Origin of the sequence: Hydrogenophaga sp. RWCD_12 (assembly GCF_046604225.1) — a bacterium.
Taxonomy (GTDB): domain Bacteria; phylum Pseudomonadota; class Gammaproteobacteria; order Burkholderiales; family Burkholderiaceae_C; genus Hydrogenophaga.
In genome coordinates, this window is sequence record NZ_JBKIXC010000001.1 from 949,698 (window position 1) to 1,007,368 (window position 57,671).

The 57,671-nt window shown below is 64.8% G+C and carries 50 protein-coding genes (2 of these 50 cut by a window edge); 42 read left to right on the plus strand and 8 right to left on the minus strand.

Annotated features, from left to right (window positions below):
* A protein-coding gene (locus ACLIJ1_RS04505; protein ID WP_411364274.1) for a fatty acid cis/trans isomerase crosses the window boundary here: on the plus strand, positions 1-317 show its 3' end. Its footprint begins 2,059 nt before the window's first position; only the last 317 of its 2,376 coding nucleotides appear in the window; its start codon lies beyond the left edge, outside the window; it ends in the stop codon at positions 315-317.
* A gap of 26 nt (positions 318-343) precedes the next feature.
* On the plus strand, positions 344-1,018 hold the full coding sequence (locus tag ACLIJ1_RS04510; RefSeq protein ID WP_411364275.1) for an acyltransferase: 675 nt from the start codon (positions 344-346) through the stop codon (positions 1,016-1,018).
* Between the two features lie 7 nt (positions 1,019-1,025).
* Here the strand turns inward: ACLIJ1_RS04510 and ACLIJ1_RS04515 are convergent, their stop codons facing one another.
* On the minus strand, positions 1,026-2,045 hold the full coding sequence (locus ACLIJ1_RS04515) for a hypothetical protein (protein ID WP_411364276.1): 1,020 nt from the start codon (positions 2,043-2,045) through the stop codon (positions 1,026-1,028).
* A 24-nt stretch (positions 2,046-2,069) separates the two neighbouring features.
* The gene (locus ACLIJ1_RS04520) at positions 2,070-3,095 is read right to left on the minus strand and encodes a hypothetical protein (RefSeq protein WP_411364277.1); all 1,026 of its coding nucleotides are present in this window, start codon (positions 3,093-3,095) and stop codon (positions 2,070-2,072) included.
* 227 nt (positions 3,096-3,322) lie between these two features.
* Here ACLIJ1_RS04520 and ACLIJ1_RS04525 point away from each other — a divergent pair, with 227 nt between their 5' ends.
* On the plus strand, positions 3,323-4,468 hold the full coding sequence (locus tag ACLIJ1_RS04525; RefSeq protein WP_411364278.1) for a hypothetical protein: 1,146 nt from the start codon (positions 3,323-3,325) through the stop codon (positions 4,466-4,468).
* A 9-nt stretch (positions 4,469-4,477) separates the two neighbouring features.
* Here the strand turns inward: ACLIJ1_RS04525 and ACLIJ1_RS04530 are convergent, their stop codons facing one another.
* Both ACLIJ1_RS04530 and ACLIJ1_RS04535 read right to left on the minus strand, forming a co-directional pair.
* The gene (locus ACLIJ1_RS04530; protein WP_411364279.1) at positions 4,478-5,881 is read right to left on the minus strand and encodes a diguanylate cyclase domain-containing protein; all 1,404 of its coding nucleotides are present in this window, start codon (positions 5,879-5,881) and stop codon (positions 4,478-4,480) included.
* Between the two features lie 412 nt (positions 5,882-6,293).
* Positions 6,294-6,857, minus strand: a complete 564-nt coding sequence (locus tag ACLIJ1_RS04535; protein WP_411364280.1) for a C40 family peptidase — start codon at positions 6,855-6,857, stop codon at positions 6,294-6,296.
* Positions 6,858-7,110: 253 nt separating this feature from the next.
* Here ACLIJ1_RS04535 and ACLIJ1_RS04540 point away from each other — a divergent pair, with 253 nt between their 5' ends.
* The 8 genes from ACLIJ1_RS04540 (at position 7,111) to zapE (ending at position 18,239) form a co-directional block, all read left to right on the plus strand.
* Positions 7,111-7,902: a TetR/AcrR family transcriptional regulator gene (locus tag ACLIJ1_RS04540; RefSeq protein WP_411364281.1), complete on the plus strand. Its 792-nt coding sequence runs from the start codon at positions 7,111-7,113 to the stop codon at positions 7,900-7,902.
* Between the two features lie 96 nt (positions 7,903-7,998).
* A complete protein-coding gene (locus tag ACLIJ1_RS04545) occupies positions 7,999-8,604 on the plus strand; it encodes an isochorismatase family protein (RefSeq protein ID WP_411364282.1) in 606 nt (201 codons plus the stop codon).
* A gap of 61 nt (positions 8,605-8,665) precedes the next feature.
* Positions 8,666-10,645 (plus strand): propionate--CoA ligase, encoded by a 1,980-nt coding sequence (locus ACLIJ1_RS04550; RefSeq protein WP_411364786.1) that lies wholly within the window; start codon positions 8,666-8,668, stop codon positions 10,643-10,645.
* Positions 10,646-10,782: 137 nt separating this feature from the next.
* Positions 10,783-11,157: an ArsR/SmtB family transcription factor gene (locus tag ACLIJ1_RS04555; protein WP_411364283.1), complete on the plus strand. Its 375-nt coding sequence runs from the start codon at positions 10,783-10,785 to the stop codon at positions 11,155-11,157.
* Positions 11,158-11,400: 243 nt separating this feature from the next.
* The gene (locus ACLIJ1_RS04560) at positions 11,401-14,277 is read left to right on the plus strand and encodes a 2-oxoglutarate dehydrogenase E1 component (protein ID WP_411364284.1); all 2,877 of its coding nucleotides are present in this window, start codon (positions 11,401-11,403) and stop codon (positions 14,275-14,277) included.
* 92 nt (positions 14,278-14,369) lie between these two features.
* The gene (odhB, locus tag ACLIJ1_RS04565) at positions 14,370-15,638 is read left to right on the plus strand and encodes a 2-oxoglutarate dehydrogenase complex dihydrolipoyllysine-residue succinyltransferase (RefSeq protein WP_411364285.1); all 1,269 of its coding nucleotides are present in this window, start codon (positions 14,370-14,372) and stop codon (positions 15,636-15,638) included.
* Between the two features lie 62 nt (positions 15,639-15,700).
* Complete coding sequence (lpdA, locus tag ACLIJ1_RS04570) at positions 15,701-17,128, plus strand: dihydrolipoyl dehydrogenase (protein WP_411364286.1); 1,428 nt, start codon at positions 15,701-15,703, stop codon at positions 17,126-17,128.
* A gap of 13 nt (positions 17,129-17,141) precedes the next feature.
* Positions 17,142-18,239 (plus strand): cell division protein ZapE, encoded by a 1,098-nt coding sequence (gene zapE, locus ACLIJ1_RS04575; RefSeq protein WP_411364287.1) that lies wholly within the window; start codon positions 17,142-17,144, stop codon positions 18,237-18,239.
* Positions 18,240-18,334: 95 nt separating this feature from the next.
* Here the strand turns inward: zapE and ACLIJ1_RS04580 are convergent, their stop codons facing one another.
* Positions 18,335-19,093 (minus strand): PP2C family protein-serine/threonine phosphatase, encoded by a 759-nt coding sequence (locus ACLIJ1_RS04580; protein WP_411364288.1) that lies wholly within the window; start codon positions 19,091-19,093, stop codon positions 18,335-18,337.
* Between the two features lie 116 nt (positions 19,094-19,209).
* Complete coding sequence (locus ACLIJ1_RS04585; RefSeq protein ID WP_411364289.1) at positions 19,210-19,986, minus strand: outer membrane protein assembly factor BamD; 777 nt, start codon at positions 19,984-19,986, stop codon at positions 19,210-19,212.
* A gap of 56 nt (positions 19,987-20,042) precedes the next feature.
* Between ACLIJ1_RS04585 and ACLIJ1_RS04590 the strand changes: the two genes are divergently transcribed.
* The 26 genes from ACLIJ1_RS04590 (at position 20,043) to ACLIJ1_RS04715 (ending at position 48,009) form a co-directional block, all read left to right on the plus strand.
* A complete protein-coding gene (locus ACLIJ1_RS04590) occupies positions 20,043-21,068 on the plus strand; it encodes an RluA family pseudouridine synthase (RefSeq protein WP_411364290.1) in 1,026 nt (341 codons plus the stop codon).
* 185 nt (positions 21,069-21,253) lie between these two features.
* Positions 21,254-21,946, plus strand: a complete 693-nt coding sequence (scpB, locus tag ACLIJ1_RS04595) for an SMC-Scp complex subunit ScpB (protein WP_411364291.1) — start codon at positions 21,254-21,256, stop codon at positions 21,944-21,946.
* Positions 21,915-23,183 carry a pseudouridine synthase gene (locus ACLIJ1_RS04600; RefSeq protein WP_411364292.1) on the plus strand — a complete coding sequence of 423 codons (1,269 nt, stop codon included), beginning with the start codon at positions 21,915-21,917 and terminating at the stop codon, positions 23,181-23,183. The genes scpB and ACLIJ1_RS04600 overlap by 32 nt, the downstream gene beginning before the upstream one ends.
* Before the next feature lie 111 nt (positions 23,184-23,294).
* Complete coding sequence (ndk, locus tag ACLIJ1_RS04605) at positions 23,295-23,720, plus strand: nucleoside-diphosphate kinase (RefSeq protein ID WP_411364293.1); 426 nt, start codon at positions 23,295-23,297, stop codon at positions 23,718-23,720.
* 19 nt (positions 23,721-23,739) lie between these two features.
* The gene (rlmN, locus tag ACLIJ1_RS04610) at positions 23,740-24,876 is read left to right on the plus strand and encodes a 23S rRNA (adenine(2503)-C(2))-methyltransferase RlmN (RefSeq protein WP_411364294.1); all 1,137 of its coding nucleotides are present in this window, start codon (positions 23,740-23,742) and stop codon (positions 24,874-24,876) included.
* Positions 24,877-24,995: 119 nt separating this feature from the next.
* The gene (gene pilW, locus ACLIJ1_RS04615; protein ID WP_411364295.1) at positions 24,996-25,772 is read left to right on the plus strand and encodes a type IV pilus biogenesis/stability protein PilW; all 777 of its coding nucleotides are present in this window, start codon (positions 24,996-24,998) and stop codon (positions 25,770-25,772) included.
* Positions 25,765-26,658, plus strand: coding sequence for a RodZ domain-containing protein (locus tag ACLIJ1_RS04620; RefSeq protein WP_411364296.1), 894 nt, complete (start codon positions 25,765-25,767; stop codon positions 26,656-26,658). Before pilW ends, ACLIJ1_RS04620 begins: the two co-directional genes overlap by 8 nt.
* A 32-nt stretch (positions 26,659-26,690) precedes the next feature.
* Positions 26,691-27,959: a flavodoxin-dependent (E)-4-hydroxy-3-methylbut-2-enyl-diphosphate synthase gene (gene ispG, locus ACLIJ1_RS04625; RefSeq protein ID WP_411364297.1), complete on the plus strand. Its 1,269-nt coding sequence runs from the start codon at positions 26,691-26,693 to the stop codon at positions 27,957-27,959.
* 44 nt (positions 27,960-28,003) lie between these two features.
* On the plus strand, positions 28,004-29,296 hold the full coding sequence (gene hisS, locus ACLIJ1_RS04630) for a histidine--tRNA ligase (RefSeq protein WP_411364298.1): 1,293 nt from the start codon (positions 28,004-28,006) through the stop codon (positions 29,294-29,296).
* A 55-nt stretch (positions 29,297-29,351) separates the two neighbouring features.
* Positions 29,352-30,017 (plus strand): YfgM family protein, encoded by a 666-nt coding sequence (locus ACLIJ1_RS04635; RefSeq protein WP_411364299.1) that lies wholly within the window; start codon positions 29,352-29,354, stop codon positions 30,015-30,017.
* Positions 30,014-31,156, plus strand: a complete 1,143-nt coding sequence (gene bamB, locus ACLIJ1_RS04640) for an outer membrane protein assembly factor BamB (RefSeq protein WP_411364300.1) — start codon at positions 30,014-30,016, stop codon at positions 31,154-31,156. The genes ACLIJ1_RS04635 and bamB overlap by 4 nt, the downstream gene beginning before the upstream one ends.
* A 43-nt stretch (positions 31,157-31,199) precedes the next feature.
* Positions 31,200-32,534: a ribosome biogenesis GTPase Der gene (gene der / locus ACLIJ1_RS04645; protein WP_411364301.1), complete on the plus strand. Its 1,335-nt coding sequence runs from the start codon at positions 31,200-31,202 to the stop codon at positions 32,532-32,534.
* A 40-nt stretch (positions 32,535-32,574) separates the two neighbouring features.
* Positions 32,575-32,871: an RNA chaperone Hfq gene (gene hfq, locus ACLIJ1_RS04650; RefSeq protein WP_411364302.1), complete on the plus strand. Its 297-nt coding sequence runs from the start codon at positions 32,575-32,577 to the stop codon at positions 32,869-32,871.
* Entirely contained in the window at positions 32,868-34,055 is a 1,188-nt protein-coding gene (gene hflX, locus ACLIJ1_RS04655; RefSeq protein WP_411364303.1) for a GTPase HflX, read from the plus strand. The genes hfq and hflX overlap by 4 nt, the downstream gene beginning before the upstream one ends.
* 56 nt (positions 34,056-34,111) lie before the next feature.
* Positions 34,112-35,464 carry an FtsH protease activity modulator HflK gene (hflK, locus tag ACLIJ1_RS04660; RefSeq protein WP_411364304.1) on the plus strand — a complete coding sequence of 451 codons (1,353 nt, stop codon included), beginning with the start codon at positions 34,112-34,114 and terminating at the stop codon, positions 35,462-35,464.
* 14 nt (positions 35,465-35,478) lie between these two features.
* Positions 35,479-36,360 carry a protease modulator HflC gene (gene hflC, locus ACLIJ1_RS04665; protein WP_411364305.1) on the plus strand — a complete coding sequence of 294 codons (882 nt, stop codon included), beginning with the start codon at positions 35,479-35,481 and terminating at the stop codon, positions 36,358-36,360.
* Between the two features lie 20 nt (positions 36,361-36,380).
* On the plus strand, positions 36,381-36,578 hold the full coding sequence (locus ACLIJ1_RS04670; protein ID WP_411364306.1) for a DUF2065 domain-containing protein: 198 nt from the start codon (positions 36,381-36,383) through the stop codon (positions 36,576-36,578).
* 73 nt (positions 36,579-36,651) lie between these two features.
* Entirely contained in the window at positions 36,652-37,824 is a 1,173-nt protein-coding gene (locus ACLIJ1_RS04675) for an ATP phosphoribosyltransferase regulatory subunit (RefSeq protein ID WP_411364307.1), read from the plus strand.
* Between the two features lie 13 nt (positions 37,825-37,837).
* Positions 37,838-39,226 carry an adenylosuccinate synthase gene (locus ACLIJ1_RS04680; RefSeq protein WP_411364308.1) on the plus strand — a complete coding sequence of 463 codons (1,389 nt, stop codon included), beginning with the start codon at positions 37,838-37,840 and terminating at the stop codon, positions 39,224-39,226.
* Between the two features lie 58 nt (positions 39,227-39,284).
* Complete coding sequence (locus ACLIJ1_RS04685; RefSeq protein WP_411364309.1) at positions 39,285-39,809, plus strand: phosphoribosyltransferase; 525 nt, start codon at positions 39,285-39,287, stop codon at positions 39,807-39,809.
* A gap of 4 nt (positions 39,810-39,813) precedes the next feature.
* Positions 39,814-41,004 (plus strand): PLP-dependent transferase, encoded by a 1,191-nt coding sequence (locus ACLIJ1_RS04690; protein ID WP_411364310.1) that lies wholly within the window; start codon positions 39,814-39,816, stop codon positions 41,002-41,004.
* A gap of 36 nt (positions 41,005-41,040) precedes the next feature.
* Positions 41,041-41,226: a hypothetical protein gene (locus ACLIJ1_RS04695; protein WP_411364311.1), complete on the plus strand. Its 186-nt coding sequence runs from the start codon at positions 41,041-41,043 to the stop codon at positions 41,224-41,226.
* Between the two features lie 268 nt (positions 41,227-41,494).
* Positions 41,495-45,439, plus strand: a complete 3,945-nt coding sequence (locus ACLIJ1_RS04700; protein ID WP_411364312.1) for a hypothetical protein — start codon at positions 41,495-41,497, stop codon at positions 45,437-45,439.
* Positions 45,440-45,585: 146 nt separating this feature from the next.
* Complete coding sequence (locus ACLIJ1_RS04705) at positions 45,586-45,969, plus strand: hypothetical protein (protein WP_411364313.1); 384 nt, start codon at positions 45,586-45,588, stop codon at positions 45,967-45,969.
* Between the two features lie 66 nt (positions 45,970-46,035).
* Complete coding sequence (locus tag ACLIJ1_RS04710) at positions 46,036-47,412, plus strand: DUF1566 domain-containing protein (RefSeq protein ID WP_411364314.1); 1,377 nt, start codon at positions 46,036-46,038, stop codon at positions 47,410-47,412.
* A gap of 99 nt (positions 47,413-47,511) precedes the next feature.
* Positions 47,512-48,009 carry a DUF1566 domain-containing protein gene (locus ACLIJ1_RS04715; RefSeq protein ID WP_411364315.1) on the plus strand — a complete coding sequence of 166 codons (498 nt, stop codon included), beginning with the start codon at positions 47,512-47,514 and terminating at the stop codon, positions 48,007-48,009.
* An 81-nt stretch (positions 48,010-48,090) separates the two neighbouring features.
* On the opposite strand, the gene mnmH is transcribed toward ACLIJ1_RS04715, so the two are convergent.
* Positions 48,091-49,164, minus strand: coding sequence for a tRNA 2-selenouridine(34) synthase MnmH (gene mnmH, locus ACLIJ1_RS04720; protein ID WP_411364316.1), 1,074 nt, complete (start codon positions 49,162-49,164; stop codon positions 48,091-48,093).
* A gap of 7 nt (positions 49,165-49,171) precedes the next feature.
* Positions 49,172-49,819, minus strand: coding sequence for an arylesterase (locus tag ACLIJ1_RS04725; protein ID WP_411364317.1), 648 nt, complete (start codon positions 49,817-49,819; stop codon positions 49,172-49,174).
* Between the two features lie 25 nt (positions 49,820-49,844).
* Between ACLIJ1_RS04725 and ACLIJ1_RS04730 the strand changes: the two genes are divergently transcribed.
* The 5 genes from ACLIJ1_RS04730 to ACLIJ1_RS04750 form a co-directional block, all read left to right on the plus strand.
* On the plus strand, positions 49,845-50,522 hold the full coding sequence (locus ACLIJ1_RS04730; protein ID WP_411364318.1) for an ABC transporter ATP-binding protein: 678 nt from the start codon (positions 49,845-49,847) through the stop codon (positions 50,520-50,522).
* A 136-nt stretch (positions 50,523-50,658) separates the two neighbouring features.
* Positions 50,659-52,548 (plus strand): S8 family peptidase, encoded by a 1,890-nt coding sequence (locus tag ACLIJ1_RS04735; RefSeq protein WP_411364319.1) that lies wholly within the window; start codon positions 50,659-50,661, stop codon positions 52,546-52,548.
* Between the two features lie 149 nt (positions 52,549-52,697).
* Entirely contained in the window at positions 52,698-54,464 is a 1,767-nt protein-coding gene (locus tag ACLIJ1_RS04740) for a DUF1566 domain-containing protein (RefSeq protein WP_411364320.1), read from the plus strand.
* Positions 54,465-54,597: 133 nt separating this feature from the next.
* Positions 54,598-56,331 (plus strand): DUF1566 domain-containing protein, encoded by a 1,734-nt coding sequence (locus ACLIJ1_RS04745; RefSeq protein ID WP_411364321.1) that lies wholly within the window; start codon positions 54,598-54,600, stop codon positions 56,329-56,331.
* Positions 56,312-57,671: the 5' portion of a DUF1566 domain-containing protein gene (locus ACLIJ1_RS04750; RefSeq protein WP_411364322.1), read on the plus strand. 485 nt of this gene lie beyond the right edge of the window; the window shows 1,360 of its 1,845 coding nt (coding positions 1-1,360); its start codon is at positions 56,312-56,314; its stop codon lies off the right edge, out of view. Before ACLIJ1_RS04745 ends, ACLIJ1_RS04750 begins: the two co-directional genes overlap by 20 nt.

Below are 57,671 nucleotides of genomic sequence, written 5' to 3' on the forward strand. Positions count from 1 at the left end.
ACCTGAACGTGAGCACGCTGTTCCGTGAGAGCGCGATGCTGGTGCCCGAGGAGCACACGCTGACGGTGGCGCCGGGTTTTGTCGGCGCCTATCCGAACGCATTCCTGCATGCGAGTCCGGCGCAGCTGCCTGCGCTCGTGAAGGCCATCGCGGGCCTGACGTCGGAAGACGACTACCGCGCGCTGGCCGACCGCTTCGGCATCCGCCGCACCAGTCCCGACTTCTGGACCGCCAGCGACGCGCTGATGGCCGCGTACCGGCGCTGGTCGCCGGCGGAGGCCGGGGTGCTGGACTGGAGCCGGCTGGAAAATCGCTGACCATCCCGACGGTCCAGCGCCCTTCCATGCATCCCCCTGATGTCCAAGGCAGTCTGGCCGCCCGCGCCGTGGACAGACTGGCCAGCGCGTGGCGCCAGGGGCGGTGCCGCTGGTACCGCTGGTGGCTGCTGCGCCGGTATGGCGAGAAGATTTCCATCCACCCGTCCGCGAAGATCCTGGGTCGGGTGTCGATGCACAAGGCCTGCCGGCTGAGCGTCGGCGCCGGGGTGCAGATCACCGAGACGCTGGAGGTCTGGGGCGCGGCCGTGGTGGAGCTGGCGCCGAACGTCAACCTCATCATGGGCGTGCGGGTCTATGGCAAAGGCCGGGTCACGGTGGCGGAGGGCGCGGTGCTCAACGCCACCAAGATCAACTGCATGCAGGCGGTCTCGATCGGCCGCATGTCGCTGGTTGGTGCCGGTCTGGTCACCGACACCGACTTTCACAACCTCGCGCCCAACATCCGTCGTTCGCCGGGCCTGCCGGGCATCACGGCGCCGGTGCACATCGGCGCCAATGTCTGGGTCGGCTACGGCTGCCTGTTGCTCAAGGGCGTGAGCATCGGCGACGACAGCGTGGTGGGCGCCGGCTCGGTGGTGCGTTCGAGCGTCCCGGCCGGCGTGGTGGTCAGCGGCAACCCGGCGACCGTGGTCCGGACTTTCGATCCGTCCGAGCGCTCGGGCATGTCCTCCGCGCCTTGACCTGCGCTCAGCGGATGCGTTCGATGGTCCGGGTGTCGGTGCGCACGCCCTGGCCGTTGGACGCATCGACAGCCACCTTGCGCTCGATGGTCACGCGCTCGGGCCAGCCGCTGGCCCGGTCGATGGCGTAACGCGAACTGTCCTGGATCGACACGCCCTTGACAGCGTCCTTTGGCATGGCCTTGCCCAGCTTCTGGCTCAGCTTTTCCAGCGTCATGGCGAGCGACTTGCGGGCGCTCTCCGGGTCGGTCTCGACGCGGTAGCCGATCACCAGCTCCTTGTCGGAGGCGGATTCCAGCTGCCAGCGCTGCGTCCCCTTCAGCGGTGGGGCCTCGGCGCCCAGCATCTGCCCCAGCGGATTCTCCAGGGTCAACGGTGCTTCGAGTGGCGTCTGGCCCTCGAACTCGCCGCCCATCACACCCAGCACCGCCTGCGCGAACGCCAGTTGCTGGCGGGCGACGGCCTCGGTCGACATCAGCCCCTTCACCAGGCCGGTGACGGCCTCGGGCACTGCAGCGTCCTTGCTGGCGGCCTTGAGGACAGCGTCCAGTTCGTTGCGCACGACACCGGCGGTCTTCTCCAGGCCATCGGTTTTGCCCAGCCGGATCGGCAGGCCGTCTTCGTCGGTGACGATCTCCGTTTCCTGGCCTTCCTTGAGCAGGCGCAGCGTCTCGGGCATGCGCTGGGCGAGCTGGTCCAGCGTGGCCAGGGTCTCGGCCGACGGCGGACGATCGCTGTTCACCGAGGAACGCCAGGCGAGGCGATAGCCCTTGGCGTCGGCCGCCAGCACGCGGATGTTCAGCATGCTCTCGACCGAAAGGGTGATGGCGGGCTGCCCGCTGCGGGTGGTTTCGCGACGGTGCGTGATGCGGTAACGGACTTCTTCGCCCACGGTCCAGTGCGGACGGACGGTGATGGTCTCGACTGGCACGGAGGCGGCAGGCGCCGTGGTCTGCGCGCCGGCGGGAGCGGCAGCGCAGAGCAGGGACAGGGTGGCGGCGGCAAGCCGCAGGTGGATGGTGGTCATGTTGGGGAAGGTAAGGAGGTCGGCTCAGCGCAAGGCCTCGGCCGGGACCGGGCGGGCGATGTCGGCACAAGGTTCGCTGTATCCGGTGCGCCGTTCGCAGCGGGACAGATGGGCCAGCAGGGCAGCGGTCCGCTTGCGGGCGGCCTGCGGCGTTTCACTGTCGCTGGCGGTGCCTGCCGGAGCCTCGGACGTCAAGGCGCGCAGGTCAACCTGCTCGATGGCGGGGCTGGCGCGGAACAGGGCGCGGTAGTGCACATGGACGCGGCGCGTCGGCGCATCGATGTCCACCAGCACGATGCGCGACGGTGCGGCGGACCAGCGGTTGCCTTTGTGTTGCAGCAGGATGTACGGCACGAAACGCTCGTCGAGCGTGAGGCTCAGCGCCTGCGGGCTGCCGGCGGGGCGCAGGGCAATGCGGGCGCCGTCGGGCAGATAGGTGTCGAGCCGGTGCCCGGGGCCGTCGGCCTTGCGCCCTCCGACGCAGCGGTCGTAGGCCATCTCGATGCTGCGCTTGCCCACGCCCGAGAACACCGACTGGTTGGGTGTGCCCGAATCGTCCATGGCGCGCAGCTTCATGGGTTTGCGGTCCGGGCCGGCCACTGCATCCAGGCTGGCGCCACGGGTCATCACCGCCGCATACGGGTAGTCGACCGTCTGCTCGTTGAAGGCAGAACCCTGCGCCGAGCAGACGCCCTGGCGGATGGTGGCGTCCAGCGCCAGCGGGTCCAGGTCGGCTGTCAGCAGCTTGAGCGGCACCGTGCCAGTGGCCTTGTCGTCGTAGGTGAACGTGGCTTTCTGCAGCACCGCGTGGTAGGTCACGCCGTTCTTGGTGAAGGTCGACAGGGCGGCCGCGATGGGGGCGGACACGACCAGGCGCGGCGCGGCCGGGCCGGTGTTGCCTGCCGCTGGCGGGGTGGTGGAGGCCTTGGGCGGGACTGGCGGGGCGGCGGCGGGAGCGGGCGGCGGCGAGGTACAGGCCAGCAGCAGGGCGGCGCTGGCACCAGCCAGCAGGACCGAGGACCCGCGGCGGTTCGGGTGGGCGGGGAACATGGGAGCCTCCGTGATCGGGCCGGCGTCGCCCTGGGTGCGCCGGATTCTGTTGAGAACTTTGGAATTATGGCTGGCAGGTGATGAAGGATTCGGGGCATATGCCCCGGCGACTGCGTCAAATGGCGCGGCGACACCCTTCATGCGACTTGCAAGTGCTTGATTTTTCGAGGGATTGTGCTGGAACGGTCATTGCAAGTCCTGTGCCACCAAACACCCAAGGAGGCCCCATGGCGCAGCACCCATTCCAGATTTCACCGGGCATTCCCCGTTCGCTTCCGGCCTGGCTCGGACTCCTGTCCCTGCTGGTCGCCACCGGCAGTGCCAGCGCACAGGTCCGCTATGCCGTGACCGAGCTGCCACTGCTGCCAGGCAGTGCGCAATGCACCGCCACCGGCGTCAACGATCTGGCCGAGGTGGTGGGCCATTGCGCGCCGCTGGTGGAAGACTGGAACCAGACCGCCGTGGTCTGGCGCCAGGGCGCGGTGACCGCACTGGGCAAATGGCCCAGCGGCACCTACTCGCAAGGCACGGTCATCAACAGTTTCGGCCGCATGGCCGGTCACGCCGACGAGGGCAACCTGCGCCCTCAGGGCTGGGTCACGCTGGGCAATGGTCGGTGGGTGAACTTCTTTCCGAACAGCAGCGGCAACACCTATCCGCTGTTCGTCGGTGACGATGGCTGGGTCGGGGGCTACTTCATCAAGGGAAGCCGGGGCAACTGGACCGCGGCGATCTGGCGCCCCGACGCCAAGGATCCGACGCGCTACCGCCTGGAGGCCTTCCCGCAGTTGCCGGGAGCCACCAACGTCCGCAGCATCCAGTCGGTGGCCATGGGGTTCAACCGCGCTGGCGTCGGTGTGGGTCAGGCGGGACACGACAACGGCGCCCAGCCGGTGCTCTGGCGCAACGACGCGAAACACACGCTGGAAGTCCTGCCTGCGCCGCCCGGTGGGGGCGCGAGCATCGCGAACGCGATCAACGACCTGGGCCAGGTCGTGGGCGATGGTGGCAAGGACGGACAGCCGGGGTCGTACCCGGTGTTCTGGGCCAACGACAGCCGCCACACTGCATCGTTCATGGCCCAGCTGCCGGGCTACAACAGCGCACGCGCGCTGGCGATCAACAACCTCGGGCAGGTGCTGGGCGAGGCGGCGAACTATGCCGATCCCGTCACCGGATCGCCCGCACGCACCGAAATTCCACTGATCTGGCGCGACGGCGGCGTGTTCGCCCTCCAGTCGCTCATCGACCCGGCCGTGGCGGCCAGTCTGCGTCTGCTGAAGGCTGGGGACATCAACGAGCAGGGAGCGATTGCCGCCACCGGGCAGCGCAACGGCCTGAATCGGGCGCTGCTGCTGACGCCTCTGAACTGAGCGCTCCCCTCAGGCGAAGGCGATGCGGGCCCGGCTGTTGCCGCTGGTGGCTTCGGCCAGGGCCGATTCGGCGCGCTGGATCAGGTACTGGTAGTCGGGATGGCGGTCGTATTCGGCGATGCCGATCGCGACCGTGGTCTGCACCGGCGTCCAGCTGCCCTGGATGTTGCCCGCCTGCAATGCGTTGCGCAGCTCTTCCGAAACGGTGTTGGCCAACTGGGTCGATTTCGAGCGGTCGCACTCCACCGCGATCATCAGGAACCGCTGCTCGTCGAAGCGGAACAGGTGGTCGCTGGTGCGCGTGCAGTCGATCAGTGTGGTGGCGGCGACTTGCAGCAGTCGGCTGCGTGTGCCCGATGCCGTCAATCCCTTGAAGGCGGGCAACTGGACTTCGACGAGCAGCAGGCAGCATGGCCGGCCGCTGTCGTGATGGGTGCGCATGACGTTGGCCAGGATGGCGGGCAGGTAGCGCCGGTCGGGCAGATGGGTTTCGATGTCCAGTCCGTCGTCCTGGCTGCCGGCGCGGTCGAACAGCTCGTTGAGCTTGAACCGGATCAGGTCCAGCAGCTGCTTGATCGCGACGATGGCCGCGTCGGTGCGCTGGCGGTCCTGGCCGGCGTCCATCAGGCGCGGCAACAGCGCCTGGTCCATGGTGTCGATCGATTCCAGCAGCGAGCGGAAGTCCTCGGAGTTGTCGAACAGGATGGCGCCTTTGTGGTGCAACCAGATGCCGAACTCCGCATCGCGCAGGCGGACGAAGGCGCGCGGCGGGCTGGCGGCCCAGACCGACAGCAACAGCGCTTCGGTCCATTCAGACAGCGCGGCGCGCTGACGCGCCCGTTCCAGCGACGCGCTGCGTTTCTGCGTGACGAGCCGGTAGGCCTCGTCGTTGCGCACCACGTCCTGGGCATCGTGGAAATAGGCCTGGTTCATCAGCCCGTCGGCCAGGTGCAGCAGGTCGGACACATAGACCAGGGCCAGCAGCCGGTCGGAGGGATCCAAAGGCGCGAAATCGATGCGGCGGCGGATGCCACGTTTGAGGACGCGGATCCCGGCGGGAATCAGGTCGATCGGCAGACGGATGCGCGCATGCACCGCGCCCACCTCGATCTGCCGGCCGATGGCCTGCTCCAGATCGACCTCGACCTCGAACAGGTCGGTCATCCATTGCTGGAGCGAAGCCCGCAGGCGCTTCTGGACCCGCTCCTGGTCCAGGAAGTGGGTAGCGCGCTCGCTCCGCATCATCCGCTCATAGAACTCGTCGGTCAGTGTCACCGCCCCGTCCCGCACCACATCGGCCACGGCTTGCCGGACCTTGGGCGGAGTCACCGCCAGCAGGTCCTGCCAGGCCCGCGCGGCCTCAGTAGCCATGGCGTCCGACATGTCGATGGTGGGCTTGGGCTTGATGGTCATGTCCTCGGTTGCGCGGGTGGAACTCTGGAAGGTCGTCGACATTGCTGGGGCGGAGCGCGACTGTACACAGGAGTACACAACTCGAAACAAGGCCTTCGATGCGGTCGGCCAAGGCTTGACAAGGCACTTGGTGAGCGCTGGCCACAAAAGGCCAGATCGCGAACAGGAATCTGTCGCATTGAAGGAGTGAGCCACTTCCAATCCTGAAGCACCACCCCGCGCGCTCATCGGGTCATGGTGTCGTGGAAGATGTGAACGACCCGATGCAGTGTGGCTTTCAGGGTCACAAGGTGGATGGAAATCGTTTGCATCGCCCACCTTGGCGAAGATGAACAGCCTGTTGCTCGGTGGCGACAGCGTTGGAGGATACGGATGGGGGAATGCCGCGACCCGCGCGGACACTCAGGGCGGGTCAGCGGCTGGCGCTGGTGCTTTCGCCCGCGAGCGGGACACGCCGGGCGCCGTTGAAGCGCGTCTGCCAATAGGCCTGGCGCATGTCCTCGACCCGGACCGCACCGCCAGAACGGGGCGCATGGATGAACTTGCCTTCGCCGACGTAGATGCCCACATGGCTGAAGGCACGGCGCATGGTGTCAAAGAACACCAGATCGCCGGGTTTGAGTTCACTGCGGTCGATGACCTCGGTGGCGGCTGCCTGCTGGTCGGCGCGGCGGGGCAGGATCTTTCCGACCGATTGTTCGAACACGGCGCGCACCAGCCCGCTGCAGTCGAAACCGGTTTCCACGCTGCTGCCGCCATAGCGGTAGGGAACACCCAGGAACCCCATCGCGCTCACCACCAGGTCGGAGGCTTTCTCGCTGACATCGTTGCGGGCCTGTTTGATCTGTGAACCCAGTCGGGCGATCACACCGCGCTCTTCCAGCACACGCGCCATTTCGTCGTCGTTCCCATCGGTGGGGGCGGCGTGCGCGAGGGCACTGCCCAGGAGCAGGGCGGAGACGAGGAAGAAACGCATGGGGGCGCAGCTTATCCCCCTCAAAATGCCAAGTCAAGCGAAGTTTGGATTGCAGAATGTTGATTCTGTTGAATATTTGTCTCGTGTGTGATGGGCGAGCTACTGAACTTCATTTGAAAATTTGAAGTATGTTCAAAAGGTGTGCCCAAACATTTTGGGGCGGTGCCTTGTTGCTTGTTTGGGTGTTTAGTCTGTTGTTTGATCGTTTGAACGATGTTCATATAATTTGACAAGCGCCAAATTGGTTTATTCCATGTCAGTCAAGTTCGACGCCATCACACCTTTGCCGAATCCCGAGCAGCTGCGCCAGCAGCAGCAGAGGGCGCAGGACCGCAGGCTTCGCCAACAGCGTTTTGGCGATGAGCGCCGACAGCAGTTGCTCGATACCGCGTGGACGCTGTGGCAGGAATCAGGAGCGCCGGGCTTCAACATGCGCCAGCTGGCGCAGCGCGCGGGCTACACCGCCGGGGCGCTGTACGCGTACTTCCCGGGGCGCGAAGCGATCCTCTCGGCGCTGCAGCAGCGCGTGATCCAGGAACTGGCCGATCTGGTGGCCGATGTCCGGGCGCCCCGCGGCGAACGCGGAGCGAAACCCCGCAAGGACGGAGCGCCGCCGCAGGCGCAGGTCGCCGTCGCTCGCACCCTCTTTGTCGAACGCTCGCTGGCCTGGTGGTCCTGCCTCGCGGCCGACACGCAGCGTCTGCAGCTGGTGTTGCACGGCGGGCATGGTCTGCAGGAAGCCGCCGGGGAGGGCGCCGAGTCGGCCTCGGAGCTGCTGGCGCGTCTGGCCGATGCATTGCAGCCATGCCTGGAGCCTCTGCAAGCCAGCGGTCTGTCGGCAGACTCCGCACAGCAGTTGCACGACGAGGTTCTGGCCTACGGTCTGGGTCTGCTGGTGCTGCAAGGGCCGCGCCGGCCGGGTGGTCGCGCGGTGCTGGAAACCCGCTTTGTGCAGAGCCTGCAGCGCTGGCTGGATGTGGCGCTGGCCGCCACCCACCAGGAAGGTGGCGCCGAAACGGGACAGGCAGACCTGTTCTCCGCATGAGCCTCGGGCCGTCGAGCCCGGCCACGGCGCCTTCGCGTTTGTCACAATCACGGCCTGTTCCGCGCAACCCGCGCGGACCTCTGCGGGAATGTTTGCATGTTGCTCGAAGTCTCTGACTCCCAACTGGTTCTGGTCGACTATCAGGAGCGGCTGATGGCCGCGCTGCCGGAACGTGAAGCGGTTCTGGCCAATGCCCGGCGTCTGGTGCAGGGTGCCAGGTTGCTGGGCGTGCCGGTGTGGGGCACGGAACAGAACCCGGATCGCCTGGGGCAGAACGACGCCGTGCTGCGCAGCTTGTGTCAACGCACCCTGGCCAAGATGCATTTCAGTGCGGTGCCAGAGGGCTTGATCGATTGCCTGCGTCCGGCGCCGCGCGGCCCGGGGGGCAATGCTCGCAGTCTGCCCAAGCACCTGCAGAAGCCGGCGCCGCCGCCGGCGGCGGCCCGTGGTGCCATCGTGCTGGCCGGCTGCGAGGCCCATGTCTGCCTGCTGCAGACCGCGCTCGAACTGGCGGAAGAAGAGATGGACGTCTGGGTGGTGACCGACGCCTGCGCCTCGCGCACCGAGCGCAACCGCGACGCGGCTTTTGACAGGCTGGCGGGTGCGGGGTGCGAACTGGTGACGACCGAAATGGTGCTGTTCGAGTGGATGCGCTCGGCCGAACACCCGGCGTTCCGCGACATCCAGGCCCTGATCAAATAATTCTCTGGGCGGCGGGGTCTGCCATGTCAGACTCCCGAAAGTCTGAGATTCATAATTATGAATTCAGTTTGATGGTCCTCCCGGCGGCGGGAGGTGCCGCACTGCCGTTCTATTTGCTTCCACCACGCAGGAGACTCTCATGGCCAACCCGCAGGGCTTTGCCGCCTTTCATCAGCGCTCGATCAACGACCGCGACGCCTTCTGGGCGGAACAGGCTCAATTGGTGGATTGGCACAAGCCGTTTGACCGCGTCTGCAACTACGACAACCCGCCGTTCGCGCGCTGGTTCGAAGGTGGCCTGACCAACCTCTGCCACAACGCTGTCGACCGCCATCTGGCGACCCGCCCGGACCAGAACGCGCTGATCTTCGTCTCCACCGAGACCGACACCGAGAAGACCTACAGCTTCCGCGAACTGCACGCCGAAGTGCAGCGCATGGCCGCCATCCTCCAGGCGCAGGGCGTCAAGAAGGGCGACCGTGTCCTGATCTACATGCCGATGATTCCTGAGGCCGCGTTTGCGATGCTGGCCTGCGTGCGCATCGGCGCGATCCACTCGGTGGTGTTCGGCGGCTTCGCCAGCCACTCGCTGGCCAGCCGCATCGAAGATGCTTCGCCGGTGGCGATTGTCAGTGCCGATGCTGGTTCGCGCGGCGGCAAGGTGGTCGAGTACAAGCCGCTGCTGGACGAAGCGATCCGGCTCTCGGCGCACAAGCCGGCCAAGGTGGTGATGGTCAACCGTGGCCTGGCCGAGTTCAAGGCCGTCGAAGGCCGCGACGTCGACTATTCGATCGAGCGTGCCAAGGTGATGGACGTCGTCGTGCCCTGCGAATGGGTCGACGCCACCCACCCCAGCTATACGCTCTATACCAGTGGCACCACCGGCAAGCCCAAGGGCGTGCAGCGCGACACCGGCGGCTACACCGTGGCGCTGGCTGCGTCCATGAAGCACATCTACATGGGTGAGCCTGGCGAAACCTATTTCTCCACCAGCGACATCGGCTGGGTGGTGGGTCACAGCTACATCATCTACGGCCCCCTGATCGGCGGCATGGCGACCATCATGTACGAGGGCCTGCCGATCCGTCCGGACGCCGGCGTCTGGTGGAGCCTGGTCGAGAAGTACAAGGTTTCGGTCATGTTCAGTGCGCCCACCGCCGTGCGCGTGCTCAAGAAGTACGACCCGTCTTTCATCAAGAAGTACGACCTGTCTTCGCTCAAGGCGTTGTTCCTGGCGGGTGAGCCGCTGGACGAGCCGACCGCCAAGTGGATTTCGGACGAGCTGGGCAAGCCCATCGTCGACAACTACTGGCAGACCGAAACCGGATGGCCCATCCTGGCCATCTGCAACGGTGTTGAAAAGGCCCCCAGCAAGTTCGGCTCGCCCGGCAAGGCGGTCTACGGCTACGACGTGAAACTCATCGACGAGAACACCGCCGAGGAGATCACCGAGCCGAACAAGAAGGGCGTGATCGCGGTCGACGGCCCGCTGCCGCCGGGCTGCCTGCAAACCATCTGGGGCGATGACGAGCGCTACGTCAAGACCTACTGGTCCAGCATCCACAACCGGGTGATGTACAGCACCTTTGACTGGGGCGTGAAGGATGCCGACGGCTACTACTTCATCCTCGGTCGCACCGACGACGTGATCAACGTTGCCGGCCACCGCCTGGGCACCCGCGAAATCGAAGAGAGCATCTCCAGCCACCCGAAGATCGCCGAGGTGGCGGTGGTGGGTGTGGCCGACCAGCTCAAGGGCCAGGTAGCAATGGCGTTTGCGGTGCTCAAGGATGGGGCGCTGCTGGGCGACGATGCCGCCTTGCTCAAGCTCGAAGGCGAAGTCATGAAAGTGGTGGACGAGCAACTGGGCGCGGTGGCGCGTCCGTCGCGCGTGCGCTTCGTGAATGTGCTGCCCAAGACCCGCAGCGGCAAACTGCTGCGTCGCGCGATCCAGGCGGTGTGCGAAGGGCGCGATCCGGGCGACCTGACGACCATGGACGATCCGGCAGCCCTGCAGCAGATCAAGGATCTGCAGGCCTGATCCATCGATGTTCCGCACAAACGGCGCCCTTGGGCGCCGTTTTTTTGTTGGGGTCTTTCGTGGTACCGGATGTGCGCGCAGGCGCCGGAACTCATTAACATGCTTCCTTGTTTTGCAACCCAACGGTGCGGCAAGCCATGGAACAGATGATCGGGTCCGACGCCCCCATCGAAAAAGTCCGGGTATTTGAACTGGCCGCCGAGCTGTTCGGTGTGCTGGCCACACCCATGCGCCTGCGCATCCTCAGCGCGTTGTGCGACAAGGAAAAGTCGGTCTCGCAGTTGCTGCAGGAAATCCAGACCACCCAGCCCAACCTGTCGCAGCACCTGCACCTGCTGCACCGTGCCGGTGTGCTGGCCCGGCGCAAGGAGGGCACGCAGGTGATCTACCGGGTGCAGAGCGAGAAAGTGGTGGCCCTTTGCCGCATTGTGTGCACGCAGATCGCCAAGGAACTGGACGCTCCCGGCGCTGTGCCCGACACCGAGCGGATGTCTCCACGCCCTGGCGACTGACGCCCCGAAGCTGACAACCAGCTGTCACTTCGCTGGAGAGCAACGGCCGGGACGACATTCGGAACAGATTGCTCTTTCCCGGTCAATTCGATTGCCGCATGGTGCTGCAAAGTGGCACAATCGAGGGCTGCAGTCAGGTCCTTCCACAGTCACTGTCGCATCCGCCAATCGGTCCAGCCGTGTCGCGGAAGGTTGTTTTAACCAGCTTATGTTTCCCTGAGGGAAACGGAGGTCAGCGGATCAATGAGCGAGACAAACGTCTACGTTGCTTACAAAAGCAACTCGTATCTCTTCGGGGGCAACGCCCCATACGTCGAAGAGATGTACGAAAAATACCTGGAGAACCCAGGCAGCGTGCCGGACAACTGGCGCGACTACTTTGACGCCCTGCAACACGTTCCAGCCGTTGACGGCTCGGACGCCCGTGACGTTGCCCACCAGCCGGTCATCAACGCCTTTGCCGAACTGGCCAAGCAGGGTGCCGGTCGTGCCATTCAGCCCACTGGCGCCGACTCCGAACTCGGCCGCAAGCGCGTCGCTGTCCAGCAGCTCATTGCCGCCTACCGCAACGTCGGTTCCCGCTGGGCCGACCTCGATCCGCTCAAGCGCACCGAGCGCGACCACATCCCTGAGCTGGATCCCACGTTCTACGGCTTTTCCGACGCCGACTACGAAACCGTCTTCAACACCAGCAACACCTTCTTTGGCAAGGAGGTGATGACGCTGCGCGAGCTGCTGAATGCTCTGCGCGAAACCTACTGCGGTACGCTGGGTGCCGAGTACATGTTCATCACCGACCAGAACCAGAAGCGCTGGTGGCAGGAAAAGCTCGAGTCCATTCGCAGCAAACCAGCCTTCAACGCCGAGAAGAAGAAGCACATCCTCGACCGCCTGACCGCGTCCGAAGGCCTGGAGCGTTTCCTCCACACCAAGTACGTGGGTCAGAAGCGCTTCTCGCTCGAAGGTGGTGAGAGCTTCATCGCCGCCATGGACGAATTGATCCAGCAGGCCGGCGCGCAGGGCGTGCAGGAAATCGTGATCGGCATGGCCCACCGCGGCCGCCTGAACGTGCTGGTCAACACCCTGGGCAAGATGCCCAAGGACCTGTTCGCCGAGTTCGACCACACCGCGCCCGAAGAGCTGCCCGCCGGTGACGTGAAGTACCACCAGGGCTTCAGTTCCGACGTGAGCACCAGTGGTGGCCCGGTCCACCTCTCGCTGTCGTTCAACCCGTCGCACCTGGAAATCGTGAACCCGGTGGTCGAAGGCTCGGTGCGCGCCCGCATGGACCGCCGCGGCGATCCGCACGGCAAGCAGGTGCTGCCGGTGCTGGTGCACGGTGACGCGGCCTTCGCCGGCCAGGGCGTGAACCAGGAAACCCTGGCACTGGCCCAGACCCGTGGCTACTCCACGGGCGGCACGGTGCACCTGATCATCAACAACCAGATCGGTTTCACCACCTCCGACCCGCGCGACCTGCGTTCCACGCTGTATTGCACGGACATCGTCAAGGGCGTCGAGTCGCCGGTGCTGCACGTCAACGGAGACGATCCGGAAGCCGTCGTGCTGGCCACCCAGCTCGCGCTGGAATACCGCATGGCCTTCCGCAAGGACGTGGTCGTCGACATCATCTGTTTCCGCAAGCTGGGCCACAACGAACAGGACACCCCGAGCCTGACCCAGCCGCTGATGTACAAGAAGATCGCGCAGCACCCTGGCACCCGCCGCCTGTACGCCGACAAGCTGTCGGCGCAGGGCCTGGGCGAGACCCTGGGTGATGACATGGTCAAGGCCTATCGCGCTGCGATGGATGCCGGCAAGCACACGGTCGATCCGGTGCTGACCAACTTCAAGAGCAAGTACGCAGTCGACTGGTCGCCGTTCCTGGGCAAGAAGTGGACCGACGCTGCCGACACCGCCATTCCCACCGCTGAGTGGAAGCGCCTGGCCGAGAAGATCACGACCATTCCCGCCAGCGTGACGCCGCACCAGCTGGTCAAAAAGGTGTACGACGACCGCGCGGCCATGGGCCGTGGCGACGTCAACGTCGACTGGGGCATGGGCGAACACATGGCTTTTGCATCGCTGGTGGCTTCGGGCTATCCGGTGCGACTGTCGGGTGAAGACTGTGGCCGTGGCACCTTCACGCACCGCCACGCCGTGATCCACGACCAGAACCGCGAGAAGTGGGACGTGGGCACCTACGTGCCGCTGCAGAACGTGGCTGAGAACCAGGCGCCGTTCGTCGTCATCGACTCCATCCTGTCCGAAGAGGCGGTGCTGGGATTCGAATACGGCTACGCCGGTTCCGACCCGAACACGCTGGTGATCTGGGAAGCCCAGTTCGGCGACTTCGCCAACGGCGCCCAGGTGGTGATCGACCAGTTCATCGCCTCCGGTGAAGTGAAGTGGGGCCGTGCCAACGGCCTGACGCTGATGCTGCCGCACGGCTATGAAGGCCAGGGTCCGGAGCACAGCTCGGCCCGCGTCGAGCGCTTCATGCAGCTGGCTGCCGACACCAACATGCAGATCGTGCAGCCGACCACGGCCAGCCAGATCTTCCACGTGCTGCGTCGTCAGATGGTGCGCAACCTGCGCAAGCCGCTGGTGATCTTCACGCCCAAGTCCCTGCTGCGCAACAAGGACGCGACCTCGCCGCTGTCCGAGTTCACCAAGGGTGGCTTCCAGACCGTGATCCCCGAAAACAACGAGGACGTGATCAAGAAGGCCGACAAGGTCAAGCGCGTCATCTGCTGCTCGGGCAAGGTTTATTACGACCTGGTCAAGAAGCGCGAAGAGAAGGGTTCCGACGACGTGGCCATCCTGCGTGTCGAACAGCTCTACCCGTTCCCGCACAAGGCCTTCGGTACCGAGTTGAAGAAGTACCCCAACGCCACCGACATCGTGTGGTGCCAGGACGAGCCGCAGAACCAGGGCGCCTGGTTCTTCGTGCAGCACCAGGTGCACGAGAACATGCTGGACGGACAGAAGCTGGGTTACGCCGGCCGCGCGGCCTCGGCCTCGCCGGCCGTGGGTTACGCCCACCTGCACCAGGACCAGCAGAAGGCCCTCATCGAGGCCGCCTTCGGCAAGCTCAAGGGCTTCATCCTCTCGAAATAAACGTTCTGGCGTCGTGAGCCCCCACGCCCCGGTCTGTCACGGCCGGGGCTGCCGCCGGGCCACAGCCTTCGACACATCAAGGTAGAAGAAACATGGCAATCGTAGAAGTCAAGGTTCCGCAGCTCTCTGAATCCGTGGCCGAAGCCACGCTGCTGCAGTGGAAGAAAAAAGCCGGTGACGCCGTCACCGTCGACGAAATCCTGATCGAGATCGAGACCGACAAGGTCGTGCTCGAATGCCCGGCGCCCGCCAGCGGTGTGCTGGTGGAAATTGTGCAGGGCGATGGAGCGACTGTCGCCGCCGATCAGCTGATCGCGAAGATCGACACCGCCGCCGTTGCTGGCGCCGCTGCTCCGGCGGCCGCTCCCGCACCGGCTGCCGCCGCCCCGGCTCCGGTGGCCGCTGCGCCGGCCGCTGCCGCTGCTGCCTCCACGGGCAAGGCCGGTGTGGCGATGCCCGCCGCCGCCAAGCTGATGGCCGACGCCGGCATGGCGCCTGGTTCCGTCGCCGGCACCGGCAAGGATGGCCGCGTCACCAAGGGCGATGTCCTGGCCGCTGCCAGCGCACCCAAGGTCGCCGTGGCAGCCCCTGCTGCAATCCCCACCGGCGCGCCGACCAAGGTGCTGCCGCAGGTCGCGACCGTCGCGCCGGATCTGGGCGACCGTCCGGAAGAACGCGTGCCGATGACCCGTCTGCGCGCCCGTGTGGCCGAGCGTCTGCTGCAGTCGCAATCGACCAACGCGATCCTGACCACCTTCAACGAAATCAACATGGCTCCGGTCATGGACATGCGCAAGCGCATGCAGGAGCGTTTCGAGAAGGAACACGGCGTGAAGCTGGGCTTCATGAGCTTCTTCGTCAAGGCGGCCGTGCACGCCCTCAAGAAGTTCCCGATCCTCAACGCCTCGGTCGACGGCAATGACATCGTCTACCACGGCTACTTCGACATCGGTATCGCGGTCGGTTCGCCGCGCGGCTTGGTTGTGCCCATCCTGCGCAACGCCGACCAGATGAGCTTCGCCGACATCGAGAAGAAGATCGCCGAGTTCGGTCAGAAGGCCAAGGACGGCAAACTGGGCATCGACGACATGACCGGTGGCACGTTCTCCATCTCCAACGGCGGCACCTTTGGCTCGATGATGTCCACCCCCATCATCAACCCGCCGCAGTCGGCCATCCTGGGCGTGCACGCGACCAAGGACCGTGCCATGGTGGAAAACGGCCAGGTCGTGGTTCGTCCGATGAACTACTTCGCCATGTCCTACGACCACCGCATCATCGACGGCCGCGAAGCCGTGCTGGGCCTGGTGGCGATGAAGGAAGCGCTGGAAGATCCGGCCCGTTTGCTCTTCGACATCTGATCGAACAGTGACTTTGCAGACGCCCCTTCGGGGGCGTTTGTCCAACCCTTTCAGGAAAAAACATGTCCCAAGCATTTGACGTCGTCGTGATCGGCGGCGGCCCCGGCGGCTACATCGCTGCCATCCGCGCTGCCCAGCTGGGCTTCAAGGTCGCGTGCATCGACGAGTGGAAGAACGCCGCCGGCGGCCCGGCCCCCGGCGGTACCTGCACCAACGTCGGTTGCATCCCGTCCAAGGCGCTGCTGCAGTCGTCCGAGCACTTCGACCACGCCACACACCACTTCGCCGAACACGGCATCAGCACCGGCACGGTGAAGATGGACGTCGCGAAGATGATTGCCCGCAAGGACAGCGTTGTGAAGCAGAACAACGACGGCATCCTGTACCTGTTCAAGAAGAACAAGGTCACCTTCTTTCATGGCCGCGGTTCCTTCGTGGCTGCCGCCGACGGTGGTTATCAGATCAAGGTGGCTGGTGCCGCCGAAGAGGTGATCGCTGCCAAGCAGGTCGTGATTGCCACCGGTTCCAACGCCCGTCAGCTGCCGGGCGCCGAGTTCGACGAAGTCAACATCCTCTCCAACGATGGCGCACTGCGCGTCGGCGCCGTACCCAAGAAGCTGGGCGTGGTCGGTTCCGGCGTGATCGGCCTGGAAATGGGCTCGGTCTGGCGCCGTCTGGGTGCCGACGTCACCATTCTCGAAGCGCTGCCGACCTTCCTGGGTGCTGCCGACGAAGGTGTGGCCAAGGAAGCGCTGAAGGTCTTCACCAAGCAAGGTTTGAAGATCGAGCTGGGCGTGAAGATCAGCGAGATCAAGAACGGCAAGAAGGGCGTCAGTGTTGCCTACGCCAACGCCAAGGGCGAGGCGGTGACGCTGGACGTGGACAAGCTGATCGTCTCGATCGGCCGCGTGCCCAACACGATCGGCCTGAACGCTGATGCGGTGGGGCTGCAACTGGACGAGCGTGGTGCCATCGTGGTGGACGCCGACTGCCGCACCAACCTGCCTGGTGTATGGGCAGTGGGTGACGTGGTGCGCGGCCCGATGCTCGCGCACAAGGCCGAAGAAGAGGGCGTGGCCGTGGCCGAGCGCATGGCCGGCCAACATGGTCACGTCAATTTCGGCACCATCCCGTGGGTCATCTACACCAGCCCGGAAATCGCCTGGGTCGGCCGCACCGAGCAGCAGCTCAAGGCCGATGGCGTGGCCTACAAGGCGGGGCAGTTCCCGTTCCTGGCCAACGGCCGCGCACGTGCGCTGGGTGACACCACCGGATTCGTGAAGATCCTCGCCGATGCCAAGACCGACGAGATTCTCGGCGTGCACATCATCGGCCCGATGGCCTCCGAGCTGATCGCCGAAGCCGTGATGGCGATGGAGTTCAAGGCATCGAGCGAAGACATCGCCCGCATCTGCCACGCCCATCCGTCGCTGTCGGAGTCGACGAAGGAAGCCGCGCTGGCCGTGGACAAGCGTACGCTGAACTTCTGACGCAGGTTCGCTCTTGTCGGTCCGCAGCACCTACGAAGCCGAGCTCCAGCAGCGCGGCTACACCACCGACCCCGCCCAGCAGCGTGCCATCGACGCGCTGGAGCGGTGTGCCCTCGACTGGACGAACTACAAGCAGAAGCGCTCCAACGCGCTGAAGAAAATGTTCGTCAAGCCTGAGATCCCGCGCGGGGTCTACATGTTCGGCGGGGTGGGGCGCGGCAAGAGCTTCCTGATGGACTGCTTCTTCAATGCGGTGCCAATCCGGCGCAAGACGCGGCTGCACTTCCACGAATTCATGCGGGAAGTGCACCGCGAGTTGCGCGAGCTGCAGGGCACGGTGAATCCGCTGGACGAGCTCGGCGAGCGCATCGCCAGGCGCTACAAGCTGATCTGCTTCGACGAGTTCCACGTGGCTGACGTGACCGACGCCATGATCCTTCACCGTCTGCTCGATGCCCTGTTCAAGGCTGGCGTCGGGTTTGTCACCACATCCAATTTCCACCCGGACGGCCTGTATCCCAACGGCCTGCACCGCGACCGCATCCTGCCGGCGATCGAGCTGCTCAAGCAGAAGCTCGAAGTCCTCAGCGTGGACAACGGCACCGACTACCGCCAGCGCACGCTGACGCACATCGAGCTGTATCACACGCCGCTGGGCGAAGCGGCCGACGCGGCGATGGACAAGACCTTCGGCGAACTGGCCGAGGCGCACGACGAAAACCCGGTGATGCAGATCGAGTCGCGCGAGATCCGCGCGCTGCGGCGCGCCGGCGGCGTGATCTGGTTCGACTTTCGGACCCTGTGTGGCGGACCGCGCTCGCAGAATGACTACCTGGAAATCGCCACCCAGTTCCACACACTGATGCTCTCCAACGTGCCGCAGATGGCGGTGCGCCAGGCTTCGGAGGCACGGCGCTTCACCTGGCTGATCGATGTGCTGTACGACCGCCGCGTCAAGCTGGTGATGTCTGCGGCGGTGCCGCCCGAACAGCTGTACCTTGACGGCCCCATGGCGCACGAGTTCCCGCGCACGGTCTCACGCCTGGGAGAAATGCAGTCCGCCGAATACCTCGCCCTGGAGCACCGGACCGTCGATACCGGGCTGACCTGAGCGCGCCTGTCTTGTCCAGCGCACACCGTGGGACTGGCTTTGCCAGACCACTGGTGTGGTCCCCAGGGGGAAGACGCGAAGCGGCGCAGGAGGCTTTAAGTAAGGGGGTCGAACTTGACGATGGTCAGCGACAGGTTGTCGCCCATGCCCTTGGCGCGCGAGCGTGCCTTCTGGATCAGGAACTCGCAGGCCTCGCGGGGCGAGAGCATCGAGATCGTGCTGGCAAGCTCTTCGGGTGTGAAGTAGTGCCAGACGCCATCGCTGCAGGCCATGATGGCATCGCCCGGTCCCAGTTGCTGCACGACATGGATGTCCACCGGCGGATCGTTGTCGGTACCCAGGCAGCCCATCAGGATGTTGGAGTGCGGGTGGTCCAGGGCTTCTTCTTCGGTGATCTCGCCCTGATTGACCAGCGTCTGCACATAGGAATGGTCCATGGTGCGGAAAACCATACGACCGTTGCGGAAGTGGTAGATGCGGGAATCGCCAGCGTGGATCCAGTGGCTGCTGCCGTTGGGTGACAGCAGGAATGCAGCGATGGTGCTGTGGGGCTCCTGCTCGGCCGAGACGGCGGTGAGCTTGATCACGAGGTGCGACTCTTCGACGATCTGGCGCAGCATGGCCGAAGCGTCGTCGGTGTCGGGGTCAAAGCGCTCGAACAACTGGCGCGAGGTCAGCATGACCTGGTCGGAAGCCTTGCGCCCGCCGCTGCGGCCGCCCATGCCGTCCGCCACCACGGCCAGCATGCAGCCGCTCTCGCGTGGATGCTGCAACAGGCACACCTGATCCTGTTGGTAGTCGCGGTCCCCCCGATGGATGCCGGTGGACGCGTGGATGCGGAAACCTTTGCTCATGGGAGGTCGTGATGGGTCACAAACGATGGGCCAATTCAGCGCCGGATAGTACCCACTTATTACTGCCTCCGGACCAGGGGTTCAAAAAAAGTTGAAGCCTGAACCAGCGCGTGGATTCACCAGAGCTTCCACCAGGCACTCTTGCCGCCGCCTGAGGACTGCAGAAAGGCGCTCTTGGGGTAGTTGGTCTTGAGCACCCGCTGCGCATCGTCGCGCAGCTGGGTCATGCCCAGCGCGTCGTAGCTGCGCACCAGGATGGCAAGGGCTTCTTCCAGTGCGGGCGTGTTGGGATAGTCGCTGAGGGCCGTCTGCGCACGGTTCACCGCCGCCAGATAGGCGCCGCGGCCGACGTAATAACGGGCGACATGCACTTCGTACTGCGACAGCGAGTTCACGATGTGCGTCATGCGGGCGCGTGAGTCGGGTGCGTAGCGCGAATCGGGGAAGCGCGTTGCGACCTCACGGAAGGCCTCGAACGATTCCTTGGCGGCCTTCTGGTCGCGCTCGGACAGGTCCTGCTGCGACAGGGAGCCGAACAGACCGAGGTTCTCGTTGAAAGTGACCAGGCCCTTGAGGTAGAGCGCATAGTCCAGCGCCGGGCTGGCTGGGTGCAGCCGCACGAAGCGGTCGAGCGTGGCAAGCGCCTGCGCCTGCTCGCCGGACTTGTACTGGGAGAACGCCTTGTCGAGCTCGGCCTGCTGTGCCAGCGGTGTGCCGGCGGCGCGGCCTTCGAGCTTCTCGTAGAGATCGATCGCCTTGTCGAAGTTGCCGGCATCGCGTTCATCGCGCGCTTCCGTGAGGAGCTTGTTGATGCTCCAGTCCTTGGTCGCGTCGACGGGTGTGTTGCTGCAGGCGGAAACCGCCAGCATCAGGGCAGAGGCGCCCAAGGACACGACCGATAATCTCGAACGAGGATTCACACGCGGACCTTCACAACAGGAACACCGGATTGGCTTCGGAAATTATATCGACGGGGGGGAGCGATGACGCTTCGTCCGAGACGGATGCAGAACTGGTCGAGGGCCTGCCGGAACCCGAAATCCGCGATTGCGAAGTGCCTGCGCCCATGCACGGCTGGCGCATTGACCGTGCCCTGGCGGCGCTGGTGCCGGAGTTCTCGCGTTCCTACCTGCAGCAGCTGATGGCCGACGGGGCGGTGTGGTTCCGGGGCACCGAGGCCCGCAAGCCCTCCGCAAAGGTAACAGCCGGTGACCGGTTGCGCGTGGAGCTGCGGCCGACCCAGCAGGCGATGGCATTCGTGGCCCAGCCGATGGCGCTGGATGTCGTCTTCGAAGATGCCGACCTGCTGGTCATCCACAAACCCGCAGGGTTGGTCGTGCATCCGGCGCCCGGGCACTGGAGCGGTACCTTGCTCAACGGCTTGTTGGCCCACCATGCCGGCGCCAGCAGCCTGCCGCGTGCCGGCATCGTGCACCGGCTGGACAAGGACACCTCAGGCCTGATGCTGGTCGCGAAGAGCCGGCGCAGCATGGAGGCGCTGGTGCGAGCGATTGCGGCGCGCGAGGTGCGTCGTGAGTATGTAGCGCTGGGGCACGGCTCCTGGGGGCGGGAGTCGCCCTGTGAAGTGGAACGGGCAGTGGGTCGCGATCCGGCGCAGCGTCTGCGCATGGCGGTTCTGCGCGCCGACCAGACCGGGGCCAAGCCCGCCCGGACCACCGTCACCCTGATTGGCTCCAATGAACAGGCCTGTCTGGTTGCCTGCAAGCTGCACACCGGGCGCACGCACCAGATCCGGGTTCACATGGCCTGGCTGGGGCATCCTCTGGTCGGGGACACACTGTATGGCGGGAAGGCGACCTGGGGCATGGAGCGGCAGGCGCTGCATGCGGTCCGGCTGTCGCTGGCCCATCCCGTCACCGCAGTGCCACTGGATTTCACCAGCGAGCCACCGCCAGACTTCCTGACCTCGGTGGCGGCGGCAGGGCTCCATTACAATGGGCCGCTGCCGGGGTAAGAATCCCCGGCGTCTTCGGGTCCGGGTTCGGATTCCACTTTGTCCGATCGTTCCAACATCCCTCGCGGACGGTCCTGAGCCAGCGCATTCCCCAGTGTTCACCATTCCTCATGCGGGGTGAGCAGACTGCGGCGGCCCGCCATGTTGCACAAGACCTTCGCCAGGCTTTCTTTCAGGTTCCACCGATGAATTCCTCGGATGCCAAGCGCGTCCTCGAGACGGCCCTGATCTGCGCGCCCCAGCCCCTGTCCGTGCGGGAACTCGGGGTGCTGTTCGACGGCGAGGTGTCGCCCGACACCCTCAAGATGCTGCTGGCGGACCTGCAGACCGAGTGGACCGGCCGTGGCGTGGAGCTCGTGCAGGTGGCCACTGGCTGGCGCTTCCAGAGTCGGCCGGAAATGCGACCGTTTCTGGACCGCCTGCATCCCGAGAAGCCGCCCAAGTACACGCGTGCCGCCATGGAGACGCTGGCCATCATTGCCTACCGACAGCCTGTCACCCGTGGTGACATGGAAGACATCCGTGGCGTGACCATCAACTCCCTGATCCTCAAGCAGCTCGAAGACCGGGGCTGGATCGAGGTGATCGGACATCGAGAAACGGTGGGGCGGCCCGCCCTGTTTGCGACCACCCGCCAGTTTCTCGATGACCTGGGCCTGTCGTCGCTCGACCAGTTGCCGCCGCTGGACAGCAGCGAAGTGCAGGAGTCTGCACTGGGCCGCCTGGACTTTGATGCCTTGCCAGCTGCCCCGTCGACCACCGCCGACGAAGAAGGCGGCCTGTTCCAGCTGCCGCCTGAAGAAAACCCTCCCGAATCTGCTACCCCCGCCAACTCCCAGGACACACATGAAACCGGTGACGCCCCCCAGCCCGAATGACGCCGCTCCGGCGGTGGCACCGTCCGCCAGCGCTCCTGCTCCGAAGGACAGCGCTTCATCAGACGACGCACTGCGTTTTGACGATGTGGTCAGTGGTGCCTTCGATGCCGACCAGGAACTCGAGCAGCCGCTGCCAAGCAAGCGGGTGCTGTTGCCCGAAGCCGATTCCCCCAAGCTCCACAAAGTGCTGGCGCAGGCCGGGCTCGGCTCCCGCCTGGAGATGGAACAACTGATCCTGGAAGGGCGCATTTCCGTCAACGGCGAACCCGCCCACGTGGGCCAGCGCATCCAGTACGGCGACACGATCAAGGTCAACGGCAAGCCCGTGCGCGTGCGCATTGCGCCCCCGCCGCCGCGGGTGCTCGCGTATCACAAGCCTGCCGGTGAAGTGGTCTCGCACGACGACCCGCAGAACCGGCCCACGGTGTTCCGCCGCCTGCCGCGCCTGTACCACGGCAAATGGCAGTCGGTGGGCCGGCTGGACCTGAACACCGAAGGTCTTCTGCTGCTCACCGACTCGGGGGAACTGGCCAACCGCCTGATGCACCCCCGTTTCGGCCTGCAGCGCGAGTACGCGGTGCGGGTTCTTGGCGCCCTGTCGAATGACGAAAAGCAGCGGCTGCTCGATGGCGTGCGTCTGGACGACGGTGAAGCGCGTTTCGACAGCATCGAGGATGGTGGCGGTGAGGGAGCCAACTGCTGGTACCGGGTGACCATTGGCGAAGGCCGCAATCGCGAAGTGCGCCGCATGCTCGAAGCGGTCGGTCACGCAGTGAGCCGGCTGATCCGTATCCGCTACGGGGCCATGATGCTGCCCCGTGGTCTCAAGCGTGGTGTTTGGCTGGAGCTGGATCAGGGCGACATTGACCGCCTGACGGCGGCGGCTGGCGTGCAGCCGCGTGCCGAGCGGCCTTCAGGCCGCGCCGCTCCGGGCCGGGGCAGCAAACAAGGGCCGCAAGGCGGGCGCAACTACGGCAACCCGGCTGGCAGCCGGGGTGACGCACCCTCGGTGCGTCGCGGCAGCATGTTTGGCACGCCTTCGGTCAAGGGCAAGGGTGGCAAGGGGCAGCAGGGTGCGGCCGGCGGTCAGCCCGATCCGCTGAAGACCTCGCTCGGCTACATCGGACAGGATGCGCTGCAGCGGCAACGCGAGCAAGGCGGGGGCCGGGGAAATCCAGGCAGCGGACGTCGGGGTGGCGGTGGCGGCGGGGGGCGTGGCCGGACCGGTGGCCGTTGATCTTTCGTGTCTCGACCACTGCAACAAAGGCGTCACATCGGTCGAGTTAGAATCAAGGGCTTTGCCACACTGCGCAAAAACCGTTTTTCACTCGAAAATTCAAGGATCATCATGGCCATCGAACGTACCCTCTCCATCATCAAGCCCGACGCCGTCGCCAAGAACGTGATCGGCCAGATCTACGCCCGTTTTGAAGCCGCCGGCCTGAAGATTGTTGCCGCCAAGCTGGTGCACCTGTCGCGCGCCGAAGCCGAGCAGTTCTATGCCGTGCACAAGGCACGTCCCTTCTTCAAGGACCTGGTGGACTTCATGATCTCCGGCCCGGTGATGATCCAGGCCCTGGAAGGTGAAGGCGCCATCGCCAAGAACCGCGACCTGATGGGCGCTACCGATCCCAAGAAGGCCGCCGCAGGCACCATCCGCGCCGACTTCGCCGACAGCATCGACGCCAACGCCGTGCACGGCTCCGACGCTCCCGAAACCGCCGCTGTGGAAGTTGCCTTCTTCTTCCCCGGCATGAACGTGTACTCGCGCTGATCCGCGCGAACACCATGACATGACGGTCAACCTGCTCGACTTCGACCTCGAGGGCTTGACCGCCTATTGCGAACAGCTGGGCGAAAAGCGCTTCCGCGCGGTCCAGTTGTTTCGCTGGATCCATCAGAAGGGAGCTTCGCGCTTCGACGAGATGACCGATCTCGCCAAGAGCCTGCGCGAAAAGCTGCCCTCGGTCTGCACCATCACCGGACTGCCGGTGCTCTCGCGCCAGGACTCGGCCGACGGCACCATCAAGTGGCTGTTCGATGTGGGCGACGGCAACGCCGTCGAGACCGTGTTCATTCCCGAAGACGACCGTGGTACGCTCTGCATCTCCTCGCAGGCCGGCTGTGCCGTGGGTTGCCGCTTCTGTTCCACCGGTCACCAGGGCTTCTCGCGCAACCTCACCACGGGTGAAATCCTGGCGCAGCTCTGGCACGCCGAGCACTTCCTGCGCAAGCACCTGAACACGACAGAGCGCGTGATCACCAACGTGGTGATGATGGGCATGGGAGAGCCGCTGCAGAACTACGGCGCCCTGGTCCCGGCGTTGCGCGCGATGCTGGACGACCATGGTTATGGTCTCTCGCGCCGCCGGCTCACGGTGTCCACATCCGGTGTGGTGCCGATGATGGACCGTCTCGCCAAGGAATGCCCGGTGGCGCTGGCGGTGTCGCTGCACGCACCCAACGACGCGTTGCGCGACATGCTGGTGCCGATCAACCGCAAGTACCCGATCGCCGAACTGCTGGACGCCTGCCGGCGCTATCTGCCGGCAGCGCCGCGCGATTTCATCACCTTCGAATACTGCATGCTGGACGGGGTGAACGACCAGCCGGAGCACGCGCGCCAGCTGCTTGAACTGGTAAAGGCGCATGGCGGGCAGGGTGTGCCCTGCAAATTCAACCTGATACCCTTCAACCCGTTTCCGGATTCCGGCCTGCGCTGCTCGCCGCGTTCCGTGGTCCAGGCTTTCGGCAAGATCCTCAACGACGGCGGCGTGGTGACCACGATCCGCAAGACGCGGGGCGACGACATCGATGCCGCCTGTGGTCAGCTGGCCGGCGATGTTCTGGACCGTACCCAGGTGGCTCGCCGTCGGGCCGCCGCGCAACCGATCCGTTTTGTGCACCCAGCCAAGGAAAACCAGGCATGACAGACACCAGCGTTCTCCGTGCGTCGCCCAGTGAGCCTTCCGTGCAGGAACCCCGCCGCGGTCGAGCCCGGGCGGGTACCTGGTCTCCGGCTCTGTCCTCCCGGCTGATCCGCGCAGTGATGGGGTTGCTGCTGCTTGGAGCCGTCGCCGCCTGTGCGAACAACTCGGTCAATGCCAACACCGATCGCAATGGCGAACCGCTCACCGAGTCCGACGAACCCGAAGCGCGCAAGCGTGCGCGCCTGCGCATCGAGCTGGCATCGGGGTACTTCGAGCAGGGGCAGACCACCGTGGCCCTGGACCACATCAAGCAGGCCCTGCTGGCGGACCCTAGTTATGCGGCGGCCTATTCGTTGCGTGGCCTGGTCTACATGCGCCTGAGCGACAACGGCCTGGCCGAGGAGAGCTTCCGTCGCGGTATGCAGATCAGTCCGCGCGACCCGGACATCATGCACAACTATGGGTGGTTCGCCTGCCAGCAGGGGCGCCATGCCGAGGGTATCCAGCTGTTCAACCGCGCGCTGGCGGTGCCGCTTTACGTCGGTCAATCCAAGACATTGATGATGCTGGGTACCTGTCAGCTGCGCGCGGGGCAGAAAAGCGAGGCCGAAGGCAGCTTCGCCCGTGCCTATGAACTGGATCCGTCCAATGCATTCGTTGGCTACAACCTCGCGAATCTCGAGTTTCAGCGGGGCGAAAACACGAAGGCCCAGTTCGTGATCCGCCGCATCAACAACTCCGAGCAGGCCAACGCGGAGACGCTTTGGCTGGGTATCAAGGTGGAGCGCCGGATGGGCAACACACAGGCAGCCGATCAGCTGGCGCAGCAACTCCAGCGCCGCTTCCCCCGTTCCAAGGAACTGGCGGCCTATCAGCGAGGTGCCTTCAATGAGTGAGTCGCCCAGCCAGAGTGCAGGTTTTGCGAGCCCGGTGCTGCTGCGCCAATCGCGTGAGGCGGCCGGGTTGCACATCGCTGCACTGGCAGCGGCCCTCAAGGTGCCAGTGCGAAAGCTCGAAGCCCTCGAAGCCGGCCGCTACGACGAGTTGCCCGATCTCACCTTCGCGCGGGCGCTGGCCTCTAGCGCGTGCAGGCATCTGAAGATCGATCCGGCGGCGGTGCTGGCCCAGATACCGACCGGGCACACGCCTTCCCTGGACTCCCCGTCGGGAGCGCTCAACGCGCCCTTCCGTCCCGCCCAGATGGCACCGTCTCTGGCCCCGCTGGACTGGTTGCGCCGTCCTGCTGTCATGGTGTCGCTGGCCCTGGTGGCGGGTGCTGCCGGGCTGCTGTTCATGCCGGACTGGGACGACAGCGTCGCGTCGGTGAAATCTGCGATGGACAGTCTCACGCCAGCCTCCAGCCCGGCCGAAGCCAAGGTGGAGCCCGTGTTGCCTCCTGCTCCGGCCGCTGACACAACGGTGGCGCCTGCGCCTGCCGTGGCGCCGGGTGGAACACCTGCCAGCGCCGCGGTACCGGAAGTGTCCGTGCCTCCCGCTGTGCTCCCCGCACCGGCTGCCGAGCCTGTGGCCAGTGCACCGGCCGGCGCTGCCCTGCTCAACATCCGGGCCACGGCAGACTCCTGGATCGAGGTCGTCGATGGCACCGGCAAGACCCAGGTGCAGCGCATGCTCAAGTCTGGCGATGCGGTCGATTTCTCGGCTGCACCGCCGTATTCGGTGGTCGTTGGGCGTGCCGATGCCGTGACCGTCACCGTGCGAGGCCAGGCTTTCGATGTTTCGCCCTTTGCCCGCAACAGCGTGGCCCGATTCCAGGTGAAGTGACGATGCTCACAGCAACCCAGCCCGAACGTTCCATGTCTGCCGACGCCGGTTCCCGCCCAGTCGCCCTGAGCGTCCCTCGCATCCGCCAGAGCCGTGCCGGTGTGGTGCGCTGGCGCGATCACGAGGTGACGGTTGGCGGTGGCGCGCCGGTGCGCGTGCAGTCGATGACCAACACCGACACCGCCGACGCCATTGGCACCGCGATCCAGGTCAAGGAGCTGGCGCTGGCCGGTTCCGAACTGGTCCGCATCACGGTCAACAACGACGAAGCGGCTCAGGCTGTACCTCACATCCGCGAACAGCTGGACCGCATGGGCGTCCATGTGCCGCTGATCGGTGACTTCCACTACAACGGCCACCGCCTGCTGACCGACCACCCGGCTTGTGCCGAGGCGTTGTCCAAGTACCGCATCAACCCCGGCAACGTGGGGCGCGGGGACAAGGGAGACCGGCAATTTGCCCAGATGGTCGAGATCGCGGCGCGTCATGACAAGGCGATCCGTATCGGCGTGAACTGGGGCAGCCTGGACCAGGACCTGCTGGCGCGGCTGATGGACGAGAATGCACAGCGCGCCGAGCCTTGGGATGCCCGGCAGGTGATGTACGAGGCGCTGATCACGTCGGCCCTCGACTCCGCGCGCCGCGCAGAGGAGATCGGCCTGAACCGCAACAACATCATGCTGTCCTGCAAGGTCAGTGGTGTGCAGGACCTGATCGCGGTCTACCAGGAGCTGGCAACGCGCAGCGACCACGTGCTCCACCTCGGGCTGACCGAGGCGGGCATGGGTACCAAGGGTGCGGTGGCTTCGGCTGCGGCGCTGTCGGTGCTGCTGCAGCAGGGCATCGGCGACACCATCCGCGTCTCGCTCACACCCCAGCCCGGTGAAGCCCGGACGCAGGAAGTGGTGATCGCGTCCGAGATTCTGCAGTCGCTGGGCCTGCGCGCCTTCGTGCCCAGCGTCACCGCCTGTCCCGGCTGTGGCCGCACCACCAGCACCACCTTCCAGGAGCTGGCCAAGCAGATCGACGACTTCCTGAGGGCTTCCATGCCGGTCTGGCGCGCCCGCTATCCCGGCGTCGAGAACATGAAGGTCGCGGTCATGGGCTGCATCGTCAACGGCCCGGGCGAGAGCAAGCATGCCGACATCGGCATCAGCCTGCCCGGCACCGGTGAGGCCCCGGCCGCGCCGGTCTTCATCGACGGGCAGAAGGCGCTGACCTTGCGTGGAGACGGCATCGCCGCCGAGTTCCAGCAGATCGTCGAAAACTACATCCAGAAGCGGTTCGGCACTCCCGCCTGAACCGCGCCGGCGGCGCAGGCCGTCGCCCATCGCTGAGCAGATCCATGGCAGAGAAATTGAGCGCCGTCAAAGGCATGAACGACATTGCACCTCCCGTGTCCGCACACTGGGAGTGGCTGGAAGACACCCTGCGCTCGCTGATGCGCCGCTACGGCTACCGCAATGTGCGCACGCCCATTGTCGAACCGACCGCGCTGTTCGTCCGCGGTCTGGGCGAGGTGACCGACATTGTTGAGAAGGAGATGTATTCCTTTGAAGACCGGCTCAACGGCGAGCAGCTGACCCTGCGTCCAGAGAACACGGCCGGCGTGGTGCGGGCAGCCGTCGAGCACTCGATGCTCTACGACGGTGGCAAGCGCCTGTATTACATGGGGCCGATGTTCCGCCACGAGCGCCCGCAGCGCGGCCGCTACCGCCAGTTCCACCAGTTCGGCGCCGAGGCGCTGGGCTTTGCAGGGCCGGACGTGGACGTCGAACTGATCGTGCTGGCCTGCGACCTGTGGGCCGAGCTGGGGCTGGAATGCATCGAGCTGGAAATCAACAGCCTCGGGCAACCTGCGGAGCGGCTGGCGCACCGGCGGGCGCTGATCACCTACCTCGAAGGCCATGTCGACCGTCTGGACGAGGACGCCAAACGCCGCCTCCACAGCAATCCGCTGCGCATTCTGGACACCAAGAATCCGGCCATGCAGGAGCTGGTCAACGGTGCGCCGCGCCTGATGGACTACCTGGGTGAAGGCTCGCTGGATCACTTCAAGCGTCTGCGCGGGCTGCTCGATGCCCAGGGCATCGCCTACCGCATCAATCCGCGCCTGGTGCGTGGCATGGACTACTACAACCTGTCGGTGTTCGAGTTTGTGACCACGCAGCTGGGCTCGCAGGGCACGGTCTGCGCTGGCGGCCGTTACGACGGCCTGTTCGAGCAGATCGGCGGCAAGCCGGCGCCCGCCGTGGGTTGGGCGCTGGGCATGGAGCGCATTCTTGAACTGCTCAAGGAACAAGGCAAGCTGCCCGACCCGGTGGCGCCCGACGCGTATGCGGTGATCCCGGACGCCGCCGCGCTGGCGGTGGCAATGCCGCTGCTGCGCCGGTTGCGCGCAACCGGGGTTTCGGTCGCGATGCATGCCGGTGGTGCCGAGGGCATGGGCAGCATGAAGTCTCAGTTCAAGAAGGCGGACGGCAGCGGCGCGCGATACGCGCTGGTCTTCGGCGCGCAGGAGCTGGAGCAGGGCATGGTAGCGGTCAAGTCGCTGCGCGGTGACCGCGGCGGCGAGGGTGCCCAGACCCTCCAGCCGCTCGACGCTGTTCAGGCCTGGGCGCCAGGCCTCAAGGGCTGAGGTTCCTTTAGGGACCTGCGCCTACAATCATTGACCTTTTTCCAACGCGGACACCATGGCGAATTTCGACCTCGAAGAGCAGGAACAGATCGACCAGCTCAAGCATTTCTGGGCTCAGTACGGCAACCTCATCACCTGGGTGCTGATCGTGGTGCTCGGCGGCTTTGCGTCATGGAACGGCTGGAACTGGTGGCAGCGGAGCCAGTCGGTGAAGGCCGCGGCCCTGTATGACGAAATCGATCGCGCGGCACAGGCCCGCGACGCGGCCAAGATTGAACAGGCACTCGCCGACATGAAGAGCCAGTTCGGTCGCACGACCTTTGCTGCACAGGGTGGCCTCCTCGCGGCACAGAGCCTGTTTGAAGCCGGCAAGGGTGATGCCGCCAAGGCGGCTCTGAGCTGGGTAGCCGAGAGTGCTTCTGACGATTCCTATCAGGCGGTGGCCCGCCTGAGATTGGCAGCGGTGCATCTGGAAGCCAAGGCCTTCGACGATGCACTCAAAGTGCTGCAGGCGCCGGTGCCCGAGAGCTTTGCTTCGCTGGTGGCGGACCGCCGTGGTGACGTGCTCATGGCTCAGGGCAAGACCGACGAGGCCAAGGCTGAATACAAGAAGGCTTGGGACAGCATGGGTGCACGCACCGAATACCGCCAGCTGGTGCAGGTCAAGCTCGCTTCTCTGGGCGTCGACGTTTCGCCCGCCAAGACTGGAGGCGCGCAGTGAACAACCGCCGCACGCTGACCCGCAGGGCACTCTCGCTGGTGGCCCTGACTGCGCTGGTCGTGGTCGGAGCCTGTTCCTCCGGTCCTGCCAAGGTCAAGCCTGCCGACCTGCCGCCGCCGGCCAACAAGATGTCGGTCCAGGTGATGTGGTCGACCCAGGTCGGTGCCTCGGCATCGGCGCTCGCGCCATTCTCCCTCCAGGGGCGCGTATATCTCGCCGGTGGTTCTGGTACGTTAGCGGTGGTCGACGCCCTCAGCGGCAAGGACGTGTGGCGTCTGAATCTGGGCACGCCACTGGCCACCGGCCCGGGTTCTGACGGGCAGGTCACCGCGGTGGTGACGCAGTCGCACCAGTTGGTGGCGATCGCCGAAGGCCGCGAAGTCTGGCGCGCACAACTCCCCTCGGCCTCGTACACGGCACCGCTGGTGGCCGGCAAGCGCGTGTTCGTGCTGACCGCCGACCGCAGCGTGTTGGCCTTCGACGGCCAGACCGGTGCCCGCCTGTGGACGCAGTCTCGTCCCGGTGAGCCGCTGGTGTTGCGCCAACCCGGCGTGCTGCTCGCGGTGGGTGACACCCTGGTAGCCGGCCTGTCCGGCCGACTGGTCGGGCTCAGCCCGGGCAATGGTGCACCGCGCTGGGATGTGCAGGTCGCCAATTCCCGTGGCACCAACGAGGTGGAGCGTCTGGTCGATCTCGTCGGGCCTGTCAGCCGGGTCGGCAACTCGGTTTGCGCCCGTGCTTACAACTCTTCCGTCGCCTGTGTCGATGCTGATTCGGGACGTGCTGTGTGGAACAAGCCCGCCCAGGGTGTGGTCGGTGTCCATGGCGACGCTCAGCTGGTTCTGGGCTCCGAAGCCGATGGCCGTGTGGTTGCATGGCGCCGAGCCAGTGGCGACAAGGCCTGGGAGCTGGATCGCCTGAAGTACCGCGAACTGTCTGCACCCCTTTCGCTGGAGCGCCTGATGGTGGTCGGTGACGATTCTGGTCAGGTGCATGTGCTGTCGACCACCGACGGCAGCGAGCAGACCCGCCTGTCGACCGACGGATCTGCCGTGGTGGCCGCGCCTGTGCTGTCCGGCCCCGCACTGGTGGTGCAGACGCGCAATGGCGGCGTGTTCGCCTGGCGTCCCCAGCCTTAACTGTTTTGTCGCCCGCCGGGCGGCCTGATCGAAAGTCTTTGTCGTGAAACCCGTGATCGCCCTGGTGGGGCGGCCCAATGTGGGCAAGTCCACCCTGTTCAACCGGTTGACCGGCACCCGCGACGCCATCGTGGCCGATTTTGCGGGCCTGACCCGTGACCGGCACTATGGCAATGGTCACATGGGCAAGCGCGAGTACATCGTCATCGACACTGGCGGCTTCGAGCCCGACGCGACCGAAGGCATTTACCGAGAAATGGCCAAGCAGACCCGGCAGGCCGTGGCCGAGTCCGACGTCGTGCTGTTCGTGGTCGATGCGCGCGCCGGCCTGAGCGCGCAGGACCACGAAATCGCCCAGTACCTGCGCCGGCTGGGCAAGCCGACCATCCTGGTGGCCAACAAGGCCGAGGGCATGAAAGAGGGCGCCCAGCTGGTCGAGTTCTTCGAGTTGGGTCTGGGTGAGGTGCTGCCGGTATCCAGCGCCCACGGGCAAGGCGTGCGCAGCATGCTGGAGATGGCGCTCGACGCGATTCCGGGCTATTCGGAAGAGGATGACGAAGAGAGCGAGGTCGCCAACGATGTGATCAAGCTGGCGGTGGCTGGTCGTCCGAACGCCGGCAAGTCAACCCTGATCAACGCGTGGCTGGGTGAAGAGCGCCTGGTGGCGTTCGATCTGCCGGGCACCACGCGCGATGCGATCTCGGTACCGTTTGAACGCGATGGCAAGAAGTTTGAGCTGATTGACACCGCCGGCCTGCGCCGCAAAGGCAAGGTGTTCGAGGCGATCGAGAAGTTCTCGGTCGTCAAGACCCTGCAAGCCATTGAGAGTGCCCACGTCGTGCTGCTGCTGCTGGACGCCACACAAGGCGTGACCGATCAGGACGCGCACATCGCCGGCTACATCCTCGAAAGCGGCCGTGCGGTGGTGCTGGCGATCAACAAATGGGACGCTGTCGACGCCTACCAACGCGAACAGATCGAGCGACAGATCGAAACCCGGCTGGCCTTTCTCAAGTTTGCCTCGCTGCACCTGATCTCGGCCCGCAAGCGCCAGGGACTGGGTCCGGTCTGGAAGTCGATCGTGCAGGCGCAGGCTTCCGCTATGCGGAAAATGACGACTCCAGTGCTGACCCGGCTGTTGCAGGAGGCGGTGGCGTTTCAGGCTCCGCAGAAGGTGGGGATGTTCCGGCCCAAGATGCGTTATGCCCACCAGGGCGGGATGAATCCTCCGGTCATCGTGATCCATGGCAATTCGCTGGAACACGTGCCCGACGCCTACAAGCGGTTCCTTGAAGGACGCTTCCGCAAGGCCTTCAGCCTTGTTGGTACGCCGCTGCGCATCGAGTTCAAAACATCGGCCAACCCCTTCAAGGAATAGGTCGGACCACCGGCATTCCTGCACCGGGCGCCGGTGTGGTATGGTGCCTTCCCTATCCACTCTTTTTTTGAACACGGAGCATATCGTGAGCAATAACAAAGGCCAGCTCTTGCAAGATCCTTTCCTCAACCAGTTGCGCCGGGAACATGTTCCGGTTTCCATCTACCTGGTCAACGGGATCAAGCTTCAGGGTCAGATCGAATCGTTTGACCAATATGTCGTGCTGCTGCGCAACACCGTCACCCAGATGGTGTACAAGCACGCGATCTCCACCATCGTTCCGGGCCGTCCGGTGCAGTTCTCTGCCGTCGGTGCGGACGAGCCGTCCGGCTCTTGATCCCCTCAGGCACGACCGCTCCGACGCTGCCGTCGGTTGTCCTTGTCGGGGTGGACTTCGGTCTGCCCCATTTCGACCATGAACTCGAAGAGCTCGGTCTGCTTGCGCAGACCGCTGGCTTTTCCGTGGCTGATCGAGTCACCTGCAAGCGCAAGGCGCCCGACCCGGCGCTGTTTGTCGGGTCCGGCAAGGCCGACGAAATCAAGATGCTGGCGCAAGCCAGCGGCGCGAGCGAGGTGCTCTTCGATCAGGCGCTGAGCCCGGCCCAGCAGCGCAACCTCGAGCGGGCGCTGGGCCTGCCGGTCAACGACCGTACCCTCCTGATTCTGCAGATCTTTGCGCAGCGCGCCCGCAGCCACGAAGGCAAGCTACAGGTAGAACTGGCTCGCCTTCAATATCTGAGCACCCGCCTTGTTCGTCGCTGGACCCACCTGGAGCGCCAGAGTGGTGGTATCGGCATGCGTGGCGGCCCTGGCGAGACCCAGATCGAGTTGGACCGGCGCATGATCGCCGACGCCATCAAGCGCACCAAAGACCGGCTCGAGAAAGTCAAGAAGCAGCGTGCGACCCAGCGCCGCCAGCGCGAGCGGCGCGACGCCTTCACGATTTCTCTGGTGGGCTACACCAATGCCGGAAAGTCGTCCTTGTTCAACGGGCTGGTGAAGGCGCGCGCCTACGCGGCCGATCAGCTTTTCGCCACGCTGGACACCACCACACGCCAGCTGTATCTCGGCGAGGCGGGTCGCTCCGTCTCCTTGTCGGACACCGTGGGCTTCATCCGTGACCTGCCGCACGGACTGGTCGACGCTTTTGCGGCCACGCTGCAGGAAGCGGCCGATGCCGATCTGTTGCTGCATGTGGTGGATGCCTCCAATCCCGCCCACCTGGAACAGATCACCTCGGTACAGGGGGTCCTGCAGGAAATCGGCGCCGATCAGGTGCCGCAGGTGCTCGTGTTCAACAAGCTCGACGCCATGGACCCGGCCAGTGCGCCGAGAGTCCTCGAAGACCTGATGGAACTCGAAGGCGTGAGCGTGCCTCGTATCTTTGTTAGTGCCCTGACGGGGCAAGGCCTGCCGCAACTGCGTGCGCGCCTTGCTGCGATTGTGCTGGAGCGAACCGGTCCCAGGGATCCCTTGGACGGTGCAGTGGCAGAGTCCGCGTCAGGCGATGAGCTGCCCTGATTGGGCACAATGTGGCCTTGTCCCGTAAAACGAGCTTTCAATCCATGGATGTGAATATGGAAACCCCTTCCGGCGGCTCTGGCACCGGCGTTCGACCGGGCTGGCGCTCCCGTCTGCTGGGCGTGTTCAACCTGAACGACCCGCGTTGGGGCAGGGGAGATGAGTCCGCGCGCAACGACGGCGATCAGAAGCCTGGCGATTCCGACGACGGCCGCCAGCGCGGCCAGCGTCCGCAAGGGCCGAATCAGGGGCCGCCGGATCTGGATGAACTCTGGCGTGATTTCAATCGCAAGCTCGGTGGATTGCTGGGCGGCAACAAGGGTGGCGGCAGTGGTTCGGGCGGCAACGGTGGTGGCTCGTCGGGGTTCAACCCGAGCCCGAAGTCGGCTGGCATCGGCGCCGGACTGATCGCGCTGGTGGCGTTGCTGATCTGGTCAGGCACGGGCTTCTTCATCGTGCAGGAAGGCCAGCAGGCTGTGATCACGCGATTTGGCAAGTTCAGCGGCATCGCGGGAGCCGGCTTCCGCTGGCGCCTGCCGTACCCGATCGAGCGCCATGAAACCGTGGCGGTGACGCAGCTGCGCTCGGTCGACGTCGGGCGAGACGCCGTCGTGCCGGCCACCGGTTTGCGCGAGTCGTCCATGCTCACGGCCGACGCAAACATTGTCGACATCAAGCTGGTGGTCCAGTTCCGACTGAGCGATGCCCGTGCCTACCTGTTTGAGAGCCGCGACCCTGAAGCTGCGGTCATCAAGGCGGCGGAGACTGCGGTGCGCGAGGTCGTGGGCAAGATGAGAATGGATGCTGCCCTGGTCGAAGAGCGTGACCAGATCGCTCCACGCGTGCGCACCCTGATGCAGACCATTCTCGACCGGTACAAGGTTGGTGTGGTGATCGATGGCGTCAACCTGACCCATGTACGCCCGCCTGAGCAGGTGCAGGCAGCGTTCGACGATGTGCTCAAGGCCAGTCAGGAGCGGGATCGTGCCAAGAACGAAGCCCAGGCCTATGCCAACGATGTGGTGCCGCGTGCCCGGGGCGCTGCCTCCCGTCTGGCGGCTGAGGCCGAAGGCTATCGCGCCCGGATCGTTGGTCAGGCCGAAGGTGATGCTCAGCGCTTCCGCGCTGTGTTTGCCGAATACCAGAAGGCCCCGCAGGTCACGCGGGACCGCATGTACCTGGACGCCATGTCCGATATCTATTCCAGCGTCACCAAGGTGATGGTCGATACCAAGGCAGGTTCAAATCTGCTGTACCTGCCACTGGACAAGCTGATGCAACAGGTGTCGCAGACACCCGCGGCTCCTGCCGCAACCTCGGCGCCGACAGCACCGGTGACCAGTACGCCGGTGACACCGCCGGCAGCGCAGAACAACAACGCCCGCTCGCGTGAGCGCGAAAGCCGCTGAGCCCGGAGAGCCAGATGAACAAACTTGGATTCATTGCCACGACCATCCTGGTGGCGCTTGCCATGCTCAGCTCCACCTTCTTTGTGGTGGATCAGCGGCAGTTCGGTGTGGTGTTCCAGCTTGGCGAGATCAAGAAGGTCGTGACCGAGCCTGGTCTGGACTGGAAGATCCCGCTGGTGCAGAACGTGTCCTACATCGACAAGCGCCTGCTGACGCTGGAAAGCAGCGATACCGAGCCGACCCTCACGGCGGAAAAGCAGCGCGTGGTGATCGACTGGTACGTGCGCTGGCGCATCAGCCAGCCGCAGCAGTACATCCGCAACGTCGGCCTGAATGAAAGCGCCGGCGCCCTGCAGCTCAACCGCGTGGTGCGCAACTCCTTCCAGCAGGAAGTGAACAAGCGCACGCTCAACGAACTGCTGACGAACCGCCGTGAAGAGCTGATGGAAGACGTCAAGCGCGAGGTGCTGCGTGCGGTTGCGGGTGCCGACAAGCCGTGGGGCATGGATGTGGTGGATGTGCGCATCACGCGTGTCGATTACGCCGAAAGCGTCACGGGCGAGGTGTACCGGCGCATGGAAGCCGAGCGCAAGCGCGTGGCCAACGAGTTGCGTTCGACCGGTTTTGCAGAAGGTGAAAAGATCCGCGCCGATGCCGAACGCCAGCGCGAAGTGATCCTGGCCGACGCCTACAAGCAGGCGCAGACCGTCAAGGGCGAGGGCGATGCCAAAGCCGCATCCCTTTACGGCGAAGCCTTCGGGAAGGACCCGTCGTTCGCACAGTTCTACCGCAGCCTGCAGGCCTACAAGGCCAGTTTCGCCGGCAAGTCGGACGTGATGGTGCTGGACCCTTCGTCGGAGTTCTTCAAGGCCATGCGCGGCAACGCCGCGAAATGAAGCCCAGCGCGTTCGACTGAATGGACCCCTCTTTCGCCGACCTGTTCTGGCCGGCGCTCGCGCTGGTGCTGGTGTTCGAGGGGCTGATGCCTTTCGTGGCGCCTCGCGTCTGGCGCCGAATGTTCACCGAGATGCTCAAGCTCCAGGATGGACAGATCCGTTTCTTCGGGCTGATCTGCCTGGGCGCTGGCGCCCTGGTCTGGTGGCTGGTGACCTGAGCCTCGCTCACCCGTCCGGGAAGGGGCTGCGCACCCGGTAAAATCGCGCTTTTAACAGCCCCCTCAAATGCCCATGTCTGCCTGGGTCCTTCCGGATCACATTGCCGATGTCCTGCCTTCAGAGGCTCGCCACATCGAAGAACTTCGCAGGGGATTGCTGGACACCGCGCGTGGCTATGGCTATGAGCTGGTGATGCCTCCAATGGTCGAGCACCTGGAGTCGCTGCTGACCGGGACCGGTGAAGCGCTGGATCTCATGACGTTCAAGCTGGTTGACCAGCTCTCGGGCCGCAGCCTGGGCCTGCGCGCTGACAGCACGCCGCAGGTCGCCCGCATTGACGCGCATCTTCTCAATCGCCAGGGAGTGGCGCGCCTGAGCTATTGCGGACCTGTGGTGCACACCCGTGTCGATCGTCCCCTGTCCAGCCGTGAGCCGCTGCAATTCGGCGCCGAAATCTATGGCCACGCTGGCCTGGAGGCCGACCTGGAAGTGGTTGAGCTCACGCGGGCCTGTCTGCGCCACGCTGGCGTGCAACGCCTGCAGCTGGACCTGGCCGACGTGCGTGTGATCGATGCCGTGCTGGCGCCGGTGAACCTGCCGGCCGACACAGTGCGCGCCATCCACGCCGCGCTGGCCGGCAAGGATGTGCCGGGTCTGGAAGAGCTGGCCCGTGGGCTGCCCGACAGTGTGCGCCGCGACCTGAGGGCACTGCCGGGCCTCTTCGGTGACGTTTCGGTGCTTGCCCGCGCGCGCCAGGAACTGACGCCGTCGCCCATGTTGCACGCGGCGCTGGACGACCTGCAATGGCTGGCGGGCCATGCGGCCACGGCCGACATGGCGGTGACCATCGATCTGGCGGACCTGCGCGGCTACGCCTACTACACCGGCATGCGCTTCGCCGTGTTCGCCCAGGACCCGCAGGGTGCGGCCATGGAGCTGGCGCGCGGCGGTCGGTACGACGAAGTAGGCGCGGTGTTCGGGCGAAAGCGCCCGGCTGTGGGCTTCAGCCTTGACCTCAAGGAGCTGGTGTCCGCGGTGGCGCCGCGGCCGTTGGTGGCGGCGATCCGCTCGCCCTGGGGCATGGAGCCTGGCCTGCGTGAGGCGGTGGCCGCCCTGCGCGCCCAGGGTCATACCGTGGTCTGTGTCCTGCCGGGGCACGAACACGAAGTCAACGAGTTCCACTGCGACCGCGAACTGGTGCCCGATGCGGCCCGTGCGGGCGCCTGGACAGTGAAATCCCTTTAACCGGAATTTAGCAATGAGCAAGAACAGCAGCGCCGCAGCCGCGGGGCGCAATGTGGTGGTCGTGGGCACGCAGTGGGGCGACGAAGGCAAAGGCAAGCTGGTCGACTGGCTGACCGAGTCCGCCCAGGGCGTGGTGCGTTTCCAGGGCGGCCACAACGCCGGTCACACGCTGGTGATCAACGGTGTGAAGACCGCGCTGCACCTGATCCCCAGCGGCATCATGCGTCCGGGCGTGAAGTGCTACATCGGCAACGGGGTCGTGTTGTCGGTTGGCAAGCTGTTCGAAGAGATCGGCGGGCTTGAAAAGGCTGGTGTCGAGGTGCGGTCGCGCCTGCGCGTGAGCGAAGGCTGCCCGCTGATCCTGCCGTTCCACGCCGCCATCGACATCGCGCGCGAAGCTGCCAAGGTCAAGGCCGGCACCGAGAAGATCGGCACCACCGGTCGTGGCATCGGCCCGGCCTACGAAGACAAGATCGCCCGCCGCGCGCTGCGCGTGATGGACCTGAAGTACCCCGAGCGCTTCGCGACCAAGCTGCGCGAGCTGCTGGCGCTGCACAACCACGTGCTCAAGACCTGGCTGCACTCGGCCGAGCTGGTCTGGGACGAGAAGATCGCTGCCTATATGAAGGATGGCGAGATCCAGTTCGACGCCGTCTACAACGAGGCAATGGCGCAGGCCGAACTGGTCAAGCCGATGATCGCCGACGTGTCGCGCGAACTGAACGACGCCCACAAGGCCGGCGCCAACCTGCTGTTCGAAGGCGCGCAGGGCACGCTGCTGGACATTGACCACGGCACCTATCCCTTCGTGACCTCTAGCAACTGTGTGGCCGGCAACGCGGCCGCAGGTTCGGGTGTTGGCCCCAACCTGCTGCACTACGTGCTGGGCATCACCAAGGCATATTGCACCCGCGTCGGCGGTGGCCCGTTCCCGACCGAGCTGGAATGGGAAAAGGAAGGCACGCCGGGTTACCACATGAGCACCGTGGGTGCGGAGAAGGGCGTGACCACTGGCCGTTCGCGGCGCTGCGGCTGGTTCGACGCCGCGCTGCTCAAGCGCTCGGCACAGGTCAACGGCCTCACGGGCCTTTGCATCACCAAGCTGGACGTGCTCGACGGCCTGTCCGAACTCAAGCTGTGCACTGGCTACGAGCTGGACGGCGAAACCATCGACATCCTGCCCGCCGGTGCGGACGAGATTTCTCGCTGCAAGCCGATCTACGAAACCTTGCCCGGCTGGACCGAAAGCTCGGTCGGCAAGACGCGCTATGAAGACCTGCCGGTCAACGCCCAGCGTTACCTGGACCGCATCCAGGAGACCACCGGCGTGCCGATCCACGTGGTCTCGACCAGCCCTGACCGCGATCACACCATCCTGATTCAGCATCCGTACCAGGCCTGATGTTTCGACACCAGGCTTTGATGCAGAATCAAAATCAACCATCCCATCCGGAGCGCCCATGCTGACCGAAGACGGCAAACACCTCTACGTGTCCTACGACGAGTACCACAACCTCATCGAGAAGCTCGCGCTCAAGGTGTACCAGTCGGGCTGGCAGTTCGACACCATCCTGTGCCTGGCGCGCGGTGGTATGCGCCCCGGTGACATCCTCTCGCGCATCTTCGACGTGCCGCTGGCCATCATGTCGACCAGCTCGTACCGAGCCGCCGCCGGTACGCAGCAGGGCAACCTGGACATCGCCCGCTACATCACCACCCCCAAGGGCGAGATCGCCGGCAAGGTGTTGCTGGTGGACGACCTGGCCGACTCCGGTCACACGCTCAACGCGGTGATCGGCTTGCTCAAGAACAACTACGCCCCGATCACCGAGCTGCGCAGCGCGGTGATCTGGACCAAGCAGCTGTCGACCTTCACGCCGGACTATTCGGTCGAATACCTGCCGACGAACCCCTGGATCCATCAGCCGTTCGAGAGCTATGACGCGATGCGTCCTGCGCAGCTGCTGGAAAAGTGGAAGCTCTGATTCGATGTCAGACCTTTCCACCCGACTGATCCACCACCCCTATCGCCCCCCCGAGGGCTTTGACGCCGTCGCGCCCGGCGTGCACAAGGCGTCGACCGTCCTGTTCAAGGACGTGCACGCCCTGCGCACGCAGGAGTGGGCCGACAAGAGCGGCTACACCTACGGCCTGCACGGTACGCCGACCACCTTCATCCTCGAAGAGAAGATTGCGACCATTGAGGGCGGTCAGTACTGCGTGCTGGCACCCAGCGGGCTTTCCGCGCTGACTCTGGTCGACATGAGCTTCCTGCGCCAGGGCGACGAGGTGCTGCTGCCCGACAACGCCTACGGCCCGGGTAAGTCGTTCGCCGCCGGCGAACTGGCCCACTGGGGCATCACCCACCGCTACTACGATCCGCTGGACCCGGCCGATCTGGCAGCACGCATCACCCCGGCCACGCGCCTGGTCTGGATCGAAGCACCGGGATCGATCACGCTGGAGTATCCGGACATTCCGGCGCTGGTGGCTGTGATCCGTGCCGCCACCGAAGGTCGTGCGGCCGAGCGCCGCATCCTCAGTGCGCTGGACAACACCTGGGGTGCGGGCATTGCCTTCAATCCCTTCGATCTGGGCATCGACATCTCGATGCAGGCTCTGACCAAGTACCCCAGTGGCGGCGCCGATGTGCTGATGGGCTCGGTGGTGACGCGCGAGCACGCGCTGCACCACGCACTGCTGATGTGCCACATGCGTCTGGGCCTGGGCGTCAGCGGCAACGACACCGAGCTGGTGCTGCGCGGTCTGACGTCCATGACCTTGCGGTACCAAGCGCAGGACACGGCGACCCGAGAGCTGGCACGCTGGATGCATGCCCAGCCCGGCGTCGTGCAGGTGCTGCACCCGGCCTTGCCCGGCTCGCCCGGCCACGAAGCCTGGTCCCGTGATGCCAAGGCTGCGGCCTGCCTGTTCAGCGCGGTGTTCGACGAGCGCTTCTCGCAGGCGCGGATCGACGCCTTCTGCGACCGGCTGAAGCTCTTTCGCCCCGGCTGGAGCTGGGCGGGGCCGATCAGTCTTTGTGCACCGTACAACATATCGGCCATCCGCAGCCGGCCCTGGCCCCACAAGGGCGGTCTGGTGCGGTTTGCCATCGGCCTGGAAAGTGTCGAAGATCTCCGTGCCGACCTCGCGCAGGGCCTCGCGGCGCTGAACGCCTGAACCCTCCGCTCACCACCAACCCAACGAAAGCAAGCCTTGGCCACTCCCAATTACGGATACGAAAAACGCCAGCGCGAACTGGCCAAGAAGCAGAAGAAGGAAGAAAAGCTTCGGGCCAAGGCAGGTCGCAAGCAGGGTGATGGTTCACCCGAGGATCAGGTGCCTGGACAGGATGTTGAACCCGGTGGCAGTGCGCAGGGAGACCAGCCTTCCAATGTCTGAACCGGGTTCCAAGCCGGCCTGTTGGGCAAAGGCATGGGCCGCAGCCGTTGCCGGGATTGCTGCTGACGGACGGCCAAGCCTTTCCATCCGGTTGTGAGGTGGTACGTCATCCTTTCGATGGATACCAAAAAGGTAACAAGACCACACGTTGAACTTACTACTTGTTACTATGCTAGGACACTGATGGCTGTTTCGAATTGATGGTCTCCTGACCGCTGGAAGCAGGCGCTACCGCGCAGAGCCCATCCGAACTTATTCGGAGTCCAGCATGCTTCAACGTTTGACGGGTGGTTTCGTTTCCTTCATGGCCGCGCTGCTCCTGGCCGGCTGCGGTGGCTCCCAGGGAAATGCCTCTTCGGGGGCGGAAGGCGGGGAGAGGCTGGAGAGGCTGCATACCTCGCAGCTCCTGGCCCGGTCGGCAGAGATCAATACCGAGGAACTGGCCAAGGCCAGGTCTCCGTCGGCGCAGACGGGAACAGCGCTTCCCCAGGTGACGAAGGCAACTGCCCGGTCCCCGGTCTACCGCTTCTACAACTCGCAGACTGGCGCGCACTTCTACACGATCGATGTTGCCGAGCGCAACCGGGTGCAGAGCACCCTGCCCATGTTCCAGTACGAAGGGGAGGCGTTCTTCGTCAGCGCTGTCGCCGACACCGGCCTCTCCCCGGTCTACCGTTTCTACAACGTGCAGACCGGTGTGCACTTCTATTCCATCAGTGCCGAAGAAAAGGCGCACATCGAGGCGAACCTGCCGCAGTTCCACTATGAAGGGGTCGGCTACTACGCGAGCAAGACAGCGCTGCAAGGCATGGTGCCGCTGTACCGGTTCTACGTCTCCACCGCAGGTTTTCACTTCTATTCCGCCAGCGAAACGGAGAAGGACCGCATCCGCGCGAACCTGCCGCACTACCTGTTCGAGAACGTGGGCTATTACGTTTTCGGCTCCGTCGTGCAGTCCTTTCCGGTGGGTGGCACGCTCAGCGGTTTGGCGGTCGGGCAGTCTGTCGTGCTTCAGCTCAACGGCGGGAGTGGCCTGACGCTGTCGGCCGACGGGTCGTTCACCTTTCCTGGCAGCGTCAACAGGGACGCGACATACGCGGTGAGCGTGGCCACCCAGCCCGTGGGACAGACCTGTGCGGTGACCAATGGCAGCGGCACCGTGACCGCTGCGGTATCGAGTGTCTCCGTGACCTGCTCGGTGTTGACCTATAGCATTGGCGGCAGTGTCACCGGGCTGGATACGGGCAAGACCGTCATGCTGCAGAACAACGGAGGAGGGAACCTGCTACTGCCGGGCAACGGGGCGTTCACGTTTGCCGCGTCTTCGGCCCACGGGAGCGCGTTCAACGTGACCGTCGGCACCCAGCCGGTGGGGCAGACCTGCGTGGTCGGCAACGGCAGCGGCACGACCACGGGGAACGTGAGCAACATTGCGGTGACCTGTGCGACCAACACCTATGCGGTGGGTGGCAGCATCTCCGGCCTGGGCTCGAGCCGGAGCGTGGTGCTGCAGATCAACGGCGGCGGGGATCTGGTACGCAGCGCCAACGGCAGCTTCGGCTTCGCGGCCATGCTGACCCATGGAGGCACTTACCTCGTGTCGGTGAAGACCCAGCCGGTGGGGCAGACCTGCGTGGTCGCCAACGGCACGGGAACCCTGTCGGGGACCGTGTCCAACGTATCGGTCACCTGCAGCGACAACACCCACACGGTCGGCGGCACCTTGTCCGGTCTGGCGGCGGGTCGCGACGTGGTGCTCCAGTTGAACGGAGCCAGCGACCTGACCCGAAGCGCCGATGGCGCATTCACCTTTGCCAGCACCGTCACCTATGGCGGCAGCTACAGCGTGACGGTGCGGACGCAACCGGCGGGACAGACCTGCAGCGTCAGCAACGGCAGCGGAACGGCCGCTGGAGACATCGGCAATGTGTCGGTGAGCTGCTCCACCAACAGCTACTCCGTCGGGGGCAGCATCTCTGGCCTGGGCTCGGGCAAGACGGTGGTGCTGCAGAACAATGCCACCGACGACCTCACACGGACCGGCAACGGCAGTTTCGTGTTCGGCACCGCGATCCCCTACAGCTCGACGTACGCCGTCAGCGTGAGGACACAACCGGTGGAACAGACTTGCACGGTGTCCAACGGACTCGGGACCGTCGGTGGCGCCGTGAGCAATGTGGCGGTCGACTGCGTCGACCATGTCACGATCGGTGGCGCGGTCAGCGGCCTGATCGCGGGCAATCCGGTGGTGCTGACGCTCAATGGCGGGGGCGACCTGACGGTCTCTGCCAACGGCGGTTTCACCTTCGTGAGCAAGACTCCACTGGGAGAGACCTACGTGGTGGGTGTGCGGACGCAGCCGCGGGGACAGACCTGCAGCGCGAGCAACGCGACCGGCACGGCCAACGCGGCAGTGAGTAACGTCGGCGTGACCTGCGTGAACAATGCGCTGACGGATCTCCTGATTTCCGAGGTGGGTGGATGCCCCGCGGACAACTACTCCGGCTGCTGGCTGGAGGTCTTCAATCCGACGGCCGCTCCGATCAACCTCTCGGGCTACCGGTTGCGCTTCGGCGCCACGGTGGTCAATCTGTTTGACCTGCCCAGCGCCACCGTCGCTCCGGGGCAGTACCGGTTGTTGGCGGCCACAGACGGGCATGTGCCCGTCACGGCGTTGAACCCTGTGGTGGTTCTGAACACCACTGGCCCCGCGCCCGTCTGGGGAGGCTGGAGCGGCGACGGACTGGTCGAGCTGGTGTCGGTCGGTTCGGGCCAGACGGTGGATGCCCTCCGGTTTGGCAACCCCGCGGTGGCGCCCAACCCGGTCACTTCATCGCATTGGGTGGGCGCTCCTGTAACGACCACCTTCAGCGGTGCTGTCAGTGACCAAGCCAGGGCACTTGCGCGCCCGGTCGCGGCAATGGCTACGCAGGACACACAGAGCGCCCTGGACTGGGTGGCCGTGGACTACGCAACGCCGGGTGGCCCCAACGATGTGGCGCCCGGTGCAACCGATGGTGACAACGACGGCTTGCCAGACAGCAACGAACAGGCAGGAAGTACCTACAACGGTCTGGACCTCTACTCGATGGGCGCGCGGACGGGGCAGCGCGACATCTTCATCGAGGTCGACCACATGTCCAGCGCCAAGGCGGGTGTGATCCCGATCCAGGCTTCCCTGCAGATGGTGAAGAACGCATTTGCCCTGCGCGGCATCGCCGTTCACATTGACGTCGGCAACCTGTTTGCCGCGAGCTTCGATCCTGCGCAGTTCAATCTCGGGCAAGACAGCTCTGTGGTGCCCTATGAGCCCTGTCTCGGATTCCTGCCCACCGAGTGCACTGGAAATTCCGTCAACTACCGGACGGTTTACCAGTGGAAATGGCAGCACTTCGACCCCCGTCGAAGGGCCATCTTCCACTACGCGCTGTTCGGCGATGCACCGCCCACCGCATCCTGGGGCAGGGCCGAGCTGTTGGGCAACGATTTCGTTCTGACCATGGGCGACATTTCCGCGGCCTCCCAATGGCTGACCAACGAGCAGGCTGCCACCTTCATGCACGAGCTGGGTCACAACCTCGGACTTCGCCACGGCGGCAACGAAGACAAGAACTACAAGCCCAATTACCTTAGCGTGATGAACTACCTGAAAGACGGCGTCAGTCCGGGCAACACCTTCTGGCCGTTCAGGGAATGGCAGGAAGCCTTTGGTTCGGTGCGCTGCTCACAGGGGAGCACGCACCCTCAATGCAGCGCCGACCCTGTTCCTTTTGTGATCGACTACTCCGACGGCAGCAGCCTTCCGCTGAACGAAGCGGCACTGTATGAAGGTGCCAATGTGGGTCGGGGTGCGTTGACGGGTGTCTATGCCGACTGGGACGAAGATGGCTCCCTGGGCGCCACCGCGGTGTCGCGCGATCTCAATGGCGATGGCGTGGTGGGCTTCCTTGGCGACTACAACGACTGGGCTGCGCTGACCCTGCCGTTTGCACGGTACACCGCCGGTGGTCTGCTGCAGAAGTCGTTCCAGATGAGCGCCGCACGCAGGGCGGCAAAGGTGCCAGAGAGCGGCGCGACGGTGCCGAAGCCACTTCTCGGAGACCGTGGGCCCACGGTGATCGTCTGTGATGGAGGCGATGCCAGAGGAGCACGGATCCTTCAGACGCTGCGTGCCAAGTCTTTCGCCCGATCCAAGGCTCTGCGCCCGCGTTAAGTCTTCCGACCATGTTGATCCGGCATCCGGCACAGACCCTGGGCGGGGTGGCTCTCGGGCTCGCCCTGTCTGGCGTGGCATGTTCCTCGGCGGTCATGCCAGCTACGCCGGACGCGTTGTCCGGGTATGTGCTCCAGGAGCGCACCATGCATTCGCCCGGCGGCGCGACGCGCATCGAGCAGTGGGTCGACACATCGGATGCGGTTCCCCGGGTGGTGAGGGCCCAGCGCTATGTGTCCGGCATGTCGCTGGCGCCGGGCATCGCCCTGGTGTTCCACGCCACGCAGCGGCAATGGATGCTGGCGTTGAATGGCCAACTGGTTCCCCTGGAGTCGTTGCCAAAGGGCCAGGGCGCCGCTCCGCTGCTGGCGCCGGGCACGCCCAAACTCGGCCAGTCCACCTTTGCGCACGACGGACGTCAGTGGCAGCTGGTGATTCTTGGCCGGCGGGAGCCCCAACCGACGCCAGGTATCGCGACCGAGCAGGAGCAAAGCCTGGACCTTTTGCTGTGGCAGTCTCCGCCTCGCTGACCTGTCCAATATGCTTGGTCAGCACGAATCACCAACCACATCGTTCGTCGCGCGAACGATTGTTCCATGACCCTGAACAAGTTTCTGCGTTTGCCGGGTGCCTTGCTGATCGTCCTGTCGCTGGCCGCGTGTGGCGGGCGCAATGACCCGGCGACTGGCGTGACGGGCAAGGCAGCCGCAGCCGCCACTTCTTCGAGCAGTCCGACCACGAGCACCAACAACATCTTGGCCAAGGGTGCGGAGCTCAACCGGGCTGAGTTGCGGCGCGCGGCACAAAGTGCGCCGGCCGGTTACGACGCCGGCAAGGCCATGGCAAAGGCTGCAAGCAGCAGCCTGATCACCGCCTACCGCTTCTACAACGTGCAGACCGGTTCGCACTTCTACACCACCAATGAAGCAGAGAAGCAGAACGTCCTGAACACCCTGCCGCAGTTTCTGTACGAAGGCCCGGCGTTCCATGCCAGTGGTGTCGCGGCGACCGGATTGAGCCCCGTGCACCGCTTCTACAACCAGCGGAGCGGAGTGCACTTCTACACCATCAGCGAGGACGAAAAGGCCCTGGTACAAGGCAGCCTGCCGCAGTTCACCTACGAGGGCATCGCCTTCTACGCCAGCCAGATGGGCGGCAGCGGCCTGCTGGCGATCAACCGCTTCTTTCAGAGCCGGGCCGGCAGCCATTTCTACACGCGCAGCGCCGCCGAGGCGCAGAACGTGCGCGACAACCTGTCGGCGGTGTACCGCGAAGAAGGTATTGCCTTCTATGTCATTGACCCCGCGTACGTCGCTTCCGCCACAGTGCCACTGCCCCACAGCGGTATCACCGCATCGCAGTGTTACCTGGCCGGCAGCGACATCCTTGTCGCTTGCAACAGCGTGGCTGCGCCCCTTCTCAACAACCAGCAGGACGGCCACCGCAGCACGATCAACCCCATGAGCTACAGCGAAGTGCCCAACCCAGCGGGTGGCACCTTTGCGCGTACCGAGTGTGTGAAAGACAACGTGACCGGGCTGATCTGGGAAGGCAAGACCGCCAGTGGGTTCCGAGCGGGCAGCAACACTTACACGAACTTCGACGACCCGACCCAGCTCCAACGTTATGACGGTAGTGCCTTCGTCTTTCCTACCCGAGCCGAGATCAACGCCCTCACTAACAGCGTGGGCCACCTGAACCATGTCAATGACATCGCGCTGTGCGGCTACACCGACTGGCGCCTGCCCACGGCCGACGAACTACAGAGCATCGTCGACTACGGCGCGGCCTACCCGGGTCCCACGATCAACACCGTATGGTTCCCCAACACGCTGGGTTACTGGTACTGGTCGTCGTCCTCCTATGTGGGCTATGCCGACGGCGCCTGGGACGTCTATTTCGGCGATGGCTACGTCTACGTCAACGGCCGCAGCAACTCCGTCGCGGTTCGCCTTGTTCGGGCCAGTCAGTGAGTGGGCGGTGCGCCGGTTCGCGCTTACCCCGTGGCGTGAGAGGGCGGTCTGGCTCGTCCCTTTGTTCCTTCTCTCTATTGAACAGCGAATGTCTGCAAGATGAGCAAGCACGGCCTTCTTCTCGCTACGACCCTGTCCCTGATGGGGGTCTCCGCCGCCAAGGCGGCTTGTCCCAGCGTCCCCACCGTCAGTCGCTATAGCTTCAATGCCGCAGGGGACGAGGTGACCGACAGCAAAACCAGACTGGTGTGGGCGCGTTGCAGCTTGGGCCAGACCTGGGACGGGACCACCTGCACTGGAACGGCCAGCACCCATTCGCACGAACAGGCGATGGGCCTGGCGCAGGCAGCGAGCGGCTGGCGATTGCCCAACGTTAAAGAGCTGACCAGCATCGCCGACAAGGGCTGCCGTAGCCCAGCCATCGACAGCAAGGCGTTCCCGAACACGCCGCGCGCCTGGTACTGGTCGTCGTCCCCCTATGTGGGCGGTGCCGGCAATGCCTGGATCGTCGATTTCGACGATGGCTCCGTCAACTACGGCGACCGCAGCTATCTTGGCTACCCCCGGCCGCTTCGCCTTGTCCGGGTCAGTCAGTGATTGGGGCGGCGCATCCAATGCAGGCCTTTTGGCGGCGCTCCAAGGCCATGCAGGCCGGGTCGATCGCACCGCATGGCGAGATCACTTCGGCCCAGCCGTCTTTTCGTTGATCAATGCGTCTGCAGCACGGGTCAGTGCGTCTGATCCACGATGGACCAGCTGGCACAGACATGCCGTGCCGTACTGAACAAAGTTGCGCTGAATCGACGCCGCATACGTCGGGTCGTAGTGCGTCTTCAGCAGGTCCAGCACGACTTCGCGCGTCTGCCCCGCACGCACCTTCTCGATCCAGCCATTGACCACCACCTTGCCGCGCAGCTCGGTCAGGGCTTCCAGCCGCTCACAGAAGAAGTCTGGGTCCTCGACGAAATGGGGGTAGTCCTCCATCAGCAGTGCTGCACGCTCCTCGTCGGGCAGCTGCAGGTCGATGCAGGGACTGGCCCGCATGGCGTCAACAAGGGCTTCGGGCACGTGCAGGTTACCCACCTTCTTGCTCTCACTCTCGATGAACACTGGTCGCTGTGGGTCGGAGTGGCGTAGCGCGTCCCAGATCAGGCTGTCGAAACGCTTCTGGCTCGGCTGTTCGATGCCGGGGATGTGGCCGAGCACCGAGCTGCGGTGCCGTGCCAGGCCTTCGAGGTCGAGCACCTGGGCGCCCTGAGCGGCCAGCGCGTGCAGCAGCCGGGTCTTGCCGCTGCCTGTGGGGCCGCAGACCACGCGGTACTGGTGGCGGCGCGCCTGCGCGGCCAGGTCGTCGACCAGCGCTGCTCGCCAGGCCTTGTAGCCGCCTTCGAAGAGGGTCACCTGGAAGCCGATGGCACCCAGGATGGTGGCGAGGGCGCCGCTGCGGTTGCCACCGCGCCAGCAATACACCAGCGGCTTCCAGTCGCGCGGCTTGTCGATGACCTCGCGTTCGATGTGTGCCGCGATGTTGCGGGCGGCGATGGCGGCGCCGCGCTTTTTGGCTTCGAAGGCGTTGACCTGCTTGTACATGGTGCCGATCGAGATGCGTTCGGCGTTGTTCAGGGTGGGCCAGTTGAGTGCACCCGGCACGTGGTCGAGCGCGTGTTCGTCTTCGCTGCGGGCGTCGATGACGGTGTGAAACTCATCGAGGCGGCGGATGGCCTCGGTGGCGGGCAGGGTTTGGACGGGCATGGCCCGATTATCGTTTTGGCAGCAGCGGCAACAGGGCGGGCCAGACGTTGGCAGCCAGTGTCGGTTGCGCCGCTTCGTTGGGGTGGATGCGGTCTTCCTGGAACAGGCTGGTTGGGTCAGGCTGGTCGGCCACGCCCTTGAGCAGGAACGGGACGAGGGCGGTTTTCTCCGCATCGGCGACCTGCTTGAACAGGGCCTGGAAGTCGCGCGTGTACTGACCGCCGTAGTTGGGCGGAACCTGCATGCCGACGATCAGCACCTTGGCACCAGCGTCTTTGGACGCCTTGACCATGCTCGTCAGGTTGTCGCGGGTCATGGTCAGGGGCAGTCCGCGCAGGGCGTCGTTGGCGCCCAGCTCGATGACCACCACGGCGGGCTGGTGCTGCTTGAGCAGGGCGGGCAGGCGTGAGCGGCCACCGGAGGTGGTGTCGCCGCTGATGCCGGCGTTGATCAGGCGCACCGGCCGCTTCTCCCGGTCGAAGTGGTTCTGCAGCAGCTGGATCCAGCCGCTGCTGCGGCGCAAGCCGTATTCGGCGCTGAGCGAATCGCCGATGACGAGCACCTTGGTGGCGGCCGGCGTCTGCGCCAGCGCGGTCTGGAATGCCCCCCCGACCAGGATTGCGCAGAGCAGGGCGTTACAGTGACGGCGTTTCAACACACGGCCTTTCAGGGCGAACCCGATGTCCCAGGAAATGATTGAGGTGCAGCACGTGTTCAAGTCGGTCACCGACGCCACGGGCACGCTGACGATTTTGCGCGATATCGATTTCTCGCTGCGCAAAGGGGAAACCGCCGCCATTGTCGGCGCGTCGGGTTCAGGCAAGAGCACGCTGCTGTCGATCATCGCGGGGCTGGACACACCGTCCAGCGGCACGGTGCGCATCGATGGCGAAGACCTGTTCGCCCGCGACGAAGACCAGCGCGCGGCGCTGCGCGCGCAGAAGCTGGGGTTCGTGTTCCAGAGTTTCCAGTTGCTGGGCAATCTGACGGCGCTGGAGAACGTGATGCTGCCGCTGGAACTCTCCGGCCGGCGCGACGCCCGGGCCACCGCGACCGCCATGCTCCAGCGTGTCGGTCTGCAGGAGCGGCTGGGGCACTACCCCAAGGTGCTCTCGGGCGGCGAGCAGCAGCGTGTGGCGCTGGCGCGCGCCTTTGTGGTGAAGCCGGCCGTGCTGCTGGCCGACGAGCCGACCGGCAGCCTGGACTTCGCGACCGGCGAGAAGGTGATGGAGCTGATGTTCGAGCTCAACCGAGAGCAGGGCACGACGCTGGTGCTGGTCACGCACGACCGCGCGATCGCGCAGCGCTGCGAGAGGCGGATCACCATCGAGGAGGGGCGTGTGGTGGTGCGTGACTGAGTGCACGCGTCCCCGCATTCTTGAGGAACCTCATCCGCATGGGTGATGGAGCGCTGTTTCGTTCCTTTACATAATGGGGCAGCCCGGCATCAGGCCAACCCCAAGGGGCCCGATGCCGGTATTCATCAGGGACCCCATGAATCGACAACTGACTTTCAGGGCTGCGGCCCTGCTCCACGCGCTGCTGGCGTTTTTCTTTTGCTTCACTGCCGTGACCCCGCATGCCGCGGAGCAGGCCAAACCCCCCCGGATCTTCGCCAAAGCGGCGACCGATTCTCCAAAGGTCCGGGGCATCATCATCAAGTACCGCGAGGGAACGACGCTCACCAAGAGCCTGTCCAGCCAGTACGCCGGCCAGAACGCCGCCGGGCTGGGGTTCACCAAGGCCAGTGAGGCCGCCAACCGCCAAGGCATCAGTCTGGCGTTTGAAAAATCCCTGGCCACAGGCGGGCACCTGCTGCGACAGAGCGTGGCGCTCAAGCCCGCGCAGCTGCGCCAGATGATCCAGGAGATCGCGCGGGACCCGGCGGTGGAATACGTGGAGCCCGACGGCATCCGTCGACCGATGGGAATACCCAACGACGCCTACTTCTTGTCGCAGTGGCACCTCCAGAACGTGACGGGCGGAATCAACATGCCCGGCGCCTGGGATTTCGCCAATGGCAGCGGGGTGCGCGTGGCCGTGGTCGATTCCGGTGTGTCGTACCACCCTGATCTCACGCCCAATGTGATCGGCGGTTATGACTTCATTTCCGATCCCTGGATGGCCAACGACGGCAACGGCCGGGACGCGGACCCCAGCGACCCCGGCGACGCCGTGTCCGCCGTGGATTCGTACTGGGAATGCGGCGACGACTATGTGGAATATCCCTCGACCTGGCATGGCACCCATGTCGCCGGGACGGTGGGGGCGGTGACCAACAACGGTGTGGGCGTTTCCGGTGTGGCCTTCGGAGCAAAGGTGGTGCCCATTCGCGTGCTGGGCCGCTGTGGTGGCCAGGTGTCGGACATTGCAGAAGCCGTCATCTGGGCGGCCGGCGGCAGCGTGGCTGGCGTTCCTGCCAACCCCTATCCCGCCAAGGTGATCAACGTCTCTCTGGGCGGGCGGGATGTGTGTTCGGCCACCGAGCAGTCGGCCATCGACACGGTGCGCGGCCTGGGCGCGGTGGTGGTGGTCTCGGCGGGCAACGACAGCGACAACACGGCGTACCACTCCCCCGCCGGTTGCAACGGGGTGATCACCGTGGCGGCCACCACTTCGTCTGGTGCAAAGGCCAGCTTCTCCAACTTCGGGTCGGCGGTCGGACTGGCCGCTCCGGGAGCTTCGATCCTCTCCACCTACAACTACGGATACTGGTCTCCTGGCCTTGCCGACTACGGGTACCTGGGCGGCACATCCATGGCAGCGCCGCATGTCTCCGGCGTCGCGGCGCTGCTGTTGCAGCTGAATCCAGGCTTCACGCCGGACCAAGTGGCGGCACGCCTGAAGCTGGGTTCCACGCCGTTCGCGGGGGCCTGCGCCGCGTGTGGCGCCGGCATCCTGAACGCCTACGGCGCGCTGGTGCCTCCGACCTTCGCCGCAGGGACCGTGTTCCGCTTCTACAACCTGAACACCGGCATGCACCTGTTCACCGGCACGACGGTCGAACGGGATGCGATTCTCGGATCGCTGCCGGCGTACCAGTACGAACGCGCGGCGTTCAAAGTGCAGCCGTCCGCCGGTTCGGGGAGCCTGCCTGTGTACCGCTTCCGGAACGTCACCAACGGCGCCTACTTTTTCACCATCAGTGAAGCGGAGAAGAACCAGGTGCTGGGCACGCCCTGGTACGTCCTGGAGGGCGTGGCCTGGTGGGCCAGAAGCCCCGCATCGCCGGGACTGGGCACCATTCCCCTGCACCGGTTCCGGCACCTGGCGACCGGTTCGCACTTCTACTCGTATTCGGCCGAAGAAGTTGCCAGCATCCTGACCAACCTGTCGCAGGTCTATGTCTACGAAGGCGTTGCGTTCTACGTCTGGCCGCTGTGACCGGTAGGGCCTCCCCCGGGCGGGGGACGCCGTGACCCCATTCCTGGGGTCAAGGGTGGCCGGTGTGACAACAAAAGGGTCTATCGGTCGATTCAGTCCCCCCTGAACATGGGGCGTCCATGTTCTGTGGACGCCAAGGGGGGACATACATGACCACATTCACTTTCCCGAGTTGCCAAGTCGGTGCCCAACGGGGCCTCTGCAAATTTCGGTGCGGCCTGACCGGCCTGCTGATCACCATGCTCGCCGCCTGCGGCGGAGCGGACAACACCGAGAAGCTGTCCAGCGAACGCTCTCCAGAGCCCGAGACCATCGCTGCGCAGCGGGAAGGTGCCCGACTCAACAGCGAAGAGCTGGCACAGATTGCCAAGACTGGGGTCATCCCGAAGGCGTTTTCAGGCCGATCACTCAGCGGTGCCGGAGAGGCCAAGTATTCGGAGGCACGCACCCCGGTTTTCCGCTTCTTCAATACCCGTACCAGCGCCCACTTCTACACCACCAGTACGGTCGAGCGCGACCGGGTGCTCAGCACAGCGCCTTACATGTCGCTGGATGGGCCGGCCTTTGATGCCAGCGGTACCGACATTCCGGGGCTGAGTCCGGTGCACCGCTTCTACAACACCCAGACCGGCGTTCATTTCTACACGATCAGCGAGGCCGAACGCGCACACATTGCGGCCACGCTGCCGCAGTTCACCTACGAAGGCATCGCCTATCACGCCAGTACCTTGCCGGGCACAGGCTACAAGCCTCTGTACCGGTTCTTCTACGCCGCGAAGGGGTTTCACTTCTACACCGCCAGTTCCGCAGAAGCGAACACGATCCAGGCAAGCATGCCCCAATACGTGGCCGAAGGCATTGGCTACTACGTGCTGGACAACGACTGGCAGACGCCGGCTGTACCGCACACCGGGGTCAACAGCGGCCAGTGTTATTCGTCTGGCTTTCCCACCCTGGTTCCCTGCGCAGGCGTCGACGCGACCAACCTCAACTCCCAACAGGACGGGCACCGCAGCGGCATCAACACGATGAGCTTCAGCGGTGTGCCGGTGGGTATCAATATCTTCAACACCTATCCCTACACCAGTTGCGTGAGGGACAACGTGACGGGCCTGGTGTGGGAGGGCAAGGAGGCCAGCGGCGCGCGGTCTGGCACCAACGCTTACTCCAATCTGGGTGTCAACCTTTCAGCCGATACCGGCAGCTACATCGCCGCGGTCAACGCCAGCAAGTTGTGTGGCGTCAACGATTGGCGCCTGCCCACGGCCGAAGAGCTCCAGAGCATCGTGGACTACAGCGCCACCACGGCGGGGGTGTTCAGGCCGGGCATCTTCGTCAACACCCAGTCGGGCGACTACTGGACTGCGACCACGGACGCCGCTGCTGGTGGCAAAGGGTGGTTCGTGGGGTTCAATGCGGGCAATGTCTCCAATGGCGGGTCGCTCACCAACGTGCGCTATGTGCGGCTGGTCCACGGTCCGAAATGGGCAGGGCAGCGCTACATGACATCGACCCAGACCTACGCCGGCGATGCTGCCAACAACGCTGTGATTGACCGCAAGACAGGGCTGACCTGGAGGCGTTGTGTGGAAGGGCAAGCCTGGAACGGCAGCGCATGCGTTGGAACGGCGGGCGGGTTCACCCTGGATCAGGCGTTGGCCCGCGCACGGGACCAGGCGGGGTGGCGCATGCCCAACGCCAAAGAGCTGGTCAGCCTGAACGATCCCGGCCGTGTCAGCCCCGCGCTGGACACCGTTGCGTTCCCTGGGTTGCCCGGTATCAATTCGACGTGGACATCGACTCCCTATGTCCAGGCTTCGTCCAACGCTTGGGCGGTCGATTTCAACCAGGGCTATTTGTTTGGGCTCACGCGGACCAACCTCTCGGCCGTTCGCCTGGTGCGCTCGATCCCTTGAGGATGCGCTGGAGGGATCCATTCACCAGGAGATCGACATGAGAAGAAAATGGTTTGCACGACTCGGAGCCCTCGTGGTCATTGCACAGGCTGTAGCGTTGAGCGCCTGTGGAGGGGCTGATCGGAGCGTCAGCATGTCGGATAGCACCCAAGGCCGTTCGCAATCGGAGCGCAGCGGTCAGGCCGGGGGTGAAGCTGGTGCAAGTGGAGCGCCCGATGCGACGCTCACCGCGCGCAGCCTCGCCCAAGCCGAGGTGGCCGCCAAGACAGCAGACACAGCCACGCCGCTGCAGAGCCTGCTGCCAGGCACCATCGCTTCCAGGCAGGCCTACGCCTTGGGCGATGTGGCGCGCAAGGCGCTCGCACTTCGCATCTCTGTTCACCGTTTCTTCAACAGCCGAACTGCGGCGCACTTCTACACCACCAGCGAGACCGAAAAGGCCAACGTGATCGCCACGATGCCGTTCATGACCTACGACGGCCCGGCGTTTTCGGGCGCGCGCGCCTTCTCGCCGGGGTTGAGCCCTGTGCATCGCTTCTACAACCGGGTCACCGGCGTCCACTTCTACACGATCAGTGAGGCCGAGCGGGCACAGGTCGCCACCACGTTGCCGCAGTACACCTACGAAGGCGTGGCGTACCACGCCAGCCAGGTGGCTGGGCAGGGCCTGGTGCCGCTGTACCGCTTCTTCGTCCCCGGGAAAGGCTTTCACTTCTACACCGCGAGCGAGTCGGAAAAGACCAGCATTCAGGCCAATCTGAGCGCGACATACAGCTACGAGGGCGTTGGCTACTACGTGCTGGACAGCAATTGGACCGCGGAGAAGCTGCCTCACACAGGTATCACCAGCAGCCAGTGCTACATCGCAGGCAGCGACACGCTGGTGGAGTGTTCTCCAAGGGTGCCTCCCTTGGTCCTCACCGCGCTCGATCTCAACCCACAGCAGGACGGTCACCGCGGAAGCGTCAACCCGATGACCTACAGCGCTGTCTACGGAGTCCTCAACGGATTTCTGATCAGATACCCTGAAACCAGTTGTGTGCTGGACAGAGTGACCGGTCTGATCTGGGAAGGCAAGACCACCAGTGGTCTCAGGTCCTGGTCGCACATCTATACCAACACGGGCAGCAACGCTGCCGACGACACCGGCGGCTATGTCGCGGCGGTCAATGCGGAGAGCCTCTGTGGTTACAACGACTGGCGCCTGCCCAGTGCGCAGGAATTGCAGGGGATCGTGGATTACAGCAAGGCCACAGCGCCGAAGATCAACTCCACCTGGTTTCCCAATACCCTGGCGCCCGCGTACTGGAGCGCAGCCGCTGCGCCCGTCAGTTACGCGACCCGTGTGTCGTTCGGTTCGGACGGCGGCGCGTTGTACTCCACTGCGCGCTCCAATGCGCTGGCGGTTCGACTGGTTCGGGGCGCCAGCCCCCTGGGCAGTCCGCGTTTCAGCTACAGCAGTGTGGCCTACCCTGGCGATGCGGCCAACAATCTGGTCAATGACGCGTGGACCGGTTTGCAGTGGCGTCGATGCGTTGAGGGGATGAGCTGGAACGGCGCTGCCTGTACGGGTCCCGAGTCGTGGTGGAGCCACGAGGCGGCGCTCGCTTATGCCAAAGGCAAGGCGGGTTGGCGTTTGCCCAATGTGAAGGAGCTTGGCAGCCTGATGGATCTCCGGCTGGCCGCGCCGCCGTTCATCGACCAGGCGGCTTTTCCCCAGACCGGCTCACTGCTGGGTTCTCAGTCCTCGACGCCCAACCCCAGTGTGGAGAACCCGGCATGGACGGTCTTCTTCGACAACGGAAATGTGCTTTCCGTCGATCGCGTTGCCGAGAACGGGATTCGGCTTGTCCGCATCAATCCTTGATTGGGGCCTCCCGGTATCCAGGCAGGAGAAACACATTTCTAACGACAACCGACGGTTCTATCGCGCCACCCTGGTGTGCGCATTCACCCTGGCGATTGCCGCATGCGGGGGGAGCGACCCTGTCGGTACCTCGGGCAACAACAGCGCAGGTCGCAGGGCGCCGTTGACCCGCTCCGAAACTGGTTCGATTGCTTTGGGTGGCTCGGCGGCCATTGACGTCCCGACCGCAGATGCGATCGCAGCGCAGCAAGAAGGCGCGCGCCTCAACACGCAAGAGTTGGCCCGGATCGCAATGACCGGCGTGTTGCCGAAGGCGTTCCTCGGCAAGTCGCTCAGTGGTGCAACCAAAAGCGCCGCCTCGCCCACCCCGGTCTACCGCTTCTTCAACACCCGCACCAGTGCCCACTTCTTCACCACCAGCGAAACCGAGCGTGCCAACGTGCAGGCCACGCTGCCGTTCATGACGTTTGAGGGCCCCGCGTTTCACAGCAGCAGCACCGCGATCCCGGGCCTGAGCCCGGTGCACCGCTTCTACAACACCCGGACCGGGGTGCACTTCTACACCATCACCGAAAGCGAGCGGGCGCACATCGTCGCCACGCTGCCGCAGTTCAGCTACGAAGGCGTGGCGTACCACGCCAGCACGCTGCCAGGCACCGGCTACACGCCGCTGTACCGCTTTTTCTATGCCGCCAAGGGATTCCACTTCTACACCAACAGCGCGGCGGAGAAGGACCACATCATCGCCACGCTGCCGCAGTACAGCTATGAGGGCATCGGTTACTACGTGCTGGGCGACGACTGGCAGACACCGGCGGTGCCGCACACCGGTACGACCACCAGCCAGTGCTATGCGCCTGGAACAGATGTGCTGGGCGACTGCGACCGGCAAGATATTCTGGATTTCAATGGTCAGCAGGATGGCCACCGAGCAGGCATTCATCCGATGAACTACGGCGGAGTGTTCGGTTTCTCCAATGGCTTCTTGTTTACCTACCCTGCCACCAGTTGTGTGTATGACCGCGAGACGGGGTTGACGTGGGAAGGCAAAGAGGCTGCGGGTCAGCGTGCCGAGACCAACACCTACCTGAGCACGACCGTTGGCAACTATGTGGACCTGGTCAACAGCTTCAACCTCTGTGGGTACAACGACTGGCGTTTACCCAACATCGAAGATCTGCAGGGAATCGTGCACTACGGCAAGACCACCGCGCCCAGCATCGACACCACGTGGTTTCCGAATTCGGTTGGAACGTACTGGGGTAGTTCGATCTCTATGTCCTCGGTTGTTGCCAACTTGCAGCTCTACCTCGGCAACGGATACATCGATTCCGACTTCC

Excerpts from the sequence above, each read along its gene's own strand:
- ACLIJ1_RS04510 (WP_411364275.1), top strand. The coding sequence starts at position 344 with ATGCATCCCCCTGATGTCCAAGGCAGTCTGGCCGCCCGCGCCGTGGAC.
- ACLIJ1_RS04675 (WP_411364307.1), top strand. The coding sequence starts at position 36,652 with ATGTCTGCCTGGGTCCTTCCGGATCACATTGCCGATGTCCTGCCTTCA.
- ACLIJ1_RS04740 (WP_411364320.1), top strand. The coding sequence starts at position 52,698 with ATGACCACATTCACTTTCCCGAGTTGCCAAGTCGGTGCCCAACGGGGC.
- ACLIJ1_RS04670 (WP_411364306.1), top strand. The coding sequence starts at position 36,381 with ATGGACCCCTCTTTCGCCGACCTGTTCTGGCCGGCGCTCGCGCTGGTG.
- ACLIJ1_RS04735 (WP_411364319.1), top strand. The coding sequence starts at position 50,659 with ATGAATCGACAACTGACTTTCAGGGCTGCGGCCCTGCTCCACGCGCTG.
- hflK (WP_411364304.1), top strand. The coding sequence starts at position 34,112 with ATGGAAACCCCTTCCGGCGGCTCTGGCACCGGCGTTCGACCGGGCTGG.
- mnmH (WP_411364316.1), bottom strand. The coding sequence starts at position 49,164 with ATGCCCGTCCAAACCCTGCCCGCCACCGAGGCCATCCGCCGCCTCGAT.
- ACLIJ1_RS04545 (WP_411364282.1), top strand. The coding sequence starts at position 7,999 with ATGTTGCTCGAAGTCTCTGACTCCCAACTGGTTCTGGTCGACTATCAG.
- ACLIJ1_RS04710 (WP_411364314.1), top strand. The coding sequence starts at position 46,036 with ATGACCCTGAACAAGTTTCTGCGTTTGCCGGGTGCCTTGCTGATCGTC.
- ACLIJ1_RS04700 (WP_411364312.1), top strand. The coding sequence starts at position 41,495 with ATGCTTCAACGTTTGACGGGTGGTTTCGTTTCCTTCATGGCCGCGCTG.
- ACLIJ1_RS04525 (WP_411364278.1), top strand. The coding sequence starts at position 3,323 with ATGGCGCAGCACCCATTCCAGATTTCACCGGGCATTCCCCGTTCGCTT.
- pilW (WP_411364295.1), top strand. The coding sequence starts at position 24,996 with ATGGGGTTGCTGCTGCTTGGAGCCGTCGCCGCCTGTGCGAACAACTCG.
- ACLIJ1_RS04620 (WP_411364296.1), top strand. The coding sequence starts at position 25,765 with ATGAGTGAGTCGCCCAGCCAGAGTGCAGGTTTTGCGAGCCCGGTGCTG.
- ACLIJ1_RS04540 (WP_411364281.1), top strand. The coding sequence starts at position 7,111 with ATGTCAGTCAAGTTCGACGCCATCACACCTTTGCCGAATCCCGAGCAG.
- scpB (WP_411364291.1), top strand. The coding sequence starts at position 21,254 with ATGAATTCCTCGGATGCCAAGCGCGTCCTCGAGACGGCCCTGATCTGC.
- hfq (WP_411364302.1), top strand. The coding sequence starts at position 32,575 with ATGGTGCCTTCCCTATCCACTCTTTTTTTGAACACGGAGCATATCGTG.
- ispG (WP_411364297.1), top strand. The coding sequence starts at position 26,691 with ATGTCTGCCGACGCCGGTTCCCGCCCAGTCGCCCTGAGCGTCCCTCGC.
- hflC (WP_411364305.1), top strand. The coding sequence starts at position 35,479 with ATGAACAAACTTGGATTCATTGCCACGACCATCCTGGTGGCGCTTGCC.
- ACLIJ1_RS04560 (WP_411364284.1), top strand. The coding sequence starts at position 11,401 with ATGAGCGAGACAAACGTCTACGTTGCTTACAAAAGCAACTCGTATCTC.
- ndk (WP_411364293.1), top strand. The coding sequence starts at position 23,295 with ATGGCCATCGAACGTACCCTCTCCATCATCAAGCCCGACGCCGTCGCC.
- ACLIJ1_RS04680 (WP_411364308.1), top strand. The coding sequence starts at position 37,838 with ATGAGCAAGAACAGCAGCGCCGCAGCCGCGGGGCGCAATGTGGTGGTC.
- ACLIJ1_RS04555 (WP_411364283.1), top strand. The coding sequence starts at position 10,783 with ATGGAACAGATGATCGGGTCCGACGCCCCCATCGAAAAAGTCCGGGTA.
- rlmN (WP_411364294.1), top strand. The coding sequence starts at position 23,740 with ATGACGGTCAACCTGCTCGACTTCGACCTCGAGGGCTTGACCGCCTAT.
- ACLIJ1_RS04600 (WP_411364292.1), top strand. The coding sequence starts at position 21,915 with ATGAAACCGGTGACGCCCCCCAGCCCGAATGACGCCGCTCCGGCGGTG.
- ACLIJ1_RS04515 (WP_411364276.1), bottom strand. The coding sequence starts at position 2,045 with ATGACCACCATCCACCTGCGGCTTGCCGCCGCCACCCTGTCCCTGCTC.
- ACLIJ1_RS04730 (WP_411364318.1), top strand. The coding sequence starts at position 49,845 with ATGTCCCAGGAAATGATTGAGGTGCAGCACGTGTTCAAGTCGGTCACC.
- odhB (WP_411364285.1), top strand. The coding sequence starts at position 14,370 with ATGGCAATCGTAGAAGTCAAGGTTCCGCAGCTCTCTGAATCCGTGGCC.
- ACLIJ1_RS04535 (WP_411364280.1), bottom strand. The coding sequence starts at position 6,857 with ATGCGTTTCTTCCTCGTCTCCGCCCTGCTCCTGGGCAGTGCCCTCGCG.
- lpdA (WP_411364286.1), top strand. The coding sequence starts at position 15,701 with ATGTCCCAAGCATTTGACGTCGTCGTGATCGGCGGCGGCCCCGGCGGC.
- ACLIJ1_RS04530 (WP_411364279.1), bottom strand. The coding sequence starts at position 5,881 with ATGACCATCAAGCCCAAGCCCACCATCGACATGTCGGACGCCATGGCT.
- ACLIJ1_RS04705 (WP_411364313.1), top strand. The coding sequence starts at position 45,586 with ATGCATTCGCCCGGCGGCGCGACGCGCATCGAGCAGTGGGTCGACACA.
- ACLIJ1_RS04635 (WP_411364299.1), top strand. The coding sequence starts at position 29,352 with ATGGCGAATTTCGACCTCGAAGAGCAGGAACAGATCGACCAGCTCAAG.
- hisS (WP_411364298.1), top strand. The coding sequence starts at position 28,004 with ATGGCAGAGAAATTGAGCGCCGTCAAAGGCATGAACGACATTGCACCT.
- ACLIJ1_RS04520 (WP_411364277.1), bottom strand. The coding sequence starts at position 3,095 with ATGTTCCCCGCCCACCCGAACCGCCGCGGGTCCTCGGTCCTGCTGGCT.
- ACLIJ1_RS04580 (WP_411364288.1), bottom strand. The coding sequence starts at position 19,093 with ATGAGCAAAGGTTTCCGCATCCACGCGTCCACCGGCATCCATCGGGGG.
- ACLIJ1_RS04690 (WP_411364310.1), top strand. The coding sequence starts at position 39,814 with ATGTCAGACCTTTCCACCCGACTGATCCACCACCCCTATCGCCCCCCC.
- ACLIJ1_RS04715 (WP_411364315.1), top strand. The coding sequence starts at position 47,512 with ATGAGCAAGCACGGCCTTCTTCTCGCTACGACCCTGTCCCTGATGGGG.
- ACLIJ1_RS04745 (WP_411364321.1), top strand. The coding sequence starts at position 54,598 with ATGTCGGATAGCACCCAAGGCCGTTCGCAATCGGAGCGCAGCGGTCAG.
- ACLIJ1_RS04685 (WP_411364309.1), top strand. The coding sequence starts at position 39,285 with ATGCTGACCGAAGACGGCAAACACCTCTACGTGTCCTACGACGAGTAC.